The organism is Sphingomonas sp. Leaf25 (assembly GCF_001421635.1).
GTDB lineage: Bacteria > Pseudomonadota > Alphaproteobacteria > Sphingomonadales > Sphingomonadaceae > Sphingomonas.
This window is the reverse complement of the sequence record NZ_LMKU01000002.1, coordinates 168,779-214,047: the sequence shown is the minus strand read 5'-3', so window position 1 is coordinate 214,047 and position 45,269 is coordinate 168,779. Positions and strand designations below refer to the sequence as shown.

At 66.2% G+C, this 45,269-nt stretch carries 54 protein-coding genes and 1 tRNA gene; 9 read left to right on the top strand and 46 right to left on the bottom strand.

What is annotated here, in order from left to right:
- Nucleotides 1-444: 444 nt before the first annotated feature.
- The 3 genes from ASE78_RS01650 to ASE78_RS01640 are packed head-to-tail and all read left to right on the top strand — an operon-like array spanning nt 445 to nt 4,888.
- The gene (locus ASE78_RS01650; protein WP_321163067.1) at nt 445-1,512 is read left to right on the top strand and encodes a PLP-dependent cysteine synthase family protein; all 1,068 of its coding nucleotides are present in this window, start codon (nt 445-447) and stop codon (nt 1,510-1,512) included.
- Complete coding sequence (locus ASE78_RS01645) at nt 1,509-2,861, top strand: L-serine ammonia-lyase (protein ID WP_056492295.1); 1,353 nt, start codon at nt 1,509-1,511, stop codon at nt 2,859-2,861. The genes ASE78_RS01650 and ASE78_RS01645 overlap by 4 nt, the downstream gene beginning before the upstream one ends.
- Before the next feature lie 11 nt (nt 2,862-2,872).
- Complete coding sequence (locus ASE78_RS01640) at nt 2,873-4,888, top strand: M3 family metallopeptidase (RefSeq protein WP_235514838.1); 2,016 nt, start codon at nt 2,873-2,875, stop codon at nt 4,886-4,888.
- A gap of 174 nt (nt 4,889-5,062) precedes the next feature.
- On the opposite strand, the gene ASE78_RS01635 is transcribed toward ASE78_RS01640, so the two are convergent.
- Nucleotides 5,063-5,890 (bottom strand): bifunctional transcriptional activator/DNA repair enzyme AdaA, encoded by an 828-nt coding sequence (locus ASE78_RS01635; protein WP_082466934.1) that lies wholly within the window; start codon nt 5,888-5,890, stop codon nt 5,063-5,065.
- Between the two features lie 63 nt (nt 5,891-5,953).
- Between ASE78_RS01635 and ogt the strand changes: the two genes are divergently transcribed.
- On the top strand, nt 5,954-6,538 hold the full coding sequence (gene ogt, locus ASE78_RS01630; RefSeq protein WP_321163066.1) for a methylated-DNA--[protein]-cysteine S-methyltransferase: 585 nt from the start codon (nt 5,954-5,956) through the stop codon (nt 6,536-6,538).
- A 139-nt stretch (nt 6,539-6,677) separates the two neighbouring features.
- On the opposite strand, the gene rplQ is transcribed toward ogt, so the two are convergent.
- The 32 genes from rplQ to rpsL all read right to left on the bottom strand — a co-directional run bounded on the left by rplQ (nt 6,678) and on the right by rpsL (nt 27,853).
- Nucleotides 6,678-7,100, bottom strand: coding sequence for a 50S ribosomal protein L17 (rplQ, locus tag ASE78_RS01625; RefSeq protein ID WP_056492290.1), 423 nt, complete (start codon nt 7,098-7,100; stop codon nt 6,678-6,680).
- 230 nt (nt 7,101-7,330) lie between these two features.
- Nucleotides 7,331-8,395: a DNA-directed RNA polymerase subunit alpha gene (locus ASE78_RS01620; protein WP_055756869.1), complete on the bottom strand. Its 1,065-nt coding sequence runs from the start codon at nt 8,393-8,395 to the stop codon at nt 7,331-7,333.
- 93 nt (nt 8,396-8,488) lie between these two features.
- A complete protein-coding gene (gene rpsK, locus ASE78_RS01615; protein WP_055756871.1) occupies nt 8,489-8,878 on the bottom strand; it encodes a 30S ribosomal protein S11 in 390 nt (129 codons plus the stop codon).
- A 105-nt stretch (nt 8,879-8,983) separates the two neighbouring features.
- Nucleotides 8,984-9,352: a 30S ribosomal protein S13 gene (gene rpsM / locus ASE78_RS01610; RefSeq protein WP_055756875.1), complete on the bottom strand. Its 369-nt coding sequence runs from the start codon at nt 9,350-9,352 to the stop codon at nt 8,984-8,986.
- A gap of 282 nt (nt 9,353-9,634) precedes the next feature.
- Complete coding sequence (locus ASE78_RS01605) at nt 9,635-10,276, bottom strand: adenylate kinase (protein ID WP_056492286.1); 642 nt, start codon at nt 10,274-10,276, stop codon at nt 9,635-9,637.
- 28 nt (nt 10,277-10,304) lie between these two features.
- Nucleotides 10,305-11,675 carry a preprotein translocase subunit SecY gene (secY, locus tag ASE78_RS01600; protein WP_055756880.1) on the bottom strand — a complete coding sequence of 457 codons (1,371 nt, stop codon included), beginning with the start codon at nt 11,673-11,675 and terminating at the stop codon, nt 10,305-10,307.
- 168 nt (nt 11,676-11,843) lie between these two features.
- On the bottom strand, nt 11,844-12,374 hold the full coding sequence (rplO, locus tag ASE78_RS01595) for a 50S ribosomal protein L15 (protein ID WP_055756882.1): 531 nt from the start codon (nt 12,372-12,374) through the stop codon (nt 11,844-11,846).
- Nucleotides 12,375-12,452: 78 nt separating this feature from the next.
- Nucleotides 12,453-13,502, bottom strand: a complete 1,050-nt coding sequence (locus ASE78_RS01590; protein ID WP_056492283.1) for an acyltransferase family protein — start codon at nt 13,500-13,502, stop codon at nt 12,453-12,455.
- A gap of 172 nt (nt 13,503-13,674) precedes the next feature.
- Nucleotides 13,675-13,851: a 50S ribosomal protein L30 gene (rpmD, locus tag ASE78_RS01585; protein WP_055756884.1), complete on the bottom strand. Its 177-nt coding sequence runs from the start codon at nt 13,849-13,851 to the stop codon at nt 13,675-13,677.
- A gap of 6 nt (nt 13,852-13,857) precedes the next feature.
- The gene (gene rpsE / locus ASE78_RS01580) at nt 13,858-14,592 is read right to left on the bottom strand and encodes a 30S ribosomal protein S5 (protein ID WP_055756886.1); all 735 of its coding nucleotides are present in this window, start codon (nt 14,590-14,592) and stop codon (nt 13,858-13,860) included.
- A gap of 3 nt (nt 14,593-14,595) precedes the next feature.
- Nucleotides 14,596-14,952 (bottom strand): 50S ribosomal protein L18, encoded by a 357-nt coding sequence (gene rplR, locus ASE78_RS01575; protein ID WP_055756888.1) that lies wholly within the window; start codon nt 14,950-14,952, stop codon nt 14,596-14,598.
- Complete coding sequence (rplF, locus tag ASE78_RS01570; RefSeq protein WP_055756890.1) at nt 14,952-15,485, bottom strand: 50S ribosomal protein L6; 534 nt, start codon at nt 15,483-15,485, stop codon at nt 14,952-14,954. Before rplF ends, rplR begins: the two co-directional genes overlap by 1 nt.
- The gene (rpsH, locus tag ASE78_RS01565) at nt 15,485-15,880 is read right to left on the bottom strand and encodes a 30S ribosomal protein S8 (RefSeq protein ID WP_033921102.1); all 396 of its coding nucleotides are present in this window, start codon (nt 15,878-15,880) and stop codon (nt 15,485-15,487) included. The genes rplF and rpsH overlap by 1 nt, the downstream gene beginning before the upstream one ends.
- 12 nt (nt 15,881-15,892) lie before the next feature.
- On the bottom strand, nt 15,893-16,198 hold the full coding sequence (gene rpsN, locus ASE78_RS01560) for a 30S ribosomal protein S14 (protein WP_055756896.1): 306 nt from the start codon (nt 16,196-16,198) through the stop codon (nt 15,893-15,895).
- A 60-nt stretch (nt 16,199-16,258) separates the two neighbouring features.
- The gene (gene rplE / locus ASE78_RS01555) at nt 16,259-16,843 is read right to left on the bottom strand and encodes a 50S ribosomal protein L5 (RefSeq protein ID WP_055756898.1); all 585 of its coding nucleotides are present in this window, start codon (nt 16,841-16,843) and stop codon (nt 16,259-16,261) included.
- Nucleotides 16,836-17,150, bottom strand: a complete 315-nt coding sequence (rplX, locus tag ASE78_RS01550) for a 50S ribosomal protein L24 (RefSeq protein WP_055756900.1) — start codon at nt 17,148-17,150, stop codon at nt 16,836-16,838. Before rplX ends, rplE begins: the two co-directional genes overlap by 8 nt.
- Nucleotides 17,150-17,518 carry a 50S ribosomal protein L14 gene (gene rplN, locus ASE78_RS01545; protein WP_055756902.1) on the bottom strand — a complete coding sequence of 123 codons (369 nt, stop codon included), beginning with the start codon at nt 17,516-17,518 and terminating at the stop codon, nt 17,150-17,152. The genes rplX and rplN overlap by 1 nt, the downstream gene beginning before the upstream one ends.
- A 219-nt stretch (nt 17,519-17,737) precedes the next feature.
- Nucleotides 17,738-18,010, bottom strand: a complete 273-nt coding sequence (rpsQ, locus tag ASE78_RS01540) for a 30S ribosomal protein S17 (RefSeq protein WP_055756904.1) — start codon at nt 18,008-18,010, stop codon at nt 17,738-17,740.
- Between the two features lie 11 nt (nt 18,011-18,021).
- Nucleotides 18,022-18,225 (bottom strand): 50S ribosomal protein L29, encoded by a 204-nt coding sequence (rpmC, locus tag ASE78_RS01535; RefSeq protein ID WP_055756906.1) that lies wholly within the window; start codon nt 18,223-18,225, stop codon nt 18,022-18,024.
- Nucleotides 18,226-18,227: 2 nt separating this feature from the next.
- On the bottom strand, nt 18,228-18,659 hold the full coding sequence (rplP, locus tag ASE78_RS01530) for a 50S ribosomal protein L16 (RefSeq protein ID WP_055756910.1): 432 nt from the start codon (nt 18,657-18,659) through the stop codon (nt 18,228-18,230).
- 12 nt (nt 18,660-18,671) lie between these two features.
- Nucleotides 18,672-19,382 (bottom strand): 30S ribosomal protein S3, encoded by a 711-nt coding sequence (rpsC, locus tag ASE78_RS01525; protein ID WP_055756912.1) that lies wholly within the window; start codon nt 19,380-19,382, stop codon nt 18,672-18,674.
- Entirely contained in the window at nt 19,382-19,759 is a 378-nt protein-coding gene (gene rplV, locus ASE78_RS01520; protein ID WP_055756913.1) for a 50S ribosomal protein L22, read from the bottom strand. The genes rpsC and rplV overlap by 1 nt, the downstream gene beginning before the upstream one ends.
- Nucleotides 19,759-20,037, bottom strand: a complete 279-nt coding sequence (gene rpsS, locus ASE78_RS01515; RefSeq protein WP_055756915.1) for a 30S ribosomal protein S19 — start codon at nt 20,035-20,037, stop codon at nt 19,759-19,761. Before rpsS ends, rplV begins: the two co-directional genes overlap by 1 nt.
- A gap of 4 nt (nt 20,038-20,041) precedes the next feature.
- Nucleotides 20,042-20,890 carry a 50S ribosomal protein L2 gene (rplB, locus tag ASE78_RS01510; protein WP_055756917.1) on the bottom strand — a complete coding sequence of 283 codons (849 nt, stop codon included), beginning with the start codon at nt 20,888-20,890 and terminating at the stop codon, nt 20,042-20,044.
- A 1-nt stretch (nt 20,891) separates the two neighbouring features.
- Nucleotides 20,892-21,206 carry a 50S ribosomal protein L23 gene (locus ASE78_RS01505; protein WP_055756919.1) on the bottom strand — a complete coding sequence of 105 codons (315 nt, stop codon included), beginning with the start codon at nt 21,204-21,206 and terminating at the stop codon, nt 20,892-20,894.
- Nucleotides 21,199-21,825, bottom strand: a complete 627-nt coding sequence (rplD, locus tag ASE78_RS01500) for a 50S ribosomal protein L4 (protein ID WP_055756922.1) — start codon at nt 21,823-21,825, stop codon at nt 21,199-21,201. Before rplD ends, ASE78_RS01505 begins: the two co-directional genes overlap by 8 nt.
- Before the next feature lie 3 nt (nt 21,826-21,828).
- Nucleotides 21,829-22,551 carry a 50S ribosomal protein L3 gene (gene rplC, locus ASE78_RS01495; RefSeq protein ID WP_055757390.1) on the bottom strand — a complete coding sequence of 241 codons (723 nt, stop codon included), beginning with the start codon at nt 22,549-22,551 and terminating at the stop codon, nt 21,829-21,831.
- Between the two features lie 323 nt (nt 22,552-22,874).
- On the bottom strand, nt 22,875-23,183 hold the full coding sequence (rpsJ, locus tag ASE78_RS01490; RefSeq protein ID WP_033921125.1) for a 30S ribosomal protein S10: 309 nt from the start codon (nt 23,181-23,183) through the stop codon (nt 22,875-22,877).
- 152 nt (nt 23,184-23,335) lie between these two features.
- Nucleotides 23,336-24,529 (bottom strand): elongation factor Tu, encoded by a 1,194-nt coding sequence (gene tuf / locus ASE78_RS01485; RefSeq protein WP_055756924.1) that lies wholly within the window; start codon nt 24,527-24,529, stop codon nt 23,336-23,338.
- 203 nt (nt 24,530-24,732) lie between these two features.
- A complete protein-coding gene (gene fusA, locus ASE78_RS01480; RefSeq protein ID WP_055756926.1) occupies nt 24,733-26,826 on the bottom strand; it encodes an elongation factor G in 2,094 nt (697 codons plus the stop codon).
- A 95-nt stretch (nt 26,827-26,921) separates the two neighbouring features.
- Complete coding sequence (gene rpsG, locus ASE78_RS01475) at nt 26,922-27,392, bottom strand: 30S ribosomal protein S7 (protein ID WP_055756929.1); 471 nt, start codon at nt 27,390-27,392, stop codon at nt 26,922-26,924.
- 89 nt (nt 27,393-27,481) lie between these two features.
- Nucleotides 27,482-27,853, bottom strand: a complete 372-nt coding sequence (gene rpsL, locus ASE78_RS01470; RefSeq protein WP_055757399.1) for a 30S ribosomal protein S12 — start codon at nt 27,851-27,853, stop codon at nt 27,482-27,484.
- A 253-nt stretch (nt 27,854-28,106) separates the two neighbouring features.
- Here rpsL and ASE78_RS01465 point away from each other — a divergent pair, with 253 nt between their 5' ends.
- Nucleotides 28,107-28,586 carry a hypothetical protein gene (locus ASE78_RS01465; protein ID WP_056492280.1) on the top strand — a complete coding sequence of 160 codons (480 nt, stop codon included), beginning with the start codon at nt 28,107-28,109 and terminating at the stop codon, nt 28,584-28,586.
- A gap of 15 nt (nt 28,587-28,601) precedes the next feature.
- On the opposite strand, the gene ASE78_RS01460 is transcribed toward ASE78_RS01465, so the two are convergent.
- A complete protein-coding gene (locus ASE78_RS01460) occupies nt 28,602-29,672 on the bottom strand; it encodes an alpha/beta fold hydrolase (RefSeq protein ID WP_235514841.1) in 1,071 nt (356 codons plus the stop codon).
- Nucleotides 29,673-29,723: 51 nt separating this feature from the next.
- Nucleotides 29,724-29,996 carry a hypothetical protein gene (locus ASE78_RS01455; protein WP_055756933.1) on the bottom strand — a complete coding sequence of 91 codons (273 nt, stop codon included), beginning with the start codon at nt 29,994-29,996 and terminating at the stop codon, nt 29,724-29,726.
- A gap of 113 nt (nt 29,997-30,109) precedes the next feature.
- Here ASE78_RS01455 and ASE78_RS01450 point away from each other — a divergent pair, with 113 nt between their 5' ends.
- Nucleotides 30,110-30,763: a peptidylprolyl isomerase gene (locus ASE78_RS01450; RefSeq protein WP_056492277.1), complete on the top strand. Its 654-nt coding sequence runs from the start codon at nt 30,110-30,112 to the stop codon at nt 30,761-30,763.
- A gap of 37 nt (nt 30,764-30,800) precedes the next feature.
- On the opposite strand, the gene ASE78_RS01445 is transcribed toward ASE78_RS01450, so the two are convergent.
- The 5 genes from ASE78_RS01445 to ASE78_RS01425 all read right to left on the bottom strand — a co-directional run bounded on the left by ASE78_RS01445 (nt 30,801) and on the right by ASE78_RS01425 (nt 33,601).
- Complete coding sequence (locus tag ASE78_RS01445; protein ID WP_056492273.1) at nt 30,801-31,424, bottom strand: glutathione S-transferase family protein; 624 nt, start codon at nt 31,422-31,424, stop codon at nt 30,801-30,803.
- Between the two features lie 51 nt (nt 31,425-31,475).
- Nucleotides 31,476-32,351: a dienelactone hydrolase family protein gene (locus ASE78_RS01440; RefSeq protein WP_056492270.1), complete on the bottom strand. Its 876-nt coding sequence runs from the start codon at nt 32,349-32,351 to the stop codon at nt 31,476-31,478.
- Between the two features lie 65 nt (nt 32,352-32,416).
- Nucleotides 32,417-32,683, bottom strand: a complete 267-nt coding sequence (locus ASE78_RS01435; RefSeq protein ID WP_056492267.1) for a UvrB/UvrC motif-containing protein — start codon at nt 32,681-32,683, stop codon at nt 32,417-32,419.
- Between the two features lie 31 nt (nt 32,684-32,714).
- Nucleotides 32,715-33,032 (bottom strand): DUF2218 domain-containing protein, encoded by a 318-nt coding sequence (locus ASE78_RS01430; protein WP_056492265.1) that lies wholly within the window; start codon nt 33,030-33,032, stop codon nt 32,715-32,717.
- Nucleotides 33,029-33,601 carry a PadR family transcriptional regulator gene (locus ASE78_RS01425; RefSeq protein WP_056492361.1) on the bottom strand — a complete coding sequence of 191 codons (573 nt, stop codon included), beginning with the start codon at nt 33,599-33,601 and terminating at the stop codon, nt 33,029-33,031. The genes ASE78_RS01430 and ASE78_RS01425 overlap by 4 nt, the downstream gene beginning before the upstream one ends.
- A gap of 143 nt (nt 33,602-33,744) precedes the next feature.
- On the opposite strand from ASE78_RS01425, the gene ASE78_RS01420 reads away from it, so the two are divergent.
- The 3 genes from ASE78_RS01420 (at nt 33,745) to ASE78_RS01410 (ending at nt 36,045) form a co-directional block, all read left to right on the top strand.
- On the top strand, nt 33,745-35,055 hold the full coding sequence (locus ASE78_RS01420) for a replication-associated recombination protein A (RefSeq protein ID WP_056492358.1): 1,311 nt from the start codon (nt 33,745-33,747) through the stop codon (nt 35,053-35,055).
- A complete protein-coding gene (locus ASE78_RS01415) occupies nt 35,052-35,915 on the top strand; it encodes a hypothetical protein (protein ID WP_235514837.1) in 864 nt (287 codons plus the stop codon). Before ASE78_RS01420 ends, ASE78_RS01415 begins: the two co-directional genes overlap by 4 nt.
- Nucleotides 35,916-35,972: 57 nt before the next feature.
- Nucleotides 35,973-36,045 (top strand) — tRNA-Thr (locus ASE78_RS01410).
- A 5-nt stretch (nt 36,046-36,050) separates the two neighbouring features.
- On the opposite strand, the gene ASE78_RS01405 is transcribed toward ASE78_RS01410, so the two are convergent.
- From ASE78_RS01405 to ASE78_RS01380, 6 genes are all read right to left on the bottom strand, one after another.
- Nucleotides 36,051-36,695, bottom strand: coding sequence for a glutathione S-transferase family protein (locus ASE78_RS01405; RefSeq protein WP_056492260.1), 645 nt, complete (start codon nt 36,693-36,695; stop codon nt 36,051-36,053).
- 611 nt (nt 36,696-37,306) lie between these two features.
- Nucleotides 37,307-38,392 (bottom strand): recombinase RecA, encoded by a 1,086-nt coding sequence (recA, locus tag ASE78_RS01400; protein WP_200909852.1) that lies wholly within the window; start codon nt 38,390-38,392, stop codon nt 37,307-37,309.
- Nucleotides 38,393-38,654: 262 nt separating this feature from the next.
- Entirely contained in the window at nt 38,655-39,818 is a 1,164-nt protein-coding gene (locus ASE78_RS01395; protein WP_055756952.1) for a hypothetical protein, read from the bottom strand.
- A 131-nt stretch (nt 39,819-39,949) separates the two neighbouring features.
- Nucleotides 39,950-40,303 carry a response regulator gene (locus tag ASE78_RS01390; protein ID WP_055756954.1) on the bottom strand — a complete coding sequence of 118 codons (354 nt, stop codon included), beginning with the start codon at nt 40,301-40,303 and terminating at the stop codon, nt 39,950-39,952.
- A 51-nt stretch (nt 40,304-40,354) separates the two neighbouring features.
- The gene (locus ASE78_RS01385) at nt 40,355-42,745 is read right to left on the bottom strand and encodes an ATP-binding protein (RefSeq protein WP_056492251.1); all 2,391 of its coding nucleotides are present in this window, start codon (nt 42,743-42,745) and stop codon (nt 40,355-40,357) included.
- Between the two features lie 407 nt (nt 42,746-43,152).
- Complete coding sequence (locus ASE78_RS01380; protein ID WP_055756959.1) at nt 43,153-45,234, bottom strand: M13 family metallopeptidase; 2,082 nt, start codon at nt 45,232-45,234, stop codon at nt 43,153-43,155.
- Between the last annotated feature and the right edge of the window lie 35 nt (nt 45,235-45,269).

The following is a 45,269-nucleotide window of genomic DNA, read 5'->3' as shown; positions in this document are numbered from 1 at the left end:
GAATGGCTCAGACCGCAAGCCGCCGCCCACATGTCCCTTCATCTACATCAACAATGTCAAAGAACTTCCCTGCTTCGCACCGTGTGGTGGAAGCGCCAGCGAACCGGCGATGGGGAGGACCGGAACAGTGGCCCCGATCAATTGATCGGAACCATGATCCGGTATAAAAAGAGCAATCTCGCTATCCGCTTCAGCGGAGCGACCCGAAGGCCAGCGAGGCAACCGGCGGGAGAAGCGAAGAGCGTCTCGTCGTCCGGTGAAGCTGCTTATATGGGCGTCGCTGGAAGGCGTCAACAACGATTCTTCACTTTTTTCGGTTCCATGCGTTTTTACGCACCCAGCCCCGGTTTCCGCCCCGCTGCGGCACGTTCGGGCGACACCTTCCCCCTGCCCGGTCCACGCGGCATAAGGCGGTAGATGGTATCGGATGAGAGGATCGTTGTCGTGACCGCCCCCCTGTATGACCGCCCGTGGACGCTGGAGGCGATCCGCCGGCTCGAGGCCGACTTTTGTCGTTCCGCCGATACGCACCTGATCCGCATCGAACTGCCGCGCACCCCCGGCATTACCCTCTACCTCAAGGACGAATCGGTACATCCTTCGGGCAGCCTGAAGCATCGCCTCGCCCGTTCGCTGATCCTTTATGGCCTGTGCAACGGGTGGATCGGCCCCGATACGGTGCTGGTCGAGGCGACGAGCGGGTCGACCGCCGTGTCCGAAGCCTATTTCGCGCGGCTGATCGGACTGCGCTTCATCGCGGTCGTGCCGCGCAGCATCGCCAGCGCCAAGGTCGAGGCGATCCGTTTCCAGGGAGGCGACGTACATTTCGTCGACGATCCGCGCGAGGTCTATGCCGCCGCACAGGGGTTGGCCGATGCGAGCGGCGGCCATTATCTCGACCAGTTCACCTATGCCGAACGGGCCACCGACTGGCGCGGCAACAACAATATCGCCGAATCGATCTTCGCGCAGATGGCGAAGGAGGATCATCCCGAACCGACGTGGATCGTCTGCGGCGCGGGCACCGGCGGCACGTCGGCGACGCTCGGTCGTTTCATCCGCTATGGGCGGCATGCCACCCGGCTGTGCGTCGCCGACCCCGAAGCGTCGGTGTTCCACCGCCATTACCGCGATCCCGCCATCCGTACCGTCGAGGGCGAATGTTCGGGAATCGAGGGGATCGGGCGGCCACGGGTCGAGCCGTCGTTCGTTCCCGCCGTCATCGACCGGATGATCGCCGTTCCCGATGCCGAGAGCATCGGCGCGATGCGCGCGATCGGCGCGCGGCTCGGGCGGCCGGTCGGCGGATCGACCGGGACCAACATCGCCGCCTGCGCCACGCTGGTCGCGGAAATGGCGGCGGCGGGCGAGGCGGGATCGATCGTCACCATCCTGTGCGATTCGGGACTGCGCTATGCCGATACCTATCACGACGACGCCTGGCTGGCGGCGAAGGGGATCGACTGGCGCGAATCGGCGGCGCGTCATGCCGTTTTCCTGGCAGCGGCATGACACCGCTCAGCGTCACCGACCTGTTCACCATCGGCATCGGCCCATCCAGTTCGCATACCGTCGGCCCGATGCGGGCAGCGCATGCGTTTGCGACGATGCTAGTCGAGGACGGGCTGACCCCGGCGCGGGTCTTCTGCGATCTCTATGGGTCGTTGTCGCTGACCGGGCGGGGCCATGCAACCGATGTCGCGGTATTGCTGGGGCTTTCGGGCGCGACGCCGGAGGGAGTCGATCCCGACGCGGTTGCAGGCATCGTCGCCACGATCCATGACACGACGGCGCTTGCGATCGCCGGACAGGTGGGAATCGCGTTCGATCCGGCGCGCGACCTGATCTTCCATCCGGGGTTCCTGCCCGGGCATCCCAACGCCATGGCGTTTACCGCCGTGCTGGCCGACGGCAGCCGGATCACGCGCCGCTATCATTCGATCGGCGGCGGGGCGATCCGCGCCGAGGGCGAGGCAGCCCCGCGAATCAACCTGACGCTTCCGCATCCCTTTGCGAGCGGTAACGACCTGCTGGCGCTCTGTACCGAAACCCGCCAGTCGATCGCCGAGATCGTCGCCGCCAATGAAGGCGCGTGGCGGCCCGAGGCCGAGACGGACGGCTTTCTCGACGCGGTGCGCGCGGCGATGCTCGCCTCGATCGATCGCGGGTGCGCCGGCAGCGGCGAACTGCCCGGCGGGCTGAAGGTGCAGCGGCGCGCGCGGGCGATCCGCGAGAAGCTGCTCGAACGCGGTCCGCGCAGCGACCCCGGCGTCGTGTTCGAATGGGTCAGCCTGTGGGCGCTGGCGGTGAACGAAGAGAATGCCGCCGGCGGCCGGGTCGTCACCGCGCCGACCAATGGCGCCGCCGGCGTCATTCCGGCGGTGCTGAAATATTACGAGACGTTCGTCCATGGATCGACCCGCGAGGGCAGCCGCGCGCTGTTGATGAGCGCGGCGGCGATCGGCTTCCTCTACAAGCAGAACGCCTCGATCTCGGCCGCCGAGATGGGATGCCAGGGCGAGGTCGGCGTCGCCTGTTCGATGGCGGCGGGGGGCCTTGCCGCGGCACTCGGCGCGACGCCGGCGCAGGTCGAGAATGCCGCCGAGATCGGCATGGAGCACAACCTCGGCCTCACCTGCGATCCGATCGGCGGACTGGTGCAGATCCCGTGCATCGAGCGCAACACGATGGGCGCGATCAAGGCGATCAACGCCGCCTATCTGGCGCTGCACGGCGATGGTCGCCACATCGTCAGTCTCGATCAGGTGATCGAGACCATGCGCCAGACCGGCGAGGACATGAAGAGCCAGTATAAGGAGACCAGCCAGGGTGGTCTGGCGGTCAACGTCGTCGAATGTTGAAGGAAGCCCGTTTGTCCGACCTGCCTGATTTCGCCGCGATCACCCCCGATTCGATCAGCGCGACGCTCGATGCCTTGCTGGCCGAACGCGATGCCGCCAGCGCCACCGCACTGGACGGTCCGCCGACGTTCGCGGCGACGTGGCTGCCGATCGAGCGCGCCGATGTCGCGATCGACAATTTCTGGTCGAGCGTGTGGCACCTGCATGCGGTGCAGGACAGCCCCGCGCTGCGCGCCGCGCATGCGCAGGGGCAGGCGGTATTGACCGAACGCGGCATCGCCGCGCAGCAGGACCGGGCGATGTTCGACCGGTTGCGCGCGCTGGCGACCACCCCCGATTTCGCCATGTTGCCCGACGCCGACCGGATCGCGGTCGAACGGTCGATCCGCGACCGGACGCTGGCGGGGGTCGCGCTGGACGATGCGGCGCGCGAGCGGTTCAAGACCGTGGCGACCGAATTGTCGGCGTTGCAGACCGAGTTCGCGAGCGCCGTGCTCGATGCGACCGATGCGTGGACGCTGCACCTGACCGACGAGTCGCGGTTGGCGGGGCTCGGGCAAGCCGACCGGGCGATGATGGCCGCCGCCGCGCAGGCCCGCGATCTGGAGGGCTGGCTGGTCACGCTGCAACAGCCGAGCGTCGTCGCGGTGCTGACTTTTGCCGAGGACCGCGAGCTGCGCGCCGAGGTGTACCGCGCCTATGGCACGCGCGCGTCGGATCAGGGGCCGCACGCCGGGCAGTTCGACAATGGCGATCGCATCCGCCGCATCCTCGCGCTGCGCCACGAGGCCGCGACGCTGCTGGGGTTCGCCGATCCGGTCGCGCGCTCGCTCAGCACCAAGATGGCGCCCGACGTGGGCGAAGTGCTGGCGTTCCTGCGCGATCTGGCCGCGCGGGCCAAACCGCATGCCGAGGCCGAAGTCGCCGAATTGCGCGCCTTTACCGCCGAACATCTCGGCCTCGACGATCTGCAACCGTGGGACATCGGCTTCGTCGGCGACCGGTTGAAGCGCCATGCCCATGCGATCGATCATGCGGCGATCAAGGCCTATTTCCCGGTCGATCGGGTGCTTGACGGATGGCAGGCGCTGCTCGTCCGGCTGTTCGGCGTGACGTTGACCGAGCGGAGCGATGTCGCGACCTATCATCCCGACGTCCGCTATTACGATGTGGCCGATGCGACCGGCGTGTTCGCCGGGCTGTATCTCGACCTGCATGCGCGTGCGGGCAAAAAGGGCGGCGCGTGGATGGCCCCTGCCCGGCCGTTTCTCGACGGTGATTCGCCGAGCCTGCCGGTTGCCTATCTCGTCTGCAACTTCGCGCCGACCGGAGCGGCCACGCCGTTGCTCAGCCATGACGATGTGACGACGTTGCTCCACGAGACGGGGCATTGCCTGCATCATCTGTTCACCCGCGTCCCCCGGCCCGACATTTCGGGCACGTCGGGGTTCGAGTGGGACGCGGTCGAGCTGCCCAGCCAGTTGATGGAGGACTTCGCGTGGGACGCCGGGGTGCTCGCCGCCATGTCGGGGCATGGCGACACCGGCGAACCGTTGCCCGACGCGCTGTTCCAGCGGATGCTGGCGGCGCGGCGGTTTCAGTCGGGGATGTTCCTCGTCCGGCAGATCGAGTTCGCGATGTTCGACCTGCTGCTGCATCTGGGCGTCCATGGCGATGATCCGATGGCGGTGATCGAATCGGTGCGGGACGAGGTGGCGGTGGTCCGCCCGCCCGAATGGCACCGCTTTCCTCACGCCTTCGCGCATATCTTCGCCGGGGGCTATGCCGCTGGCTATTACAGCTATTTGTGGGCCGAGCTGCTGGCGGCGGACGGCTTTGCCGCCTTCGCCGAGGCCGGGACCGTCGACCGCGCGACCGGCGACCGGTTGCGGGCGTGCGTCCTGTCGCAAGGGTCGGTCAGGCCGGCGATCGAGTTGTTCCGGGCGTTCCGGGGGCGCGATCCCGATCCGCAGGCGATGCTGGAGCGGCACGGGCTGGTCGCGCCAGTCGCGCCGGGCGAGGCGTAGCGAAGCTACGCCGAGCCGCCCAAGGCGCGACCGGCCGGCGGCGCCCAAAGCGCCGTCCGACGACGCGGGCTTTGCCCGCGACGTGCCTCCAAAGTTTACAAAGTTTACACTAAGCACGCTCTGGAGCGAACGTCGCCGGACTTGATGAAGGTGTTGATGGATAGGGCCGGCATCTCAGCCCGACCGAAGCCCATCCCCCGCATCGGACGTTGTGACGCACGGCGGCGATGTAGGACAGCCCGCCGCCAGCGCCCGCCTCGCCGCCGCGATCGTCCGACCGAGATCGGCCAGCGCTACGCCGTGGAGCGCGACTCGCACCGATCCGCCGCGTCGCTCGATCAGCGTCACCGCCCCCTGATCGAGCGATAACGTGCCGGGGACGACCGGCGTCGGGCCGGGCGGCAGGGCGAGCAGGACGGTGATCGGCGCGACCGGATCGGCCGGTGCGCCGCCCCGCCGCAGCGCCGAGGGCGGGCGGTCGAATGCGCTCAGAAACACCTCGTTGAAACGGCGGACGCTGCCGAAGCCGGCGGCAAAGGCGATGTCGGTCAGTGACAACGCCGTATCATGGATCAGTTGCTTGGCGAGGTTCAGCCGCCGCGTGGCCTCGATCGCCAGCGGCCCCGCGCCGAGATGGCGCTCGAACAACCGGCGCAGATGCCGGTCGGTCATGCCGAGGCGGTCGGCGAGATCGACGACGCTCCCCTCCGCCAGCGCGCCTTCGTCGATCAACCGTAACGCGCGGTCGATCGAGGCGCGGGTGCCGACCCATGCCGGGCTGTCTGGCGCGGTTTCGGGGCGGCAGCGCAGACAGGGGCGGAACCCGGCCGCCTGCGCCGCCGCCGCACCGGGATAGAAGCGGGCATGCGAGCGCGCCGGGGTACGCGCCGGGCAGACCGAGCGGCAATAGATGCCGGTGGTCGTGACGCCGACGAAGAAACGGCCGTCCATCGCGGGATCGCGCCGTTCGAGCGCGGCGTAGCAGCTATCGGGATCGAGCATGGGTGCGATCCTGCCGGGTCGGGGGTCGCGCGACCAGCGGGAAACGGACCTGAGCGCACTGCCATGTCCGGATTCCGCTGGCACGGTCGCGGCGTGCCCGGCACGGTGCGGGTCATGATCCAGCCCCTGCCCCTGTCCGAACACCGCCTGTCGACTCCGATCGGTGAGGTCGTCCTGCTGACCGATGCCACCGGAGCGCTGCGCGCGCTCGACTTCGCCGATTATGATGCGCGGATGCGGCGGCTGCTCGACCGGCATTACGGGGTGGCGGGCTGGTCGATCGCTCCGGCCGCGGCGACCGGCGCTGCCGTCGATGCCGTGACGGCCTATTTCGCGGGGGATCTGACGGCGATCGATTCGCTGCCGACCGTGACCGGCGGCACCACGTTCCAGCGTGCGGTCTGGGCAGCGTTGCGGCGGGTAAAGGCGGGCGACACCGTCAGCTATGGCGACATCGCGGCGATGATCGACCGACCGAGTGCGGTACGCGCGGTGGGCATGGCCAATGGCGCAAACCCGGTCGCGATCGTCGTGCCATGCCACCGGATCATTGGCCGGTCGGGCGCGCTGACCGGTTATGCCGGCGGCGTCGAGCGCAAACGGTGGTTGCTGGCGCATGAGCGGCGTGACGGGTTGTTCGGGGGATGAGCCCTGCCCCGATCGTCACCCCGGACTTGTTCCGGGGTGACGATCGGGATGGCTCGCGGCATCGTCGGATCGACCATAGGAAAAAGGGCGGCCGCACCATCGTGCGACCGCCCTTGTCCGATTCGATCAGGCTGCCCGATCAGGCGGCTTCGTCGAAATCCTCGTCGTTCAGGACCGGGCCCGAATCCTGGCCCTTGGCCGACACGTCGCGGTCGACGAACTCGATGATCGCCATCGGCGAGGCGTCCGACGCGCGGATGCCGGCCTTGATGATGCGGGTGTAGCCGCCGTTGCGGTCGGCATAGCGGGTCGCCAGCACGCCGAACAGCTTCACGAGCTGCGCGTCGTCGAGCAGCCGGGCATGCGCCAGACGACGGTTGGACAGGCCACCCTTCTTCGCCAGCGTGATGAGCTTTTCGACGTAGGGGCGCAGTTCCTTCGCCTTGGCGACGGTGGTGGTGATCTGCTCATGCTTGATGAGCGCGGCCGACATGTTGCGGAACAGCGCAATACGATGGGCCGAGGTACGTTGCAGCTTACGGCCGCCGACGCGATGACGCATGGGAAAGTCCTTCGTTCGTTAAGGGGCCGTGTCACGGAACCCCAGAGCAGGTGGCTGTTGAAGGCCGCCACCCGTCGCCTGTCTTCTAGGTGGCGGTTTGGGCCGTCACCGTAGTTCTTCTGCCGGGCGGCCAGCGGCAAAGCCGCTGGCGTCGGTCGGGTTGGCTGAAAGCCACCCGCCGGCCGGGCTGGTTTTGTCTCCGGGGCAAGCTTGCTTGCCCCGGTGCAAAATCAGCCCATAATTTCCTGTTCCAGCTTCTTCGCCATTTCCTCGATGTTCTCGGGCGGCCAACCCGGGATGTCCATGCCGAGGCGCAGACCCATCGAGGAGAGCACTTCCTTGATTTCGTTCAAGGACTTGCGGCCGAAGTTCGGCGTACGCAGCATCTCGGCCTCGGTCTTCTGAACCAGATCGCCGATGTAGATGATGTTGTCGTTCTTCAGGCAGTTGGCCGAGCGAACCGACAGTTCGAGCTCGTCGACCTTCTTGAGCAGATAACGGTTGATCTGGGCGGTGTCACCCTGACCTTCGCTCTGCGGTGCAGCGACCTGCGTGCCGGTCGTCGCCGCGCGCGGCAGCGACGAATCGTCGAAGTGGACGAACAGCGCCAACTGATCCTGCAGGATGCGCGCGGCATAGGCGAGCGCGTCCTCCGGGGTCACGGTGCCGTCGGTCTCAATCGTCAGCGTCAGCTTGTCGTAATCGAGTTCCTGCCCAACGCGGGTGTTCTCGACCTTGTAGCTGACCTGACGGACCGGCGAATACAGCGCATCGACGGGGATCAGACCGATCGGCGCATCGGCCGGGCGGTTGCCGGCGGCGGGGACATAGCCCTTGCCCACATCCGCGGTCAGTTCCATGTTCAGCGTCGCGCCATCATCGAGATGGCACAGCACCAGTTCGGGGTTCATCACCTCGATGTCGCCAGTGACGGCGATGTCGCCCGCCTTCACTTCGGCCGGGCCGGTGACGGAGAGTTGCAGGCGCTTGGGGCCTTCGCCCTGCATCCTGAGCGCGACCTGCTTCACGTTGAGCACGATGTCGGTCACGTCCTCGCGGACGCCGGCAAGGCTCGAGAATTCGTGCAGCACATTCTCGATCTTGATCGAGGTGACGGCGGCACCCTGAAGCGACGAGAGCAGCACGCGGCGCAGCGCGTTGCCGAGCGTCAGGCCGAAACCACGCTCCAGCGGCTCCGCGACGAAAGTCGACCGACGCTTGGGATCGCCACCCGGCTTCTTTTCGAGGCCGCTGGGCTTCTTGAGTTCCTGCCAGTTCTTAGCGTTGACGGACACGGGCTTCCCCTAGCTTGGCGGCGCGGAAGGGACGGTTCCGCGCCATGAAAGAACAACCCCGCCGGACGAACCCGGCGGGGGGGCAGGCACGGATCAGACGCGGCGACGCTTCGACGGGCGCACGCCGTTGTGCGGGATCGAGGTCACGTCGCGAATCGACGTGATCTGGAACCCGACGGCCTGCAGCGCGCGGAGCGCCGATTCACGGCCCGAACCCGGACCCTTCACTTCGACCTCGAGGGTGCGCACGCCGTGATCGGCGGCCTTGCGGCCGGCGTCCTCGGCAGCGACCTGGGCTGCGTACGGGGTCGACTTGCGCGATCCCTTGAAGCCCATCGCACCGGCCGACGACCACGAGATCGCATTGCCCTGCGCGTCGGTGATCGTAATCATGGTGTTGTTGAAGCTGGCGTTCACATGCGCGACGCCGGCGGTGATGTTCTTGCGCTCGCGACGGCGAAGGCGCTGCGGTTCACGTGCCATTGTTGGAAATCCTGACCTGTATAGCGTGGTACGGAGGCCGGGAGGCTGTCAGCCTCGACCCTGCCTCCGGCGGAGAAGAAGAAAAAACGATCCCCCGGATCGTTCTTACTTCTTCTTGCCCGCGATCGGCTTCGCCTTGCCCTTGCGGGTGCGCGCATTGGTGTGCGTGCGCTGGCCGCGGACCGGCAGGCCCTTGCGGTGACGCAGGCCACGATAGCAGGCGAGATCCATCAGGCGCTTGATGTTCATCGCGGTCTGGCGACGCAGATCGCCTTCCACGGTATGCGAGGCGTCGATCGCTTCGCGGATCTGGAGCACCTCCTGGTCCGACAGGTCCTGCACGCGACGCTCGGCGGCGATGCCGAGCTGGTCGGTCAGTTGCTTGGCCTTGGCCGGGCCGATGCCGTGGATATACTGCAGCGCGATGATGACGCGCTTGTTGGTCGGGATATTAACACCCGCGATACGTGCCATGAATTAGGTTCTCCCAGCTCCACGGGGCACTGCATGGCAGCGGCACCCCATCTCGTAGCGTTGCTTCTTCCGATACGCGCGATGGCAGCGCGCGCAAACACGCCGCCGCAAATCATCGGTGTCGGAGTAGAGCGCTACTAGAGAGGGGCCGGGCGTGTGTCAACCGCCGAACGGAACCATTTTCGGGACGAGACGTGGGTGATTTGCCACGTGACATCAACCACTTTGCCGCCGGGGCGTAACCCCGGGGGTATTCCCTCCCCGATGCGGGGAGGGAAACCGTCAATTGTCGAGGATCGCCGCGATCTGGGCAGTCACGTCGTCCATCGGCGCCATGCCGTCGACCCGCTGGACGAGGCCGCGCGATTCGTAGAGCGGCAGGATCGGCGCGGTCTTGGCGCGATATTCGACCATGCGGGTACGCACGGTCGCTTCGTTGTCGTCGGGACGGCGCTTGAACTCGGTCGCGCCGCACACGTCGCACACGCCGTCGACGACGGGCTGCTTGAACGTGTCGTGATAGCCCGCGCCGCAATTGCCACAGGTGAAGCGGCCGACGATGCGTTCGACCAGCGCATCCTCGTCGACCAGCAGCTCGATGACATGGGTCAGCTTACGACCGCGATGCTCGAGCAGCAGGTCAAGCGCGTCGGCCTGCGCAGCGGTGCGCGGATAGCCGTCGAAGATCGCGCCATCGTCGCCCAACTGATCGAGTCGCTCGCCGATCAGTGCCGAGACGATTGCGTCGGACACCAGCTCGCCTGCGTCCATCACCGCCTTGGCCTGCAACCCCACCGGGCTGCCGGCCTTCACCGCCGCGCGCAGCATGTCACCGGTCGACAGTTGCACCATGCCGCGTGCCTCGAGTCGTGCGGCCTGCGTGCCCTTGCCAGCACCTGGCGGTCCGAGAAGGATAATATCCATAGTGTGCCCCCTTGCGCCCATGGACCGGTCAACCGCGGACGCGGTTGCCGCCCTTCAGCTTCGCCTTCTTGATGAGATCGCCATACTGGTGCGCCAGCAGGTGCGACTGGATCTGCGTGACCGTGTCCATCGTCACGTTGACGACGATGAGCAGGCTGGTACCGCCGAGATAAAAGGGAATCGACAGCGCCGACACCAGATATTCGGGCAATAGGCAGATGATGACCAGATACGCTGCGCCGAGCACGGTGATGCGCGTCAGCACGTAATCGAAGTAATTCTCGGTATTCTTGCCCGGACGAATGCCGGGAATGAAGCCGCCGTAGCGCTTCAGATTGTCCGCCGTCTCTTCCGGGTTGAAGACGATGGCGGTGTAGAAGAACGAGAAGAACACGATGCCGAGGCCGTACAACGCCATGTAAAGCGGCTGACCATGCGCCAGATACTGGTTGAGCGAGATGATGAAATCGCCCCAGCGGCTCTCACCCGCCGTCGCTTGCCCTGCGAACTGGGTGATCGTCACCGGCATCAGCAGCAGCGAGGACGCGAAGATCGGCGGGATGACGCCGGCGGTGTTAATCTTGAGCGGCAGGTGGCTGCGATCGGCCTGAACCCCGCGCGCGGTCTGGCGCTTGGGATACTGGATCAGGATGCGGCGCTGCGCGCGCTCCATGAAGCAGATGAACAGGACGAGGCCAGCGACCGCGACGATGATGCCGAGCAGCGTGATCGGGTTCATCGTGCCCGAACGGCTGCCCTCGAACAGTTGCAGCAGCGTGGTCGGCAGATGCGCAACGATGCCGGCCATGATGATGAGGCTGATGCCGTTGCCGATGCCGCGGCTGGTGATCTGTTCACCCAGCCACATTAGGAACATCGTGCCGCCGATCAGCGAGATGACTGCCGCGACGCGAAAGGCGAGGCCCGGCTCGATCACCGCCGCCACGCCCTGCGACGCGCCGAACGCCTCGAGGCCGACCGCGATGGTATAGCCCTGGATCGCCGTCAGCGCGACCGTACCGTAGCGGGTATACTGGTTAAGCTTCTTGCGGCCCGACTCGCCTTCCTTCTTGATGGCGGCGAGCTGCGGCGATAGCGACGTCGCGAGCTGCACGACGATCGAGGCGGTGATGTAGGGCATAACGCCCAGCGCCACGACCGACATGCGCGTCAGCGCGCCGCCCGAAAAGGTGTTGAAGAAATCGAGGACGCCGCCCTGCGTCTGGTTGGCCAGCAGGCCGAGCTGCGTCGGGTCGATCCCCGGCAGCGGCACATAGCTGAGCAGGCGGAAGATGATGAGCGCGCCGAGCGTGAACCACAGGCGCTTCTTCAGTTCGGTCGCCTTGCCGAACTTCGATAGATTGATGTTGGTCGCAAGACCATCGGCGGCCGATGCCATGGATTTGTCCCGAATGATGCTGGCGGGCCGCGAGCCCACCCCCCGGCGACCATATAGGGGTTGCGGCCGGGATGTCTAAGGGGTGGTTGCCCACCCCCTAGGATACCGCCCGGCCCGGTCGTCGCGCGGCGAACCGTCGCGTTGACCGGGACCGGGCGGGAGCGGGATTCAGGCGTGCGCGGCCTTCTTGGCGGCGAGCGTCTGGCCCTTCTTGGCCTTGGCCTTTTCGGCGGCCGGCACGACGTCGATCACCGACACCGAACCGCCGGCCTTTTCGACCGCCTCGATCGCCGACTTCGACGCGCCGGCGACGGTGAAGCTGAGCTTCACAGTCAGCTCACCCTTGGCGAGCAGGCGCACGCCGTCCTTGCCGCCACGGGCAAGGTTGGCGGCCTTGAGCGCCGCATGGTCGAGCGTGGCGCCGGCTTCGATCTTGCCGGCGTCGACCGCCTTCTGGATCGCGCCGAGGTTCACCTCGGCATAGTCCTTGGCGAAGATGTTGTTGAAGCCGCGCTTCGGGATCCGCATGTGGAGCGGCATCTGGCCGCCCTCGAACCCGGCGATCGAGACGCCTTCACGGCTCTTCTGGCCCTTCTGGCCGCGACCGGCGGTCTTGCCCTTGCCCGAGCCGATGCCGCGTCCGACGCGCATCTTGCTCTTGCGGGCACCATTGTTGTCGCGGAGTTCGTTGAGTTTCATGAGTTGCACTCGCTTTCGCTATGTTCGCGCGGTTGTGGAGGCGGGCGCATTAACGCAATACACCGAAAATGCAACCTGTCAGTCAGCGCACCTTGCCCAACGGCGCGCAAGACGGCGGCCACGGTCGATCAGCGGCCGCTCCAGCCCATAGTGGAGCGGCACGGCCAGCGCGACGCAAGCGGCGTAGGCTGCGAGATAGACCGCGATACCTTCCGGTATCAGGCCAAACCGTTCGAACAGGCGCTCAACGACCGCGATGGCGAGCGACTGGATCAGGTAGATCGCGTAGGTGAGCGTTCCGAGCCATGCTAGCCATGGCATGGCGAGGAAGCGATCGACTGCCTGATCGGGATTCAGCCAACTGCCGGCGATCGCGACCGTCGCCGCAGCGGCGATCGAGACATTCCAAGCCCAAGGATGCGGCTGGAGAAGCGAACCGGCGTAACAGCACAGCACCGCAAGATAGCCGAGCAGCGTGTAAGGCGCCCCGGCGACATGTCGTGTCAGACGGGGACAATGCCAGAACAGTAGCGCGGCGCTGCTACCAAGGCCGAGTCCGACATACCCGCGGATCACGAACGCCGACGTACCGAAAGTTACGAATAACGCCGTAACCCCACCAAGTCCGGCCAACCAGGCCAGACGATACCTCAGCCCGGCGGCAACCAGAGTCGCAGGCCATAGAAGATAGAATTTTTCTTCGATTCCCAGCGTCCACGCCGGCTGGAACATCGATCCAATCGTATCTGGCCGGTATTCCATGGTGAAGGTCAGCATGTACGGCAGCGATTGCCAGTATTCGGTCGCGCGATCACCACCGCCCATCCGGGTGGCAATCACACCGTACAACAGCAAGATCAGCAGATAGAGCGGAACGATGCGGAACGCCCGGCGGATATAGAATGCCCGGAGATCAATCCGTCCAGTGCGTCCCCGCTCCGCCAGCAACAACCACGTAATAAGCCAGCCACTCAACGCGAAGAAAATGTCGACACCGACCGAACCGTTCACCCACCACGACGCCCCCTGCACATGGTTCGCGATCGTGAAGAGGATACAGATCGACCTTAAACCATCAAGATAGGGGCGGTATCCGCCAACGGCCGTCGCGATCGGTGTTCCGGTCATTCATCCCCCTGCCCGCGATCGTCTCCGGCAGATGTCCGCCAATGACGATGTCGCAGTTACCGGCCAGGCGCGCGGAAGCAAGACGGCCGCCGCCATGGCCGGTTCGCTAAAACGAAAAAGGGGACGAACCGAAGTCCGCCCCCTTTCGGAAGACATGGATCAGATAAGAGCCTCAGCCCTCGACCGACAGCATGTGCTGCACCTTGCGGATCATGCCGCGCACCTCGGGGGTGTCGGTCAGTTCCACGGTCTTGTGCATCTTGTTGAGGCCGAGACCGATCAGCGTCGCGCGCTGGTCCTTGGTCCGGCGGATCGGCGACCCGGTCTGGGTGATCTTGACGGTTGCCATCGCTCGTTACTCCACGATCGCCGCGGCATCAGCCTCGGCGGTCTGCGATCCACCGCGACCCAGCAGGTCGGCGATCTTCTTGCCGCGACGCTGGGCCACCGCCTTCGGCGACGACTGGTCGTTCAGCGCCTCGAAGGTCGCGCGGATCATGTTGTACGGGTTCGACGTGCCCACCGACTTCGTCACGACATCGGCGACGCCGAGCGATTCGAAGATGGCGCGCATCGGGCCACCCGCGATGATGCCGGTCCCGGCAGGCGCCGACCGCAGCGTCACGCGACCGGCACCGAAGTGGCCGTTGCCGTCATGGTGCAGCGTGCGACCGTCCTTGAGCGGAACGCGGACCATCGCCTTCTTGGCAGCGGCGGTCGCCTTCGAGATGGCTTCGGGCACTTCGCGTGCCTTGCCATGGCCGAAGCCGACGCGGCCCTTGCCGTCGCCCACGACGACCAGCGCCGCGAAACCGAAGCGCTTGCCGCCCTTCACCGTCTTGGACACGCGGTTGATGTGGACGAGCTTTTCGATCAGCTCCTCGCCACCATCATCCTGTCCGCCGCGACGATCGTCGCGACGACCGCCACGATTGCCGTCGCGACCACCGCGACCGCCGCCGCCGCCCGGGCCACCCGGACCGCCACGACCACGGCCACCGCGGGGACCACGGCCCTGCGGCTGCTCGCCACCCGGCGCTGCCGACACGTCGGCGGCGGGGGTTTCGGCCTGATTGTTTTCGTCAGCCATATCTTAGAACTCCAATCCGGCTTCACGGGCGGCCTCGGCCAGCGCCTTGACGCGACCGTGGAACAGGAAGCCGCCACGGTCGAACACGACCTGCGTCACGCCGGCGGCCTTCGCCGCTTCCGCAACGCGGGTGCCAACGCCCTTGGCGGCATCGACGTTCGCGCCCGAGGTGCCACGCACGTCCTTTTCCAGAGTCGATGCCGCAGCAACGGTGCGACCCGCCGCGTCGTCGATGACCTGGGCATAGATGTGCTTGCCCGAGCGATGGATCGAGAGCCGCGCACGGCCGCCCGAACGCGCCTTCAGCGCGGTGCGATTGCGCCGACGGCGCTTCGCGAAGAGAGAGAGACCCTTGGTCATTACTTCTTCTTCCCTTCCTTGCGGAAGATGAACTCGCCGTCGTACTTGATGCCCTTGCCCTTGTACGGCTCGGGCTTACGCCAACGACGGATCTCGGCAGCGATCTGACCGACCTTCTGCTTGTCGATCCCGCTGATTTCGATCGTGGTCTGATCGGGCGTCTTGATCTCGATGCCTTCCGGCACGTCGATGTTGACGTCGTGGCTGTAGCCGAGCTGCAGCTTCAGGTTACGACCCTGTGCCGCGGCGCGATAGCCGACGCCGGTGATGAGCAGCTTCTTGGTGAAGCCGGTCGTGACACCAGTGACCAGATTCTGCACGAGCGTGCGCTGCATGCCCCAGAACGCGCGAGCGCGCTTGGTTTCGTTCGCCGGCTGCACCGAGATGGTGTCGCCTTCGACGGCATAGGCGATGTCATCGGCCAGCGGCAGCGTGAGCGTGCCCTTGGGACCTTTGACGCTCAGCTCGCGCCCTGCGATGTTGGCGGTGACGCCGGCCGGAACCGGGACTGCCTTCTTACCGATGCGGCTCATCAGAAGACCTCCGCGAGCACTTCGCCACCGACATTCTGTTCGCGCGCTTCGGCGTCGGACAGAACGCCACGCGGCGTCGAGACGATGGTGATGCCAAGGCCGTTGCGAACCTTCGGCAGTTCCTGCGAACCCGAATAGACGCGGCGACCCGGCTTCGAGACGCGCGCGACATGCTTGATCGCGGGCTGGCCCTCGAAATACTTCAGCTCGATGCGGATGCCGGCCGCGGGGCCCATCTGCTCTTCGCTGTAGCCACGGATGTAGCCCTCGCGCTGAAGCACGTCGAGGACACGGGCACGCAACTTGCTGGCGGGCGTCAGGACACTGTCCTTGCGCGCGCGCTGGCCGTTGCGGATGCGGGTGAGCATGTCACCCAGGGGATCGGTCAATGCCATGCTGTAGGTTCCTTACCAGCTCGACTTCGTGACGCCGGGGATCAGGCCCTTGTTGGCCAGTTCCCGCAGCATGACGCGGGCGAGACGGAACTTGCGATAATAGCCGCGGGGACGCCCCGTCAGCTCGCAACGGTTGCGGATGCGGGTCGGATTCCCGTTGCGGGGAATCTCGGCCATCTTCAGCCGCGCGATCAGACGCTCGGTTTCGTCGAGCGACTGGTCGGCTGCGATCGCCTTCAGCTTCGCATATTTGGGCGCGAATTTCTTGACGAGCGCGCGCCGACGCTCGTTCTTGTTCACGGAACTCAGTTTCGCCATGGACTTAAGCTCTCTCTAGTAAAGCATAGGCCGCTCCCCGGCGAAGGGGAGCGGTTTTGGTTATGCCGCCTTCTTTTCCTCGGCGTCCGCTTCCTGGGGGAAGGGGAAACCGAAGAGACGCAGAAGCTCGCGAGCCTCGTCGTCGGTCTTGGCGGAGGTGGTCACGATCACATCCATGCCGCGCACCTTGTCGATGCGGTCATAGTTGATTTCGGGGAACACGATCTGTTCCTTGATGCCGCAGGCATAGTTGCCGCGGCCGTCGAACGACTTGGGGCTCAGGCCACGGAAATCGCGGACGCGGGGCAGCGCGATCGTCAGGAAGCGGTCGAGAAACTCGTACATCCGCTCGCGACGCAGCGTCACCTTGCAACCGATCGCCATGCCTTCACGCAGCTTGAACTGCGCGATCGACTTCTTGGCTTTCGTCACGACAGGCTTCTGGCCGGCGATCAGCTCCATTTCGGAAGCGGCCTGCTCGACCTTCTTCTTGTCCTGCGTCGCTTCGCCTACGCCCATGTTCAGGACGATCTTTTCGATCCGGGGCACTTCGAGCGCGTTCTTGTAACCGAACTTCTCGGTCATCGCCTTGATGATGCGATCGTTATAGATCGACTTCATGCGTGGCGTATACGTATCAGCCATTGATGACCTCCCCGCCCTTTACGGCGACCCGGACCTTCTTGCCGTCACGGATTTCAAAGCGAACGCGGGTCGGCTTGCCGTCGACGACGTGCGCGACCTTGCTGACGTGCAGCGGCGCCTCCGAGCGGACGAGACCGCCCTGCGGCTCCGCCTGCGTCGGCTTCTTGTGACGGACGGCGATGTTGACGCCCGACACGACGACCTTGTCGTCCTTGGGCATCGACAGCACGACCTGACCGGTCTTGCCCTTGTCCTTGCCCGACAGGACGATCACGGTGTCGCCCTTCTTGATCTTTGCGGAAGCCATTACAGCACCTCAGGGGCGAGCGAGATGATCTTCATGAAGCCCTTCGAGCGCAGCTCGCGAACCACCGGGCCAAAGATACGGGTGCCGATCGGCTCCTCGTTCTTGTTGACCAGCACCGCGGCGTTGCCGTCGAAACGGATCACCGAACCGTCGGCGCGACGGATGTCCTTGGCGGTCCGAACGATGACGGCACGATGCACGTCACCCTTCTTCACGCGGCCGCGCGGAGCGGCTTCCTTGATGCTGACGACGATAACGTCGCCAACGCCTGCCGTGCGGCGCTTCGAGCCGCCCAGCACCTTGATGCACTGCACCCGCTTGGCGCCGCTGTTGTCAGCGACGTCAAGGTTGGATTGCATCTGGATCATCGATGCGATTCCTTGTCCTTGGGGCCGATTCCGACCGGTCCCCGCCTGCTAAAAATGAACCCCGGCAGCGGACTATGCGAGTCCACGCCGGGGGAGCGGCCCAATAACCGCCCCATGACGAAAAGGCAAGGCCCGTCCGTCCGCGTCCATACGATCCGGGTTCGACCCCGGAATTGCGTGGGGGGCGGAGGCCCGAAGGCCCCCACCCCCCGCGAAGGCTTACGCCTCGGCCGCGACTTCCGAAGGGGTCGCGTGGGTGTTCACCCGCTCGATCACCTTCCAGGTCTTCAGCTTCGAGATCGGCGCGGTCTCTTCGATGCGCACGGTCTCGCCTTCGCGATACTCGTTGCCCTCGTCATGGGCATGGTACTTCTTCGAACGGCGGATGATCTTGCCGTAGAGCGGGTGCTTCACCTTCCGCTCTACCTTGACCACCACCGTCTTGTCGGTCTTGTCCGAGACGATCATCCCGGTCAGCACGCGCTTCGGCATGTCTCTCGTCCTTACTTGTCGGACGAGCGCGAACGCTCGCCCTGCAGCGTCTTGATCCGCGCGATGTCGCGACGGACTTCCTTCACGCGGGTCGGCTTTTCCAGTTGGCTGGTCGCGGCCTGGAAACGGAGGTTGAACGCCTCACGCTTCAGGCTCGACAGTTCCTCGACCAACTGGTCGTCGCTCTTCGTGCGAAGATCGGTTGCCTTCGTCATTCTCAACCCTCCAGGTGCGAGGTGTCGCCCAGACGGGCGACGACCTTGACCGCGATCGGCAGCTTCATCGCGGCGCGTTCGAACGCCTCCGCGGCGAGCGGGCCGGGCACGCCGTCCAGTTCGAACAGGATGCGACCCGGCTTGACGCGGGCGACCCAGAATTCGGGCGAACCCTTGCCCGAGCCCATGCGGACTTCGGCAGGCTTCGACGACACCGGCAGATCCGGGAAGATCCGAATCCAGAGGCGACCCTGGCGCTTGATGTGACGGGTGATCGCGCGGCGGGCCGCTTCGATCTGACGGGCGGTGATCCGCTCGGGCTCCATCGCCTTCAGGCCGTACGACCCGAAGTTCAGCGACGTACCGCCCTTGGCATCGCCATGGATGCGGCCCTTGAAGGCCTTGCGGAACTTGGTGCGCTTTGGTTGCAGCATCTCACATCATCCTTAGCGGCGGTGATCGTCGCGCGCGGGGCGCACGCCGGAGGTCTGGGCCTCCATCATCAGCCGGTCCTGCGCCATCGGGTCATGGCCGAGGATCTCACCCTTGAAGATCCAGACCTTGACGCCGCAGACGCCGTACGCGGTGTGCGCTTCGGCCTCGGCATAGTCGAGGTTGGCGCGCAGCGTGTGCAGCGGCACGCGGCCCTCGCGATAGCCTTCCGACCGGGCGATTTCCGCACCACCCAGACGACCGCCGCAAGCAACGCGGATGCCGTCGGCACCCAGACGCATCGCCGACTGCACCGCACGCTTCATGGCGCGGCGGAAGGCGATACGACGCTCGAGCTGATCGGCGATGCCCTGTGCGACGAGCTTGGCGTCGATTTCCGGCTTGCGGATCTCGACGATGTTCAGCGACACGTCGGACGAGGTCATCGAGCCGAGCTTCTTGCGAAGCTTTTCGATGTCGGTGCCCTTCTTGCCGATGATGACGCCGGGACGCGCCGCGAAGATCGAGATGCGGCACAGCTTGGCCGGACGCTCGATCACCACCTTGGAGATCGCCGCCTGCGGCAGCGTCTTCATGATGAACTGGCGAATCCTGAGATCCTCCAGCAGCAGACGGCCATAGTCGGCGCCTTCGGCGTACCAACGGCTGTCCCAGGTGCGGTTGATCTGCAGACGCAGACCGATGGGATTGGATTTGTGACCCATTACGCTTCCTCCACCTCGGACACGACGATGCGCACGCGGCTGAACGGCTTCAGGATGCGCGTCGACTTGCCGCGACCACGGGTCGCGAAACGCTTCATCGTGATCGACTTGCCTACCGAGGCTTCCTTGACGACGAGTGCGTCGACGTCGAGGTTGTGGTTGTTTTCCGCATTCGCGATCGCCGAAGCGAGGCACTTGCGGACATCGACCGCCATCGCCTTCTTCGAGAACGCCAGGATGTTCATCGCATCGCCGACGTTCTTGTTGCGGATCAGCGCGGCGACGAGGTTCAGCTTCTGCGCCGAACCGCGAACCTGCGTCGCGACGGCCAGTGCTTCCTTGTCACCGACGCGGCGCGGTGCTGCCTGCTTGCTCATCAGCGCTTGCCCTTCTTGTCGGCGGCATGGCCGGGGAAGAAGCGAGTCGGCGCAAATTCGCCGAGCTTCATGCCCACCATGTCCTCGTTGACCGAAACCGGCACGAACTTGCGGCCATTATAGACGCTGAACGTCAGTCCGACGAACTGCGGCAGGATGGTCGAGCGACGCGACCACGTCTTGATCGGACCGGCGCGGGTGCCGGCGTCCTGCGCGGCTTCCGCCTTCTTCAGCAGGTTGAGGTCCACGAACGGACCCTTCCATACGGAACGAGCCATTCGTTTAGCCCTTCTTCTTCGCGTGACGGCTACGGATAATCATCTTGTCCGTCGCCTTGTTATGCCGCGTGCGCGCGCCCTTGGTCGGCTTGCCCCACGGCGTGACCGGATGACGGCCGCCCGAGGTCCGGCCTTCACCACCGCCGTGCGGATGGTCGACCGGGTTCTTGGCGACGCCGCGCGTCAGCGGGCGGATGCCCTTCCAGCGATTACGGCCGGCCTTGCCCAGATTCTGGTTCTGGTTGTCGGGGTTCGACACCGCGCCGATCGTTGCCATGCAGGTGGCGTGGATGTAGCGCTGCTCGCCCGAGTTCAGGCGGACGATGACCATGCCCTTGTCACGACCGACGACCTGCACATAGGTGCCGGCCGAACGGGAAATCTGGCCACCCTTGCCCGGCTTCATCTCGACGTTGTGGACGATCGTGCCGACCGGCACCTGGCCCAGTTCCATCGCGTTGCCCGGCTTCACGTCGGTCTTCTTGCCGGCGATCACCTTGTCGCCGACGTTCAGACGCTGCGGCGCGAGGATGTACGCGACGTTGGCCTTGCCCTCGATCTCGCCATAGTTGACGAGCGCGATGAATGCGGTGCGGTTGGGATCATATTCGATCCGTTCCACGGTGCCTTCGACGTCCCACAGGCGACGCTTGAAGTCGATGATGCGATAGCGCTGCTTGTGACCGCCCGCGATGCCGCGCGAGGTCACATGGCCCTTGTTGTTGCGGCCGCCCGACTTGGTCTTGCCTTCGGTCAGCGCCTTGACCGGACGACCCTTGTACAGGGCCGAACGGTCGATCAGGACCAGGCCACGCTGCGACGGCGTGGTCGGATTATATTGCTTGAGTGCCATGTTACTTGGCCCCCTCGGTAATGTCGATCGACTGGCCGTCGGCCAGCGTCACGATCGCCTTCTTGAAGTCCGACCGGGTGTAGGGCGCGCCCTTCCACTTCTTGGTCTTGCCCTTGGTCACGATCGTGTTGACGCCGGTGACGGTGACGTTGAACAGCGCTTCGACCGCTGCCTTGATCTCCGGCTTCGACGCCTTGGTCGCGACCTTGAAGACGACGGCGTTATGCTCGGAGAGCATCGTCGACTTTTCGGTGATGTGCGGCGCGAGGACCACGTCGTAATGACGGATGTCGATCGCCTGCTGCTGCTTAGCCATTGAAACGGGCCTCCAGCTTTTCGATCGCGGCGCGGGTGAGCACCAGCGTGTCGTGCTTCAGGATGTCATAGACGTTGGCGCCACCGGCGGGCAGGACGTTGACCTGCTGCAGGTTGCGGGCGGCCAGCGCGAAGCTGTTCTCGACCGCGTCGCCATCGATGACGAGCGACTTCTTGCCGAAGCCCAGCTTGGCGAGATTGCCGAGCAGGACCTGCGTCTTGCCGTTCTCGACGGTCAAGCCGTCGAGGATGACCAGCGAACCCGCCTTGGCATGGCTCGACAGCGCCATCTTGAGGCCCAGCGCGCGGATCTTCTTGTTCAGGCCGGGATTAAAGTCACGGACGCGGGCGCCGTGTGCCTTACCACCACCGATGAACACCGGAGCGCGACGATCGCCGTGACGGGCGACACCGCCGCCCTTCTGGCGACCCAGCTTCTTGCCCGAACGCGCGACGTCGGCGCGCTCGCGGGTGCCGCGGGCGGTGCCGCGACGCTTCTCGAGCTGCCACGTCACGACCCGGTGCAGGATGTCCGCACGCGGATCGAGGCCGAACACCTCGTCGTTGAGCTCGATGTCACCGCTTTCGACGGCGTCGAGGGTCTGTACCTTGACCTTCATGGATCAGCCCTCCTGGCCGTCGGCGGCCGCTGCCGGCGCCTCGTTGCTGTTCGCGGTCTTGAGCCCTGCGGGATACGGCGCGTCGGCATGGCGCGCGACCTTCACCGCGTCCTTGACCGTCAGCCAGGTGCCCTTGTGGCCCGGAACCGAACCCTTGATGAAGATCAGACCACGCTCGGCGTCGGTCGACACGACTTCAAGATTCTGCTGCGTGCGGTTGCGGTCGCCCATGTGGCCGGCCATCTTCTTGTTCTTGAAGACCTTGCCCGGATCCTGACGCTGACCGGTCGAACCGTGCGAACGGTGCGACACCGACACACCGTGCGTCGCGCGCAGACCGCCGAAGTTCCACCGCTTCATCGCGCCCGCAAAGCCCTTGCCCTGCGTACGGCCCGATACGTCGACGAGCTGACCCGCGACATAGTGATCGGCACCAATGGTGGCACCGACGTCGAGCAGCGCGTCTTCCGCCACGCGGAATTCGACCACGCGCGCCTTCGGGGTCACTTCGGCCTTGCCGAAATGGCCGCGCTGCGGCTTGGCGACATTCTTCGCCTTGGCGACACCGGCGCCGAGCTGCACCGCGACGTAGCCGTCCCGATCCAGTTCACGACGGGCGACGACCTGCACGTCTTCCAGTTGCAGCACGGTGACGGGCACGTGGCGCCCATCATCCTTGAACAACCGGGTCATACCCATTTTCTTCGCGATCACACCAGTACGCATGACCATCTCCTCCAACAGAGGCTCGTCTTGACGACGAGCTTGCCTAACGAAAAAGGCTCCGGTGCGCGGTCGCCCGCCTCCGAAGCCCCAGCCCCTGCGAAAACCATGCCCCCGCCAGGGCCAGACATCACGGATCGTTCCCAGGGGAATGTCACGCGCGATAGCGGGGACTCGGTCAACGGCTTTTGTCCTTGCGGACGACCTGCCGTTCGGTATCCCGTTGGTGCTTTCCCTGCCTCGACCGCAGCGGGTTCTGACGCGAACCGGCGGGAAGCGAAAGCGCGACGCAGGGCGGAATCACCCTACGTCGCGGAAAGCCGGCATTACGCCAGCTTGATCTCTACGTCCACCCCTGCCGCGAGGTCGAGCTTCATCAGCGCGTCAACGGTCTGCGGGGTCGGCTGCACGATGTCGAGCAGACGCTTGTAGGTGCGGGTCTCGAACTGCTCGCGCGACTTCTTGTCGATGTGCGGGCCGCGGTTGACCGTGAACTTGTCGATGTGCGTGGGCAGCGGAATGGGTCCACGGATCAGGGCGCCGGTGCGACGCGCGGTATCGGCAATATCGCCGGCCGCCTGGTCGAGCACGCGATGGTCGAACGCCTTAAGGCGAATACGGATATTGTTGTCCATGGTCCTACCGATGCGAAAGAGCGGGCCGTTGGGACGGCTCTTGATTAACAACGAATGGTTAGTTGGATGACCCAGCTCGAAGCGAGTCGCCCTCATTAAATAGCAAACGGCCGCCCCCGTCGCCGGGAGCGGCCGTCAGTAGAGTCGCTATATTACTTGTCGATGCCGCTGACAACCCCTGCGCCGACGGTACGACCGCCTTCACGGATGGTGAAACGCTGGCCGACGTCCATGGCGATCGGTGCGATCAGCTTTACGCCCAGCGCGACTTCATCGCCCGGCATGACCATTTCGGTGCCCTCGGGCAGCTCGATCGTGCCGGTCACGTCCGTCGTGCGGAAGTAGAACTGCGGGCGATAGTTGGCGAAGAACGGCGTGTGACGGCCACCCTCGTCCTTCGACAGCACGTACACCGACGACTGGAAGTCGGTGTGCGGCGTGATCGAACCCGGCTTCGCCAGAACCTGACCACGCTCCACTTCGTCGCGAGCGACGCCGCGGATCAGCGCGCCGATGTTGTCGCCGGCCTGGCCCTGGTCGAGCAGCTTGCGGAACATTTCGACGCCGGTGACGACGGTCTTGCGGACCGACTCATGGATACCGACGATCTCGACTTCCTCACCGACCTTCACGATGCCGGTTTCGACACGGCCGGTGACGACGGTGCCGCGACCCGAGATCGAGAACACGTCCTCGATCGGCATCATGAACGGCTTGTCGAGCGGACGCTCCGGCTGCGGGATCGACTCGTCGACCGCTGCCATGAGCGCAAGAACCGCTTCCTTGCCGAACACGTCGTTCGAACCCGACAGTGCGCAGGTAGCCGAACCACGGATGATCGGAATGTTGTCGCCGTCGAATTCGCGCTTCGACAGCTCTTCGCGGATTTCCATCTCGACGAGTTCGAGGATTTCCTCGTCGTCGACCAGATCGACCTTGTTCAGGAAGACGACCATGGTGGGAACGCCGACCTGCTTGGCGAGCAGGATGTGCTCCTTGGTCTGCGGCATCGGGCCGTCGGTGGCCGACACGACCAGGATCGCGCCGTCCATCTGCGCGGCGCCGGTGATCATGTTCTTCACATAATCGGCGTGGCCCGGGCAATCGACGTGCGCATAGTGACGGGCGGCCGTCTCATACTCGACGTGCGCGGTCGAGATGGTGATGCCGCGCTCGCGCTCTTCCGGTGCCTTGTCGATGTTGGCGAAGTCGACGGCGACGCCGCCCGACGTTTCGGCCAGCACCTTGGTGATCGCGGCGGTCAGCGAGGTCTTGCCATGGTCGACGTGACCGATGGTGCCGATGTTCAGATGCGGCTTGTTCCGCTCGAATTTTGCCTTTGCCATTTTCCTACCTTCTGATTCGATTTCGGTGCCGCATCAGGGCAACGCGAAGGCGGCCCTTTAGCGGGAGTTTGGGGGGATTGCCAGCCCTTGTGCGGGGGGAGCCGACGCGGGAGTAAATCCCGCGTCGGTCGGGGCGATCCAAGGACCGCCCCGCCGGCCGGCCTTCAGCGTCTCGGGGCTAAGCTTGCTTAGCCCCGTGCGCTTCAGGCCATCTTCGCCTTCACCTCGTCCGCGACGTTCTGCGGCACTTCGTCATAGTGCGAGAACTGCATCGAGTATTGCGCGCGACCCTGCGTGAACGAGCGGAGCTGGTTCACATAGCCGAACATGTTGGCCAGCGGGACCATCGCCTCGACCGTCTGCGCGTTGCCGCGGCTGTCGGTGCCCTGGATCTGGCCACGACGGCTGTTCATGTCGCCGATGACGTCGCCCAGATAGTCTTCCGGGGTGACGACCTCGACCTTCATGATCGGCTCGAGCAGCTTGATGCCGGCGCGCTGCGCCGCTTCGCGCATCGCGCCACGCGCGCAGATTTCGAACGCCAGCGCCGACGAGTCGACGTCGTGGTACTTGCCGTCGATCAGGTGGACTTCGAAGTCGATGATCGGGAAGCCGATCAGCGAACCGGTCAGTGCCGTCTCGCGCATGCCCTTTTCCACCGACGGGATATATTCGCGCGGAATGTTACCGCCCTTGATCTCGTCGAAGAACTGGTAGCCGGTGCCGCGCTCGCCCGGAATCACCTTCACCTTGACTTCGCCGAACTGGCCCGAACCACCCGACTGCTTCTTGTGGGTGTAGGTCAGCTCGACCGGCTTGGCGAGATATTCGCGATACGCCACCTGCGGCGCACCGACGTTCGCCTCGACCTTGAACTCGCGCTTCATGCGATCGACGAGGATTTCGAGGTGAAGCTCGCCCATGCCCTTGATGATCGTCTGGCCCGATTCATGGTCGGTCGACACGCGGAACGAGGGATCCTCGGCGGCGAGACGATTGAGCGCGATGCCCATCTTTTCCTGGTCGGCCTTGGTCTTTGGTTCCACCGACAGCTCGATGACGGGTTCGGGGAACTCCATCCGCTCGAGGATGATCGGGTTCGACTGGTCGCACAGCGTGTCGCCGGTCGTCGTTTCCTTCAGACCCGCGATGGCGACGATGTCACCGGCGCGCGCCTCGTCGATGTCCTCACGCGAGTTCGCGTGCATGAGGAGCATACGGCCGATCTTTTCCTTCTTGTCCTTCACCGAGTTGAGATACCCGCCCTTGGTGAGGGTGCCCGAATAGATGCGGGCGAAGGTGAGCGTGCCCACGAACGGATCGTTCATGATCTTGAACGCCAGCAGCGACATCGGCGCATCGTCGGTGGCCGGACGCGAATCCGGGGTTTCGCCGTCGAGCTTCACGCCCTGCACGTCCGGGATGTCCAGCGGCGACGGCAGATAGTCGACCACGGCGTCGAGCAGCGGCTGCACGCCCTTGTTCTTGAACGCCGAACCGCACACGATCGGCACGAAGTTCATCGCCAGCGTGCCCTTGCGGATCAGCGCCTTGAGGTCGGCGACCGACGGCTCGTTACCTTCGAGATAGGCTTCCATCAGGTCGTCGTCCTGCTCGACGGCCATCTCGATCAGCTCGCTGCGATACTTCGCGGCCTTCTCGGCCATGTCGTCCGGAATGTCCTGATATTCGAACTTGGCGCCCAGCGACTCTTCGAGCCAGATGATCGCGCGGTTCTCGACCAGGTCGACCAGACCCTTGAAGCCACCCTCGATACCGATCGGGAGATACAGGACCGCCGGACGCGCGCCGAGGCGCTCGATGATCGAATCGACGCAGAAGTAGAAGTTGGCACCGGTGCGGTCGAGCTTGTTGACGAAGCACATGCGCGGCACGCCGTACTTGTCGGCCTGACGCCACACGGTTTCCGACTGCGGCTCCACGCCGGCGACACCGTCGAAACAGGCGACCGCACCGTCGAGCACGCGCAGCGAACGCTCGACTTCGATCGTGAAGTCGACGTGGCCCGGCGTATCGATAATGTTGATGAGGTGCTCTTCACCCTTGCCCTCTTCCGCGCGCCACTTGCAGGTGGTTGCCGCCGAGGTGATGGTGATGCCGCGTTCCTGCTCCTGCTCCATCCAGTCCATGGTCGCGGTGCCTTCGTGCACTTCGCCGATCTTGTAGGACTTGCCGGTGTAATAGAGAATGCGCTCGGTCGTGGTCGTCTTGCCGGCGTCGATGTGCGCCATGATGCCGATGTTACGATACCGTTCGAGCGGATGGCTGCGGGCCATGGTCGTGCTTCCTTAGCAATGTGGGGAGCGAGGCATGACGCCCGCTCCCCACGATATAGGCGGTTAGATCAGCGGTGAAAAGCCACCGCCGAAGCTTACCAGCGGTAGTGCGAGAAAGCGCGGTTCGCTTCCGCCATGCGGTGCGTGTCTTCGCGCTTCTTGACCGCGTTGCCGCGGTTGTTGGCGGCATCCATCAACTCGCCCGACAGGCGCGCCGACATGGTGTTCTCGCTGCGGTTGCGCGCCGACGAGATCAGCCAGCGAATCGCCAGCGCCTGGGCGCGTTCGAAACGGACTTCGACCGGCACCTGATAGGTCGCACCGCCGACGCGGCGCGAACGCACTTCGATGTTCGGCTTCACGTTGTTCAGCGCATCGTGGAACACGCCCAGCGGATCACGCTTGGCGCGCGATTCGACGGTTTCGAACGCCGAATAGACGATGCCCTCGGCGACGGACTTCTTGCCGTCCAGCATGACCGAGTTCATGAACTTCGACAGAACCTCATCCCCGTATACGGGATCAGGCAGGATTTCCCGCTTTTCGGGACGACGACGACGAGCCATCAGATATTCCTTTAATCTTCAGCCGGTTCCCGAACCTGTCGGGGGCTTACTGGGGTAGGTGGATTTCACGCCGCCGATGCGGCGCGAAATCACTTCGGACGCTTGGCGCCGTACTTCGAACGCGACTGGCGGCGATCCTTGACGCCCTGCGTGTCGAGCACGCCGCGCAGGACGTGGTAGCGCACGCCGGGAAGATCGCGCACACGACCGCCGCGGATGAGCACGACCGAGTGCTCCTGCAGGTTGTGGCCTTCACCCGGGATGTAGCTGATGACTTCGCGCTGGTTGGTCAGGCGGACCTTGGCCACCTTGCGCAGCGCCGAGTTCGGCTTCTTCGGAGTCGTCGTGTAGACGCGGGTGCAGACACCGCGCTTCTGCGGGTTCTGGTCCATCGCAGGGACCTTCGACTTGGCCTTCTGCGGTTCGCGGCCCTTGCGGACCAACTGGTTGATCGTCGGCATGAAGCCCTTCACCTTATCTTGCGGTTACTTTGCCGGAGCCCTTCTTCATCAGAAATGCGCAAAGGCCGCGCGGGATCTTCCACGAGGCCGATGTCTCCAGCAATGTTCAGCTCTTGCCCACATGCAGGCTGGCGGCGCGGATACGAAGCCGACCCAGCGGGACAGGGCGGGCCTATATCGCGGACGCCTGCCAGCGTCAATGACGCCGACGGGCGCAAGGAGTTGGCAATGGTTGTGGCGCTACTCTGCGGCGATGCGCCCCGCCCCGCCCCTTTCCGCCGTCGCCGTCTCCAGCCTCGCGCTGTGGCAGGCGGTGCGGGCGACGCCGTTTGGGACCGTGCCCGCGCCGGGATTGTGGTGGCTACTCGATCGATTCGCGATGCTCGAACCGTTCGTCCATCTGCTGCCGGTGCTGGCCGCCGGATCGGTCGCGGTCGCGCTCACCCAGCCGCTGACGCATGTCCGGCATGCGCGACCATGGGCGGAGGCGGTGGCACTGGCGATGCTGGCGATAGGCCTGCTGCTGCCGGTGCCGATCGCGCTGCTGGTCGCCGTCGTGCCGTTCGCGCTGTATGCGCGATCCGGGGCGATGGTCATCGCCTGCCTTACAGTGGCGATCGTCGCTCCCGTCCTTGGCCCGGCGGTGATCGGTATGGCGATGTGGCAACTGGCGGCCGCGCTGCGCCTGCCGGACTGTGCGAACGACAACTTTCGGATCGGGGCCGGCGCGTAGTCCGGCAGCGGCCGTCTAGCGGACGTCGGTCCCCATCGCGCCCAGCAACGCGCGTTCGAACCGTTCGGGCACCTCGATCTGGGGTACGTGGCCGACCCCTGCCAGCCGCACCAGCGTCGCGTTGGGCAACTGCGTCGCCAGCCGTGCCGCCTGCTGCGGCGCGGTTTCGAGATATTGCGCCAGCGTCGGCGACGCCTGTTCGCGACCGAAGGCGGTGCGGTCTAGCGTGCCGACGATCAGCGTCATCGGCAGCTTGATCCGGCCCAGTTCATAGGCGACCGGCTGGGTATAGATCATCTCGCTGGTCTTGGCCTGCGCCATTGCCACCGTATCGCGCCCCGCCCCGACATACATCCCCGCCTGCATCCGCGCCCAGCGTTCATAGGCCGGGGTCCAGGTGCCGTGATAATAGGTGTCGCGCTGATAGGCGCGGATGCTGGCCAGCGTCGTCGCGCGCTGATCCTGCAACAACCGGTCGATCGGGGTATAGGGAATGCCGTCGTCGGTGCGGTTCTTCAGCCCGATCGGGTTGACCAGCACCAGCCGTTCGACCCGGTCGGGATGGGCGAGCGCGAGACGCAGCGCCAGCATGCCGCCCATCGAATGGCCGACGATCACCGCCTTGGCGATGCCGCGCTCGGTCATCAGGCGGGTGGTGAGGCGTGCCATCTGGTGCAGGCTGTATTGCGCGGTGCGCGGCTTCGACGATTTGCAGAAGCCGATCTGGTCGGGCACCAGCACCCGCCAGCCCGCGGCGGCAAGCGTCCGGGCGGTGCGTTCCCAGCTATTGCCGCAGAAATTCTTGCCGTGGAGCAGTACGGCGGTGCGGCCGTTGGCGGCGGCGGTCGGGCGGATGTCCATATAGGCCATGCCCGCCGGCACACCGCCGACGCTGGTTTCCATTCGCATCAGCGGAAAGGGATAGGGAACGGTTTCGAGATCGGCACCGGTGTCGGCGACCGGCGGATCGGCCGGGACCGGCGCCGCCGTTACCGGCGCGCTCGCCAGTGCCGCCGTCAGGATGATCGCGCTCAGCATGTCCATCAACCCCATTCCCCCGCGCGCGTCGTCGCGCAGCAGGGGCATGGAGGTCAATCAATTTTCGTTGCGCGGCCGAACCGGCGTGGAAGGCCGTGGTCAGTTGGCCGTGTTGCCCATCTGCGCGTTCACCGCGTCGGGCGTGTTGCCCATCATCGCGTCGCCAGCAGCCGTCACCGAATTCTCGCCGGTATCCATCGGATTGATCGCGATCATCTCGTTGCCGACCTCGCCGTCGTTGCGGAAGGCGGCGTTGGCATAGGTATCGTTCAACACGACGTTGCTGTCGTTGGTTACGGTAATCTCCTGCCCACCACAGGCGGCGAGCAGCGCGAAGGCCGGAAGGGCGGCGGCGGCAAGGATACGGGTCATGAGCGTGGCTCTCCTGAAAGTCGGGGTTCAGAACGTCGCGTCCCGCGCCGTCGTTCCCCGTGCGGCGACCGGCGATCCTTTCCCCTGCGGGCGGCAGGCGTTAGAGAGCGCCGATGCGTATCCTGTCCGCCGCCCTGTCGCTGGCCCTGCTGGCACCTGCCCCCGCCGCCGCCCAGTCCGCCACCCGCGCCACGCCGGGCTATATCCGTGTCCGGTTCGACACCTCGGCCGGGCCGATCATCGTCGCGCTCGATGCGAAGCGGACGCCGGCGACGACGAAGAACTTCCTCGCCTATGTCGACGACGGGCGGTTCGACGATACGGTGTTCTACCGGTCGGCACGACGCAAGAGCGACCCGAAGCTGGGCTTCGTCCAGGGCGGCATCCGCACCGATGCGCGGCGCATCCTGCCGCCCTTCCCCCACGAACGCACCGACCGGACCGGGGTGCGTCATGTCGATGGCGCGATCTCGATGGCAAGGCGGCCCGAAGCCAATTCGGCGGGGGGCAATTTCGTGCTGCTGGTCGGCGCGATGACGAGCATGGACGCCAAGGGCGATTTCGACGGCTATGCCGCGTTCGGGCGAGTGGTCGGCGGCATGGCGACCGTCAAAAAGATCCTCGCGGTGCCGACCGGCGGCGGCCTCGACGCGATGAAGGGGCAGATGATCCTCGACCCCGTCCGCATCCTGCGCGCCCGGCGGCTGGACGGCACCCCGCGCCCGACCGGACTTCCCAAGGTCTGGCTCATCAACATCAAGCGGTGAGGCAGGCGCGGCACCGGCCGCGCCCGCCACTCCCCTGTTACGCCGCCTGCATTTCGGCCATCGCCGCATCGTCCAGCGCGCTCGCGCGGACATGCGCCGGCCGGTCGACCAGCCGGCCGAGATAGGCCATGAACGCATCGAGCTTCGGCAGCGAGCCGAACTGCGTTCCCCACATAACATGCGAGCCGACATAGACATCGGCGGCGGTGAAGCGGTCGCCGGCGATATAGGGATGCGCGGATACCGCCGCTTCGAGCACCGCGACGACCCGGTCGTATTCGCCATAACCGACCATGCGCTGCTGGTCGCTCGTCGGGACCACCCCCAGCGACCGGTTGGTGATCGCCGCCTCGACCGGGCCGGCGGCGAAGAACATCCAGCGGTAATAGTCGGCGCGCTCGTCGGCGCGCGGGGCGAGGCCCGCCTGTGGAAAGGCATCGGCGAGATAGGCACAGATCGCGGCGCATTCGGTGACGACCCGTCCGCCGTGAACGATCGCCGGCACCTTGCCCATCGGATTGACCGCCAGAAAGGCGTCGTCCTTCATCGTGCCGCCATAGCCGAGCATTTCGACCTGATAGTCGGCGCCGACTTCCTCCAGCATCCAGCGCGCGATCCGTCCGCGCGACATCGGGTTGGTGTATAGCGTCAGTCCGGTCATGGTCGGCTCCCTTCTCAAACAATTCGGTTGGAACGGAAGTGGAACATAATGCTATCGCGCGTCAAGTTCGTGACGCAGGAAGGCGACGGTCCGCTCCCATGCCAGCGTGGCGGCCGCGGCATCGTAGCGCGCCGCCGACGTATCGTTGTTGAAGGCATGGTCGACGCCCGGATAGACATGGGTCGTCGCCCGCTTGGCCGCCGCGCGCAGGGCGTCGCCCCATGGGATGGCCGTCGTGTTGACCCGCGTGTCCTTGCCCGCCAGTTGCAGCAGCAGCGCGGCGCGGACCTTGCCCGCCTCGGCCGGATCGGGCGCGGGGCCATAATAGGAAACGCCGGCGGTCAGCGCCGGATCGGCGACCGCCAGCCGGTTGACGAACGCCCCGCCCCAGCAGAAGCCGACCGCGCCGGTCCGGCCGTTGCCGCTCGCCTGTTTCCGCGCCTTCGCCAGAAACGCCTTGGCCTGTGACAGCGCCAGATCATAGTCGATGCTGCCGATCAGCGTGCGGGCGCGATCCTCGTCGGCCGGGGTCCCGCCTTGGGGGGCGAGGAAATCGGGCGCGATCACGCGGAAGCCGGCGAGCGCCAGGCGGCGGGCGACATCCTCGATATGCGCGTTCAGCCCGCGATTTTCGTGGATCACCAGAACCGTCGGCCGCTGCCTACCCGATGCTTTGGGCGCAGCGAAATAGGCGGTGGCCGGGGCGCCGGCCTCGGTGCCGCTGCGCCGCGCCGCCTCGATCCGGGGGTCGTCGGCCTTCACCTGCTGCGCCGCCGCCGGGGACGCGGCGATGCTGGCGACCAGCGCCTCGGCCGCCGCGACCGATCCGGCCAGCACGACCATCTCCTTCATGAACGCGCGGCGGTCGCGGTGATCGTGGGTAAAGGCATCGTAGAGTGCGATGGCACGGTCGCGCAGGTCGGTCATGGCCGTCTCTCCCAGGGAATGGCGGGAGGCTGGCACAGACCGGGCGATCGGGAAAGCGGCGATGGCTATCGCTTGCGCGTGACCATCGGGTCGGGCTTCGGCGGCGGTTTCCAGCCGGCGGGCGGCTCGACCCGTTGCCTGCTGGTGCCAAGCCCCATCGCGCCCGGCTGCTGGCGGGTCAGCCCGGCGGTGTCGGCGGCACGCGCGGCGTCCGCCTCCGCACCGCCGCGCAGCAGCGCAATCCGGTCGCGCAACTGCCGGGCGCGCTCAAAATCGAGCGCGGCGGCGGCGGCTTCCATCTCGGCGCGCAACTGTTCGATCGTTCCGGTCATGCGGGGCAAACGCACGACCGGGACGAACGGATCAGCGCCAGTCGAAGGCGAGCGCGCCTTCGCGAAAGGCGAATCGGTCGAGGTGGCGGGCGACCGCCCCCTCCAGCGCGGCGAGCTGTTCGGCGGAGGTCGCATCGATACGGACGGTCAGCGCGTCGGCGCCGGCGTCGAACGTTACCAGCGCGTCGCCCGGATGATCGGCACCGCGCGCGTCCTTAGGAAACACGACGGTGCCATGGTCAGGGGTGAACTCGACGGTCAGGTTGTGCTGCCAGTGCTTGCAGAGCTGCTGGAGATAGCGGCTGGCATTCGGGGTCGGGACGGTGGCGGTGCTGGTATGCGTGCTCATAGACGTTCGACCTTCTGTGCCGCGTCGTCGAGAATCGCGGCCACCGCGTGGAGCGTGTCGGCATCGATCTCGCTGCCGCTCAGCCGGTGGTGGATCGCGGCGCGAAGATTGGCCTTGGCGCGGTGGATCGGGCCGCCGTCGGTGCGGGCGTGGCGTTCGCCCAGCGCCTGCAACCGGGCGAACAACTCGGCGACCTGCGCCGACGCTTCGACGAGATGCGTGTGTCCCGCTTCGGTCGCGGCGAAGCGCTTGCGCGTGCCCTCGGCCGCCTGTTCCTCGGTCATTCCCATGTCGGTCAGCAGCGTGAGCGTGGGATAGACGACGCCGGGGCTCGGCGCATAGGCGCCGCCGCTCAACGCCTCGACCGCCTTGATGAGTTCATAGCCATGGCGGGGTTCGTCGGCGACGAGGCGCAGCAGGAGCAGCCGCAGCTCGCTGCCGTCGAAGATGCGCCGCCCGCCGCCGCCGCCGGGGCGACCGCCCCGGCCCATCGGCCAGTCGCGACCGAACGGGCCGCCGCGTGAAGGATCGCCGCGACCGGCGGCGTGATGATGATGATGTGAAAACATGGGGTTCCTATCGATTGCCATATCGCCAAGATATATCTTGATCGACACGCTGCAAGTAGGTTCAAGATATATTTTCACTGCATCGCATGATTGCCGTACCGCATCGGCTTGGCCGTCGGACGCGGCGCGCCTACATGTCGGACATGGCCGACCTTTTCGCCGACTTCACGCCCCCCGCCCCCGAACCGGTCGCCGACGGCCCGCTGGCCGACCGGTTGCGCCCGGCCTCGCTCGGCGAGGTGGTGGGACAGGGGCATCTGACCGGACCCGATGGCGCGATCGGGCGGATGGTCGCGGCGGGGCGGCTGTCGTCGATGGTGTTGTGGGGGCCGCCCGGCACCGGCAAGACCACGATCGCACGGCTGCTCGCGGCGGCGGTGGGGCTGCGCTATGCCCAGATTTCGGCGGTCTTTTCGGGCGTCGCCGATCTCAAGAAGGTGTTTGCCGAGGCGCGCGAGCATGGCCGGCTCGGCAAGCGGACGTTGCTGTTCGTCGACGAGATCCACCGGTTCAATCGCGCGCAGCAGGACGGGTTCCTGCCGTACGTCGAGGATGGCACCGTCACCTTGGTTGGGGCGACGACCGAGAATCCGTCGTTCGAGCTGAACGCCGCGTTGCTCAGCCGGGCGCAGGTGCTGATCCTCCACCGGCTTGACGCGGGTGCGCTCGCCGAGTTGCTGGCGCGGGCGGAAGCCGTCGAGGGACGCGCCCTGCCGCTCGACGAAGCGGCGCGCGCCGCGCTGATCGCGAGTGCCGATGGCGACGGGCGGTTCCTGCTGAACCAGGCCGAGACGCTGTTCGCGATTGCGCTGGACGCACCGCTCGATCCGGCGGGGCTGTCGGCGCTGCTCCAGCGGCGGGTGGCGGTGTACGACAAGGACCGCGAGGGGCATTACAACCTCATCTCCGCGCTGCACAAATCGCTGCGCGGATCGGACCCGCAGGCGGCGCTCTATTATATGGCGCGGATGCTGAGCGCGGGGGAGGAACCGCTCTACGTGCTGCGGCGGCTGACGCGGTTCGCGTCGGAGGACATCGGCCTCGCCGACCCGCAGGCGCTGGTGCAGTGCCTTGCCGCCAAGGACGCCTATGACTTCCTTGGCAGTCCCGAGGGCGAACTGGCGATCGTGCAGGCGTGCCTGTACTGCGCCACCGCGCCCAAATCGAACGCGGCGTACACCGCGCAGAAGGCCGCGTGGAAATCGGCACGCGAGACGGGATCGCTGATGCCGCCGCCGTCGATCCTCAACGCCCCGACCCGGCTGATGAAGGACATCGGCTATGGCAAGGGCTATGCCTATGACCATGACCATGCGGACGGGTTTTCCGGAGCGGATTACTGGCCCGAAGCAATGGCGGCGCAGCGCTTCTATGAGCCGAGCGGACGCGGGTTCGAGCAGCGGATCGCCGAGCGGATGACATGGTGGGACGAACGCCGCCGGACCGGGGAGTGAGGTCACGCTTCACCCGCTTCGCCGGGATCGACTGGTCGGGACAGGCGGTGGCGCGGCCCAAGGGGCTGGCGGTGGCGGTGGCCGGGGCGGGAGACGATGCCCCGGTGCTGGTCGAGCGGCCGGGCGGGTGGTCGCGGGATGACGTGTGCGACTGGCTGCTGGCGACACGCGACGACGTGCTGATCGGGCTCGACCTGTCGCCCGCGCTGCCGTTCTGCGACCATGGCGGCTATTTCCCGGGGTGGGATGCCTCGCCGGCCGACGCCAAGGCGCTGTGGGCGATGGTCGAGGCATTGGCGGCGGACGACCTGCATCTGGGGGTGTCGTCTGTGGTGGCGCATGGCGAGATCGCGCGGCATTTCCGCCAGCGCTTCGCGTGTGGCGACCGGTTCGAGGCCGGACGCGGGCGGCTGCGGGTGTGCGAGGTGGCGCAGCGCGCGGCGGGGCTGTCCCCGACCAGTTGCTTCAACCTGATCGGCGCGGCGCAGGTCGGCAAGTCGAGCCTGACCGGCATGCGCGTGCTGCACCGGCTGGGTGGCCAAGTGCCGGTGTGGCCGTTCGATCCGGTGCCGGACACCGGGCCGGTGATCGTCGAGATCTACACCACCATCGCCGCGCGGGCGGCGGGGGTGCGGCCCGGGCGGAGCAAGCTGCGCGATGGGCCGGCGCTCGACGCCGCGCTGGCGGTGCTGGGCAGCGCGGGGCATGCGCCGCTCAGGCGGTATGACGATCATGCGACCGATGCCGTACTGAGCGCGGCATGGTTGCGGCGGGTGGCTGATGCCCCGGCGTTGTGGGCGCCGGCGGGGATGACGCCGGCGGTCGCGCGGACCGAGGGATGGACGTTCGGCGTCGGCTGACCTTCCGGTTCGGGATTGACCACGGCGCGCGGCAAATCTAACGCAAGGGTCCGGTCGGCCGGTTTAGCTCAGATGGTAGAGCAGCGGTTTTGTAAACCGAAGGTCGCGGGTTCGATTCCTGCAACCGGCACCGGATCAGGCATAGGCATAGGGCCCGCCCTTCGCGAGCGCCGCCTGGTACGCCGGGCGGGCGTGGATGTGCTCCAGCCACGCGATGGTACGCGGGCGGGTGGCGTCGAGGCCGGCACGGCTGCGCGCGGCTTCCAGCGGAAAGCTCATCATGATGTCGGCGGCAGTCATCGCGTCGCCGGCGAACCAGGTGTTCGCCGTCAGATGCGCCTCGACATAGTCGAGGTGGACGTCGATCATCGGTTGCACTTTCTTCTGCGCCGCCTTGCCGAGCAGCGGCACGCGGCCGAGCACCAGCTTGACCAGCAGCGGCGGCATCAGCGAGCCTTCGGCATAATGGAGGAAGTGGCGATAGTGGAGCGCCGCGCGGCGATGGCGCGGGGTGCCGAGCCGGCCGTCGGCCTTCTCGACCAGATATTCGACGATCGCCCCCGTTTCCGCCACGACCAGCGGATCGCCGGGGACGCCGGCATCGCTGTCCTCGATCACCGGCGACTTGCCGAGCGGGTGGATGCGGCGAAGCTCGGGCGGGGCGAGCATCGTCGCCTTGTTCCGCTGATAGTGGCGCACCGTATAGGGCATGGCCAGTTCCTCAAGCAGCCAGAGCACGCGCTGCGAGCGGGAGTTTTCGAGGTGGTGGACGGTTATCATCGGTGGGCCTCCCCGGGGCATAGGATTCGACAGGGCAATGCGGCAAAGCGGAAAGCGTTGCACGGCGCGCCGGGCGAGGCGCAGCGAAGCAGCGCCGCGCCACANGTTGGCTGCGGGTGGAACTGCTGTCCGCCAAGAGCCGCAGCGTTGGCGTGTATGGATTCCGGCCTTCGCCGGAATGACGAGGGGGGTGGAGACGGTTCGCGCGGACGACGCTCGGCATGCAATTCCCCCCAAAGTTGACAAAGTTTACACTAACGACGTGTTTGTTGCGAACGTGTCGCAGCTACGATCGCTGGCGCGATCGCGCGACCCTTTGGCTCGCTTCGCCTCTCTCCCAACCTGCGCTAGCCAGCAAAGCTGGCAAGCTTCGGTATCCCTCTCCGCTGTCCAGGGGAGAGGGTCGGGTTGGGGCACGGCGTGGTATCGGGCGAGCATGGCTTGAAACATGGTGTGTAGGACAGGGCCTTGGCTTGCCGACAGGTCGTGCGTGCGGGACCCTACCCACCCCCCGCCCCTCCCTTCGAGGGAGGGGATGCCTGAAACGGAACCGCCGCCGTATCCGGTCGGGATACGGCGGCGGTGGCGATTAATAACGATCGACGCGATCCTTACAGATCGTCCTCGGCATCGGGGCCGGCCATCATTTCCTCGGCGACCTTTTCGGTGCGCTGGCGGATCGAGGCTTCGAGCTTGTCGCGCAGTTCGGGGTGTTCGTTCAGGAAGGTCTTGGCGTTCTCACGCCCCTGCCCGATGCGCACGCTGTCGTAGCTGAACCACGCGCCCGACTTTTCGACCAGCCCGGCCTTGACGCCCAGATCGAGAATCTCGCCGATCTTCGAGATGCCCTGCCCGTACATGATGTCGAATTCGACCTGCTTGAACGGCGGGGCGACCTTGTTCTTCACCACCTTTACGCGGGTCGCGTTGCCGATGATCTCGTCGCGGTCCTTGATCTGGCCGGTGCGGCGGATGTCGAGGCGGACCGAGGCGTAGAATTTGAGCGCGTTGCCGCCGGTCGTCGTCTCCGGGTTGCCGTACATCACGCCGATCTTCATGCGGAGCTGGTTGATGAAGATCACCATGCAGCGCGAGCGGCTGATCGAACCGGTCAGCTTGCGCAGGGATTGCGACATGAGCCGCGCCTGAAGGCCGACGTGGCTGTCGCCCATCTCGCCCTCGATCTCGGCGCGCGGAACGAGTGCTGCGACCGAATCGACCACCAGCACGTCGATCGCGTTCGAGCGGACCAGCGTGTCGACGATCTCCAGCGCCTGTTCGCCGGTGTCGGGCTGCGACACGATCAGCTCGTCGATATTGACGCCGAGCTTCTTGGCATAGACCGGATCGAGCGCGTGTTCGGCGTCGACGAAGGCGACGGTGCCGCCACCCTTCTGCGCTTCGGCCAGCACGTGCAGCGACAAGGTGGTCTTGCCCGACGATTCGGGGCCGTAGATCTCGATCACGCGGCCGCGCGGCAGGCCGCCGACGCCCAGGGCGATGTCGAGGCCGAGCGACCCGGTCGAGATCACCTCGACCTGCATCGTCTCCTTCTGGCCCAGCTTCATCGCCGACCCCTTGCCGAAGGCACGGTCGATCTGTGCCAGCGCGGCGTCGAGCGCCTTTTGCCGCTCGCTTGCCGCCTTGTCGTTTGCTGCCGCCATCTTGCTATCGACCGCCTTAAGATTTGCCGCCATGTCCAGCCTTTCGCGTAGAGCAACCGCGTCGAGGGTTCAACGCAATCCGTTGACCCTCATGTATTCGTTTTGTTCCGGTTCTGCAAGTCCGGTGGAACGGCGTTCCATCCGGCTTGCGCGTGGTCGCAGAGTCTTATTCATGTGGACAGGAACGTCGCCCGAGCGAAGGCTGGGGTCTCAGGCGGCATTTGTCGCGCATCAGCCCCGGGAGATCCCAGCCTTCGCTGGGATGACGCTTGTTTCGGGATGGGCGAATCAACCTTTAGCTACCCTGCCGGCTGCGAACCTCGGCCATCTGGCGCTTGGCCGCCGCGCTCATCGCCTCGGTTTCGGTCAGGTCGACGATGTGGACGGTCAACTGTCCGACCCGCTGCCGGATGCGGGTGCCGGTCGCGATGCCGATCGTGCCACGTATGGTGAAGCGGTCGATGCGGTAGGTGCCGGGGCTGCCCGCCGGGACGTCGAGCGGGACGTAGCGCCGGTCGGCGACCTGATCGAGAATCACCTGCCGCCATTGGCCGAGACCCGAGGTTTGCAGCACCTCTGCATCGGCGGTCCGGCCATCGGGGCGGACCCAATAGCCGACATCGGCGAAGCGGATGCGCGAGTCGTTCCAGCCGCCGATGGGGAAGGACAGGTCGGTAAATTGCGCCGGATCGATATTCTCGATCGGACGCGAGAACAGCAGCCTGGGCTGCGCGTCGGCCGACTGGCGCAGACGCGCCGCCAGCGCGTCTACCGCGCCCTTGTCGCCCTTGCGGATGGCGATGCGCGCGCGCAGGATGTCGCGCAGTTCGACGATGGTGCGGTCGCCGGGGCCGGCAAGGGTCACGGCCTGCGTGGCGAAGCGTTCGGCGCGGTCATATTGTTCGCGCAGCATCGCCAGCCATGCGCGACGGAACGCGGCACCGGCGGCGATATTGGCGTGCCCCGCCTCGATCGCGTGGCGTTGCGCGGTGCCGTACATCTCGTCGGCCGTCGCGGTCTGGCCCATTCCGAGGATATTGTCGGCGAAGCTCAGTTCTTCGGTCAGCGTCGCGGGATTGCCCTCGCCGACATGTTCGCGCAGCACCAGCACGTTGTTGCGCGCCGACGTGCGCCACAGGTCCGCATCGCCTTCATGTTCGGCGACGGTCGCGAGCGTCGCGTACAGGCTGGACACCGGTCCCGGGAGTTGCGCGGCATGATCGCGGTTGCGGCGGATCGATGCCTGCAACGTGCGGCGGGCATCGACGTAGCGGCCGCCGGTGAATTGTTCGACCGAGGCCTGGAGCGAGGCCTCGACGTCCTCCGCCGGGGGACAGGCGCGGGCGAGGCAATCGGCCAGCGCCTGTTCGGCGCGTTGGCCGACGACGATGATGTCCGCCGGCTGGGCGGGTTGCGGGGTGGCGGCCTGGGCCAGCAGGAGCAGCGCGGAGACGATCATATACGGATGGTCATCCGCTCCCCATGCGCTGTCAAGCATGAGAACGTTCCCGAATATGACGCTATTTCAAAACACTTGCCTATGCGTTCCGGGGTGCCGGCCTGCTCGTCTGCGAACTTCCCGCCGAGCCCTCAGCCCAGTTCGTTCAGCGCCTGTTCGATGCCGTCCATCGTGAACGGCTTGGACAGGACCGGGCGGTCGCGGTGCGCCGGTTCGATCGTGTCGCCCGAGCCGCCGGTGGCGAGGACGAAGGGAATGCCGGCCGCCGCCAGCCGGTCGGCGATCGGCCAGCTCTTCTCACCTGCGCGCAGGTTCACGTCGAGGATGGCGGCGTCGATGCCCCCCGCGTCGATCGCGGCGAGCGCGGTAGCCACGGTGTCGGCGGTGCCGGCGACCGACTTGCCGAGGATGTCGAGAAAATCCTCCAGCATCATCGCGATGAGAGGTTCGTCTTCGACGACAAGGATACGCACTGGCGAGGTCATAGCGCGCGGTCCTTAGCGGTCAAAGCGCGAACGCCGCAACTCAATTCGCGGTTAACCCGGCGGCTTGGCCAGCGCATCGCGCGCCGCCATGGCAAGTTGCTGCACCGAAAAGGGTTTCGGCAGGAACGAAACTTGATCCAGATCAATAGAACGGCGCAACTGCTCTTCGGCATAGCCCGACATGAACAGGATCGGCAGCGCCGGATATGCCTTGCGTACGTGGCGGACCATCGTCGGTCCGTCCATCGTCGGCATGACGACATCGGAGATCAGCAGATCGATGTGCGGCCGGTCGGCGAGCAGTTCCAGCGCGGCCTCGCCATGCTCGGCGGTCATCACGGTATAGCCCTGTCGCGTCAGCGCGCGTTCGGCGATGGCGCGCACCATGTCCTCGTCCTCGACCAGCAGGATCGTGCCCGATCCCCATGCCGGCGCGCCCTCCGCCTCGCGCCGGACCGGGCGGGTCGACTGGCGCGGAGGTTCGGCGGCGTGGACCGGCAGGTGGATGGTAAAGGTCGATCCCTTGGCCGGCCGCGATTCGGCGAAGATGTAGCCGCCCGACTGTTTGATGATGCCATAGACGGTCGAGAGGCCAAGCCCGGTGCCCTTGCCTACTTCCTTGGTGGTGAAGAATGGCTCGAAGATCTTAGGCAGGATGTCGGGCGGGATGCCGGTGCCGGTGTCGGAGACGGTGAGCGTCACGTAATCGCCGACCGGCAGCACGTCATCGTCCATCGCGCGGACCTGTTGCGCGCTGGTCGACAGCGTTTCGATGGTCAGCGTGCCGCCGTTGCCGCCGCGCGCCAGCATCGCGTCGCGGGCATTGACCGCGAGGTTGACGACGACCTGTTCGAGCTGCCCGGGATCGGCGCGGACCGAGCCGAGGCCGCGACCGTGGTTGACGACCAGTTGCACCGTTTCGCCGAGCAGCCGCTTGAGCAGGTTCGACACTTCGGAGATGACGTCGGGCAGTTGCAGGACCTGCGGGCGCAACGTCTGCTGGCGCGAGAAGGCGAGGAGCTGGCGCGTCAGGCTGGCCGCGCGGTTGGAGTTGGCGCGGATCTGCTGGATGTCGTCATAGTCGCTGTCGCCGGGCGAATGGCGCATCAGCATGAGGTCGCAGTGGCCGATGATCGCAGTAAGGATGTTGTTGAAGTCGTGCGCCACGCCGCCGGCCAGTTGCCCGACCGCCTGCATCTTGGTCGCCTGCGCCACCTGACGCTTCAATTTGCCCTCCTCGCCGGTATCGCGCAGCGAGACGACGACCGCCGCTTCGCCCAGCCCCCGCGCGCCGGCGATCGACAGCGCGATCGGCTCGTCGGGGCGATCGGTCAGGCGGACGGCCATGTCGGCGCTGTGCTGCGCGCCGCCGGCGAAACGGCGGACGGCATCGGCCAGCGCCGCCTTGTCCTCGCGCACCACCAGATCGCCCGGATAGAGCGGCGGGGCGACCGGGTTCACGCCGGTCGCGCGGACGAAGGCATCGTTCATGTGCAGGAAGCGCCCGTCGCGATCGACCAGTGCCATGCCGACCGGCAGCAGCGAGACGAGCGCGCGCACCTGCCCCGCCGCCCCCGGCGTGGCGATGGGGAGCAGGCCGGCGGGGGCTTCCTCCTCGTCGAGCAGGGCGACCAGCATCGGGCCACCGCTTTCCTCGGCCAGCGGGACCTGGAGGATGCGCAGGGGGTCGCCGCCCAGCCCCTCGCGCTCGAACCGGACGCGACCGCGCGTGTCGGTGACGAGGAAGCGGGCGAAGTCGCGGCCGTCGATCAAGGTCGCATCCTCCTGCCCCATCGCGCGCGCCTGAAACACGCGGTTGGCGCTGCGGATGCGGCCGTCGGGACTGAGCAGCGCGACCATGATCCCGGCCGATCCCAGCCGCTCGCCGATCTCGCCCGACAGGATCATGCCGATGCCGGCGGCCTCGGCGATCGCCTGTCCGCCCTCGAACCGCCAGACGAGCATCGTGTCGCCGGCACGGGTGAGCGTCGCCATCAGCGGGGCCTCGCCCTGCCGGAGCGTCACCTGCGCATGGCCGTCGCGCCATGCCGCGCGGGCGGCACCGGCGAGCAACGTGGCGTCGCCGCCCTCGCCCACCACGCCCGGTGGGGTCGGATAGCCGTCGAACAGCGCGGCATAGCGGTCGTTGGCGCACATCAGCCGCCCGGCTCGGTCGGTGACGGCGGTGGCGTGGGGCGAGACGGCGGCCAGCGCCTGCGCCACCGACCAGTCGATGCGCGGTTCGTCGGGCTGCGCGACCCCACGCATCCGGGTCCAGCCGAACAGCGCGCCGGCCAGCACCAGCGCAGTGGCAAGAAAGCCGCCGGCGATGGTCGAATCGCCGAGCAGCCACAGGATCACCGCCGCCGCCGCGATACCGCTGGCCACCGCGATGGCGATCGGCACCAGTGGCGAGGGAGAGCGGGGGGAAAGCGACACCATGACAGGCTGTTGCGGCGCTTGGGCGATGGCGTCAAGCGGGGTGGTCGGGGTGGGGGTGAATCGCGTTATCGCGGGTGTTATCGACGACCGCAATCGCCGGTTCTGCCGGTCGGACCGACAGCTCCGGTCCTCGATCGTCACCCCGGACTTGTTCCGGGGTCCACGGCGCGGCGATCGGTGCGATTGGAGGTTCGATCGGCAGCGTTTGCGGTACGGTGGACCCCGGAACGAGTCCGGGGTGACAAGGTGGAGGGATTTCTCCGTCACTCGTCATTCCCGCGCAGGCGGGAATCCATAGGCGCTGACGAACATGCTGGAGCCGGAACGGTAGCGTGTATGGATTCCCGCCTGCGCGGGAATGACGGCACGGGGGGAGCGGGAACGCATCCGCGCCGCGCCCCCTGCCCTTACCAGATGCGGACGCGCTGTTCGGGGGTCAGGAACAGCTTGTCGGTCGCGCCGGGCTTGTAGCCGGCGTACCACGGGTCGAGGTTGCGGACGACCCATGCGCGCTGTTCGGACGGGCTGTGCGGATCGGTCAGCAGCCGCTGGCGCAAATTCGCCTCGCGGTAGCTGCGCCGCCAGACCTGCGCCCAGCCGAGGTAGAAGCGCTGTTCGGGGGTATAGCCCTCGATCGCCGGCCGGGTGCCCGGATAGGCGTGGGTATAGGCGTCCCACGCCACCGTCAGCCCGGCGAGATCGGCGATGTTTTCGCCCAGCGTCAGTTCGCCCTTCACCTTCATGCCGGGCAGCGGTTCATAGGCGTCGTACTGCCGGACCAGCGCGGCGGTGCGTTCGTCGAAGCGCTTCACGTCCTCGGCGGTCCACCAGTCGGTGAGGCTGCCGTTGACGTCGTACTTGCGGCCCTGATCGTCGAAATGGTGGCTGATCTCGTGACCGATCACTGCGCCGATCGCGCCGTAATTGACCGCCGGATCGGCCGCCGGATCGAAGAACGGCGGCTGGAGGATCGCGGCGGGGAACACGATCTCGTTCATCACCGGGTTCGCATAGGCGTTCACGGTCATGGGGGTCATGAACCATTCCCACTTCTGGATCGGCTTGCCCAGATGCTGCACGTTATAGCGCTGCTGCCACTGGTTCGCGCGCAGCATGTTGCCGAACGCATCGCCCGGCGTGATCGTCAGGTCGCTCATGTCGCGCCAGCGGTCGGGATAGCCGATCTTGGGGGTGAAGGCGGCGAGCTTCGCCCGTGCCTTCGCCTTGGTTTCGGGGGCCATCCAGTCGAGCTGGTCGATGCGCCGGCCCATCGCCGCCGTGACGTTGCGGACCAGTTCGTCGGCCGCCGCCTTGGTCGCAGGCGGGAAATATTGCGCGACATAGGCCTTGCTGACATCGTCGGCGACCGCGTCCGAGGTGAAGTCGACCGCGCGCTTCCAGCGTTCCTCCTGCTGCGGCGTGCCCGACAGGACGGTGCCGAAGAAGGCGAAATTCTCGGCATCGAAGCTGCGCGGCAGGACGCTCGAGAAACCGTCGAGCGAGCGCAGCAGCAACTGGTCCTTGAGCACCGCCAGCGGGGCCGCGCCGATCACCTTGGCCATGCCGGTGAAGGCGCTTGGCTGCGCGACGATCACGCTCTGGGTATCGGCACCGAGGCCCCGGAAATAGGTCGCGAAGTCGAAGCCCGGCGCGCGACGCGACAAGTCGGCGACGGTCATCTTGTTATAGGTCTTGTTCGCGTCGCGGCTTTCGATCCGCGTCCAGTGCGCCTGCGCGAACTGCGTCTCCAGCGCCACGACCGCCTTGGCCCGCGCCGCCGCGTTCGGCTCGCCGGCCAGCGTCAGCATCTTGGCCAGATGCTGCTCATAGGCGGCGCGGGTCTGCGCCAGCTTGGCGTCGGTCGAGAGATAATAGTCGCGGTCGGGCAGGCCGAGGCCCGCCTGCCCCGCCGACAGCGCATAGACGTCGGGCTGCTTGTCGTCGGGGCCGACATAGGCACCGAACGGCGCGCCGACGCCCGCCTGCGCCGCCTTCGCGACCAGCGCGGCATAGCCGGCCTTCGACGTGAGGCCCTTGATCTCGGTCAGCCACGGCTGGATGGGGCCCAAGCCCTTCGCCTCGATCGCGCTCTGGTCGAGGAAGGTCGCGTAGGCGGTGCCGATCTTCGAATTGGGATCGCCCTTCGCCGCGTCGAGCAACTGGCGGGTGCGCGTCTTGGACAGGTCGTCCAGCGCGGTGAACATGCCGTAGTTCGACTTGTCGGCGGGGATCGGGGTGATCTTTTCCCAGGTGCCGTTGGCGTATTTGTAGAAATTGTCGCCGGGCTTGACCGCGGTATCCATGCCGGCAGTGTCGAAGCCGAAGCTGCCGATCTCGGGCTTGGCTGCCGGGGCGGGCGGCGGGGTTGCCGCCGCCTGGGTCGCGGCGTCGAGATTGGCATCGGCGCCGCCGACATTGGCACGCTGGGTCGCACAGGCCGACAGCGCGGACGCCGCGAGCAGGGTGGTCAGGACGAAACTACGCCGCATGGGAAATGCCTTTTCGTATCAGGTGATACGGCGAT

Excerpts from the sequence above, each read along its gene's own strand:
- rplV (WP_055756913.1), bottom strand. The coding sequence starts at position 19,759 with ATGAGCAAGCAGGCAGCACCGCGCCGCGTCGGTGACAAGGAAGCACTG.
- ASE78_RS01425 (WP_056492361.1), bottom strand. The coding sequence starts at position 33,601 with ATGTTTTCACATCATCATCATCACGCCGCCGGTCGCGGCGATCCTTCA.
- ASE78_RS01465 (WP_056492280.1), top strand. The coding sequence starts at position 28,107 with ATGCGCCCCGCCCCGCCCCTTTCCGCCGTCGCCGTCTCCAGCCTCGCG.
- fusA (WP_055756926.1), bottom strand. The coding sequence starts at position 26,826 with ATGGCCCGCAGCCATCCGCTCGAACGGTATCGTAACATCGGCATCATG.
- rplX (WP_055756900.1), bottom strand. The coding sequence starts at position 17,150 with ATGGCTTCCGCAAAGATCAAGAAGGGCGACACCGTGATCGTCCTGTCG.
- ASE78_RS01590 (WP_056492283.1), bottom strand. The coding sequence starts at position 13,502 with ATGACCGGAACACCGATCGCGACGGCCGTTGGCGGATACCGCCCCTAT.
- rpsM (WP_055756875.1), bottom strand. The coding sequence starts at position 9,352 with ATGGCACGTATCGCGGGTGTTAATATCCCGACCAACAAGCGCGTCATC.
- rpsQ (WP_055756904.1), bottom strand. The coding sequence starts at position 18,010 with ATGCCGAAGCGCGTGCTGACCGGGATGATCGTCTCGGACAAGACCGAC.
- rpsH (WP_033921102.1), bottom strand. The coding sequence starts at position 15,880 with ATGGCATTGACCGATCCCCTGGGTGACATGCTCACCCGCATCCGCAAC.
- rpsN (WP_055756896.1), bottom strand. The coding sequence starts at position 16,198 with ATGGCGAAACTGAGTTCCGTGAACAAGAACGAGCGTCGGCGCGCGCTC.
- rpsS (WP_055756915.1), bottom strand. The coding sequence starts at position 20,037 with ATGGCTCGTTCCGTATGGAAGGGTCCGTTCGTGGACCTCAACCTGCTG.
- rpsG (WP_055756929.1), bottom strand. The coding sequence starts at position 27,392 with ATGGCTCGTCGTCGTCGTCCCGAAAAGCGGGAAATCCTGCCTGATCCC.
- ASE78_RS01390 (WP_055756954.1), bottom strand. The coding sequence starts at position 40,303 with ATGACCTCGCCAGTGCGTATCCTTGTCGTCGAAGACGAACCTCTCATC.
- ASE78_RS01460 (WP_235514841.1), bottom strand. The coding sequence starts at position 29,672 with ATGCCCCTGCTGCGCGACGACGCGCGCGGGGGAATGGGGTTGATGGAC.
- rpsJ (WP_033921125.1), bottom strand. The coding sequence starts at position 23,183 with ATGGACAACAATATCCGTATTCGCCTTAAGGCGTTCGACCATCGCGTG.
- secY (WP_055756880.1), bottom strand. The coding sequence starts at position 11,675 with ATGGCATCGGCCGCCGATGGTCTTGCGACCAACATCAATCTATCGAAG.
- ASE78_RS01420 (WP_056492358.1), top strand. The coding sequence starts at position 33,745 with ATGGCCGACCTTTTCGCCGACTTCACGCCCCCCGCCCCCGAACCGGTC.
- ASE78_RS01635 (WP_082466934.1), bottom strand. The coding sequence starts at position 5,890 with ATGCTCGATCCCGATAGCTGCTACGCCGCGCTCGAACGGCGCGATCCC.
- rplN (WP_055756902.1), bottom strand. The coding sequence starts at position 17,518 with ATGATCCAGATGCAATCCAACCTTGACGTCGCTGACAACAGCGGCGCC.
- rpsK (WP_055756871.1), bottom strand. The coding sequence starts at position 8,878 with ATGGCACGTGAACCGCAGCGCCTTCGCCGTCGCGAGCGCAAGAACATC.
- tuf (WP_055756924.1), bottom strand. The coding sequence starts at position 24,529 with ATGGCAAAGGCAAAATTCGAGCGGAACAAGCCGCATCTGAACATCGGC.
- ASE78_RS01605 (WP_056492286.1), bottom strand. The coding sequence starts at position 10,276 with ATGGATATTATCCTTCTCGGACCGCCAGGTGCTGGCAAGGGCACGCAG.
- ASE78_RS01455 (WP_055756933.1), bottom strand. The coding sequence starts at position 29,996 with ATGACCCGTATCCTTGCCGCCGCCGCCCTTCCGGCCTTCGCGCTGCTC.
- rplF (WP_055756890.1), bottom strand. The coding sequence starts at position 15,485 with ATGAGCCGCATCGGTAAGAAGGCAGTCCCGGTTCCGGCCGGCGTCACC.
- rplO (WP_055756882.1), bottom strand. The coding sequence starts at position 12,374 with ATGAAACTCAACGAACTCCGCGACAACAATGGTGCCCGCAAGAGCAAG.
- ASE78_RS01385 (WP_056492251.1), bottom strand. The coding sequence starts at position 42,745 with ATGGTGTCGCTTTCCCCCCGCTCTCCCTCGCCACTGGTGCCGATCGCC.
- ASE78_RS01440 (WP_056492270.1), bottom strand. The coding sequence starts at position 32,351 with ATGACCGACCTGCGCGACCGTGCCATCGCACTCTACGATGCCTTTACC.
- ASE78_RS01450 (WP_056492277.1), top strand. The coding sequence starts at position 30,110 with ATGCGTATCCTGTCCGCCGCCCTGTCGCTGGCCCTGCTGGCACCTGCC.
- rpsL (WP_055757399.1), bottom strand. The coding sequence starts at position 27,853 with ATGCCGACGATCAACCAGTTGGTCCGCAAGGGCCGCGAACCGCAGAAG.
- ASE78_RS01435 (WP_056492267.1), bottom strand. The coding sequence starts at position 32,683 with ATGACCGGAACGATCGAACAGTTGCGCGCCGAGATGGAAGCCGCCGCC.
- ASE78_RS01380 (WP_055756959.1), bottom strand. The coding sequence starts at position 45,234 with ATGCGGCGTAGTTTCGTCCTGACCACCCTGCTCGCGGCGTCCGCGCTG.
- rplQ (WP_056492290.1), bottom strand. The coding sequence starts at position 7,100 with ATGCGTCATCGCGTCGGCGGCCGTAAGCTGCAACGTACCTCGGCCCAT.
- rplC (WP_055757390.1), bottom strand. The coding sequence starts at position 22,551 with ATGCGTACTGGTGTGATCGCGAAGAAAATGGGTATGACCCGGTTGTTC.
- rplB (WP_055756917.1), bottom strand. The coding sequence starts at position 20,890 with ATGGCACTCAAGCAATATAATCCGACCACGCCGTCGCAGCGTGGCCTG.
- ogt (WP_321163066.1), top strand. The coding sequence starts at position 5,954 with ATGTCCGGATTCCGCTGGCACGGTCGCGGCGTGCCCGGCACGGTGCGG.
- ASE78_RS01405 (WP_056492260.1), bottom strand. The coding sequence starts at position 36,695 with ATGATAACCGTCCACCACCTCGAAAACTCCCGCTCGCAGCGCGTGCTC.
- rplP (WP_055756910.1), bottom strand. The coding sequence starts at position 18,659 with ATGCTGCAACCAAAGCGCACCAAGTTCCGCAAGGCCTTCAAGGGCCGC.
- ASE78_RS01445 (WP_056492273.1), bottom strand. The coding sequence starts at position 31,424 with ATGACCGGACTGACGCTATACACCAACCCGATGTCGCGCGGACGGATC.
- rplD (WP_055756922.1), bottom strand. The coding sequence starts at position 21,825 with ATGAAGGTCAAGGTACAGACCCTCGACGCCGTCGAAAGCGGTGACATC.
- rpsE (WP_055756886.1), bottom strand. The coding sequence starts at position 14,592 with ATGGCTGACGAAAACAATCAGGCCGAAACCCCCGCCGCCGACGTGTCG.
- rplR (WP_055756888.1), bottom strand. The coding sequence starts at position 14,952 with ATGACCAAGGGTCTCTCTCTCTTCGCGAAGCGCCGTCGGCGCAATCGC.
- rplE (WP_055756898.1), bottom strand. The coding sequence starts at position 16,843 with ATGGCTGATACGTATACGCCACGCATGAAGTCGATCTATAACGATCGC.
- ASE78_RS01505 (WP_055756919.1), bottom strand. The coding sequence starts at position 21,206 with ATGGCTAAGCAGCAGCAGGCGATCGACATCCGTCATTACGACGTGGTC.
- rpmD (WP_055756884.1), bottom strand. The coding sequence starts at position 13,851 with ATGGCAACCGTCAAGATCACCCAGACCGGGTCGCCGATCCGCCGGACC.
- ASE78_RS01430 (WP_056492265.1), bottom strand. The coding sequence starts at position 33,032 with ATGAGCACGCATACCAGCACCGCCACCGTCCCGACCCCGAATGCCAGC.
- recA (WP_200909852.1), bottom strand. The coding sequence starts at position 38,392 with ATGGCGGCAAATCTTAAGGCGGTCGATAGCAAGATGGCGGCAGCAAAC.
- ASE78_RS01395 (WP_055756952.1), bottom strand. The coding sequence starts at position 39,818 with ATGATCGTCTCCGCGCTGCTCCTGCTGGCCCAGGCCGCCACCCCGCAA.
- ASE78_RS01645 (WP_056492295.1), top strand. The coding sequence starts at position 1,509 with ATGACACCGCTCAGCGTCACCGACCTGTTCACCATCGGCATCGGCCCA.
- rpsC (WP_055756912.1), bottom strand. The coding sequence starts at position 19,382 with ATGGGTCACAAATCCAATCCCATCGGTCTGCGTCTGCAGATCAACCGC.
- rpmC (WP_055756906.1), bottom strand. The coding sequence starts at position 18,225 with ATGACGAAGGCAACCGATCTTCGCACGAAGAGCGACGACCAGTTGGTC.